Source organism: Flavobacterium sp. PL11 (assembly GCF_035985025.1).
Classification (GTDB): domain Bacteria; phylum Bacteroidota; class Bacteroidia; order Flavobacteriales; family Flavobacteriaceae; genus Flavobacterium.
This window is the reverse complement of the sequence record NZ_JAXCIA010000008.1, coordinates 57,672-115,342: the sequence shown is the minus strand read 5'-3', so window position 1 is coordinate 115,342 and position 57,671 is coordinate 57,672. Positions and strand designations below refer to the sequence as shown.

General features: G+C 32.9%; 49 protein-coding genes and 2 pseudogenes (2 of these 51 cut by a window edge). 24 read left to right on the top strand and 27 right to left on the bottom strand.

The window, feature by feature from the left end; all coding sequences use genetic code 11:
- The 7 genes from RCH18_RS06400 to acs all read left to right on the top strand — a co-directional run.
- Positions 1–627, top strand: partial view of a 2-isopropylmalate synthase gene (locus RCH18_RS06400; protein ID WP_326935919.1) — the 3' portion only. The gene continues 549 nt to the left of window position 1, outside the view; the window shows 627 of its 1,176 coding nt (coding positions 550–1,176); the start codon falls outside the window, past its left edge; it ends in the stop codon at positions 625–627.
- A gap of 46 nt (positions 628–673) precedes the next feature.
- Positions 674–1,789, top strand: coding sequence for a 3-isopropylmalate dehydrogenase (gene leuB / locus RCH18_RS06395; RefSeq protein ID WP_326935918.1), 1,116 nt, complete (start codon positions 674–676; stop codon positions 1,787–1,789).
- Positions 1,790–1,878: 89 nt separating this feature from the next.
- Positions 1,879–3,555: a dihydroxy-acid dehydratase gene (ilvD, locus tag RCH18_RS06390; RefSeq protein WP_326935917.1), complete on the top strand. Its 1,677-nt coding sequence runs from the start codon at positions 1,879–1,881 to the stop codon at positions 3,553–3,555.
- 152 nt (positions 3,556–3,707) lie between these two features.
- Positions 3,708–5,402 (top strand): biosynthetic-type acetolactate synthase large subunit, encoded by a 1,695-nt coding sequence (gene ilvB, locus RCH18_RS06385; RefSeq protein ID WP_326935916.1) that lies wholly within the window; start codon positions 3,708–3,710, stop codon positions 5,400–5,402.
- A gap of 4 nt (positions 5,403–5,406) precedes the next feature.
- The gene (gene ilvN / locus RCH18_RS06380) at positions 5,407–5,928 is read left to right on the top strand and encodes an acetolactate synthase small subunit (RefSeq protein ID WP_326935915.1); all 522 of its coding nucleotides are present in this window, start codon (positions 5,407–5,409) and stop codon (positions 5,926–5,928) included.
- Between the two features lie 85 nt (positions 5,929–6,013).
- On the top strand, positions 6,014–7,483 hold the full coding sequence (ilvC, locus tag RCH18_RS06375; protein WP_326935914.1) for a ketol-acid reductoisomerase: 1,470 nt from the start codon (positions 6,014–6,016) through the stop codon (positions 7,481–7,483).
- A gap of 314 nt (positions 7,484–7,797) precedes the next feature.
- Complete coding sequence (acs, locus tag RCH18_RS06370) at positions 7,798–9,705, top strand: acetate--CoA ligase (protein WP_326935913.1); 1,908 nt, start codon at positions 7,798–7,800, stop codon at positions 9,703–9,705.
- Between the two features lie 9 nt (positions 9,706–9,714).
- Here the strand turns inward: acs and RCH18_RS06365 are convergent, their stop codons facing one another.
- On the bottom strand, positions 9,715–10,437 hold the full coding sequence (locus RCH18_RS06365) for a hypothetical protein (protein ID WP_326935912.1): 723 nt from the start codon (positions 10,435–10,437) through the stop codon (positions 9,715–9,717).
- Between the two features lie 104 nt (positions 10,438–10,541).
- Between RCH18_RS06365 and RCH18_RS06360 the strand changes: the two genes are divergently transcribed.
- From RCH18_RS06360 to RCH18_RS06330, 7 genes are all read left to right on the top strand, one after another.
- A complete protein-coding gene (locus RCH18_RS06360; RefSeq protein ID WP_326935911.1) occupies positions 10,542–11,672 on the top strand; it encodes an NAD(P)/FAD-dependent oxidoreductase in 1,131 nt (376 codons plus the stop codon).
- A complete protein-coding gene (locus RCH18_RS06355; RefSeq protein ID WP_326935910.1) occupies positions 11,673–12,383 on the top strand; it encodes a methyltransferase domain-containing protein in 711 nt (236 codons plus the stop codon).
- On the top strand, positions 12,380–13,432 hold the full coding sequence (locus RCH18_RS06350; RefSeq protein WP_326935909.1) for a type III polyketide synthase: 1,053 nt from the start codon (positions 12,380–12,382) through the stop codon (positions 13,430–13,432). The genes RCH18_RS06355 and RCH18_RS06350 overlap by 4 nt, the downstream gene beginning before the upstream one ends.
- Positions 13,433–13,510: 78 nt before the next feature.
- Positions 13,511–13,942, top strand: coding sequence for a 3-hydroxyacyl-ACP dehydratase FabZ family protein (locus RCH18_RS06345; protein ID WP_326935908.1), 432 nt, complete (start codon positions 13,511–13,513; stop codon positions 13,940–13,942).
- Positions 13,943–14,032: 90 nt separating this feature from the next.
- Entirely contained in the window at positions 14,033–15,304 is a 1,272-nt protein-coding gene (locus RCH18_RS06340) for a beta-ketoacyl-[acyl-carrier-protein] synthase family protein (RefSeq protein ID WP_326935907.1), read from the top strand.
- 93 nt (positions 15,305–15,397) lie between these two features.
- Positions 15,398–15,655 carry an acyl carrier protein gene (locus RCH18_RS06335; RefSeq protein WP_326935906.1) on the top strand — a complete coding sequence of 86 codons (258 nt, stop codon included), beginning with the start codon at positions 15,398–15,400 and terminating at the stop codon, positions 15,653–15,655.
- A 15-nt stretch (positions 15,656–15,670) separates the two neighbouring features.
- Positions 15,671–16,165, top strand: coding sequence for a 4'-phosphopantetheinyl transferase family protein (locus tag RCH18_RS06330; protein ID WP_326935905.1), 495 nt, complete (start codon positions 15,671–15,673; stop codon positions 16,163–16,165).
- Here the strand turns inward: RCH18_RS06330 and RCH18_RS06325 are convergent.
- Positions 16,151–16,747 carry a 3'-5' exonuclease gene (locus tag RCH18_RS06325; RefSeq protein WP_326935904.1) on the bottom strand — a complete coding sequence of 199 codons (597 nt, stop codon included), beginning with the start codon at positions 16,745–16,747 and terminating at the stop codon, positions 16,151–16,153. The two genes, RCH18_RS06330 and RCH18_RS06325, sit on opposite strands and share 15 nt — an antisense overlap.
- Positions 16,748–16,749: 2 nt before the next feature.
- On the bottom strand, positions 16,750–18,669 hold the full coding sequence (locus RCH18_RS06320) for a DUF294 nucleotidyltransferase-like domain-containing protein (protein ID WP_326935903.1): 1,920 nt from the start codon (positions 18,667–18,669) through the stop codon (positions 16,750–16,752).
- Positions 18,670–18,851: 182 nt separating this feature from the next.
- Here RCH18_RS06320 and RCH18_RS06315 point away from each other — a divergent pair, with 182 nt between their 5' ends.
- On the top strand, positions 18,852–19,358 hold the full coding sequence (locus tag RCH18_RS06315) for a DUF2911 domain-containing protein (protein ID WP_326935902.1): 507 nt from the start codon (positions 18,852–18,854) through the stop codon (positions 19,356–19,358).
- A gap of 147 nt (positions 19,359–19,505) precedes the next feature.
- Here RCH18_RS06315 and RCH18_RS06310 read toward each other — a convergent pair whose 3' ends face one another.
- Complete coding sequence (locus RCH18_RS06310) at positions 19,506–19,925, bottom strand: Lrp/AsnC family transcriptional regulator (RefSeq protein ID WP_326935901.1); 420 nt, start codon at positions 19,923–19,925, stop codon at positions 19,506–19,508.
- 104 nt (positions 19,926–20,029) lie between these two features.
- Between RCH18_RS06310 and RCH18_RS06305 the strand changes: the two genes are divergently transcribed.
- Both RCH18_RS06305 and RCH18_RS06300 read left to right on the top strand, forming a co-directional pair.
- Entirely contained in the window at positions 20,030–20,749 is a 720-nt protein-coding gene (locus RCH18_RS06305; RefSeq protein ID WP_326935900.1) for a sulfite exporter TauE/SafE family protein, read from the top strand.
- A 128-nt stretch (positions 20,750–20,877) separates the two neighbouring features.
- On the top strand, positions 20,878–22,083 hold the full coding sequence (locus RCH18_RS06300) for a multidrug effflux MFS transporter (protein ID WP_326935941.1): 1,206 nt from the start codon (positions 20,878–20,880) through the stop codon (positions 22,081–22,083).
- A gap of 19 nt (positions 22,084–22,102) precedes the next feature.
- Here RCH18_RS06300 and RCH18_RS06295 read toward each other — a convergent pair whose 3' ends face one another.
- Together RCH18_RS06295 and RCH18_RS06290 are read right to left on the bottom strand one after the other, a co-directional pair.
- Complete coding sequence (locus tag RCH18_RS06295) at positions 22,103–23,110, bottom strand: DNA topoisomerase IB (protein ID WP_326935899.1); 1,008 nt, start codon at positions 23,108–23,110, stop codon at positions 22,103–22,105.
- 174 nt (positions 23,111–23,284) lie between these two features.
- A pseudogene (locus RCH18_RS06290) lies at positions 23,285–23,461 on the bottom strand (hypothetical protein); the annotation flags it as partial.
- 170 nt (positions 23,462–23,631) lie between these two features.
- On the opposite strand from RCH18_RS06290, the gene RCH18_RS06285 reads away from it, so the two are divergent.
- From RCH18_RS06285 to RCH18_RS06265, 5 genes and pseudogenes are all read left to right on the top strand, one after another.
- Entirely contained in the window at positions 23,632–24,015 is a 384-nt protein-coding gene (locus RCH18_RS06285) for a hypothetical protein (RefSeq protein WP_326935897.1), read from the top strand.
- Positions 24,016–24,235: 220 nt separating this feature from the next.
- Positions 24,236–24,460: a hypothetical protein gene (locus RCH18_RS06280; RefSeq protein WP_326935896.1), complete on the top strand. Its 225-nt coding sequence runs from the start codon at positions 24,236–24,238 to the stop codon at positions 24,458–24,460.
- A gap of 56 nt (positions 24,461–24,516) precedes the next feature.
- Positions 24,517–26,013: an efflux RND transporter periplasmic adaptor subunit gene (locus RCH18_RS06275; RefSeq protein WP_326935895.1), complete on the top strand. Its 1,497-nt coding sequence runs from the start codon at positions 24,517–24,519 to the stop codon at positions 26,011–26,013.
- An 11-nt stretch (positions 26,014–26,024) separates the two neighbouring features.
- Positions 26,025–29,129, top strand: a pseudogene (locus RCH18_RS06270) (efflux RND transporter permease subunit).
- Positions 29,110–30,297 (top strand): TolC family protein, encoded by a 1,188-nt coding sequence (locus RCH18_RS06265; RefSeq protein ID WP_326935894.1) that lies wholly within the window; start codon positions 29,110–29,112, stop codon positions 30,295–30,297. Before RCH18_RS06270 ends, RCH18_RS06265 begins: the two are co-directional and overlap by 20 nt.
- An 85-nt stretch (positions 30,298–30,382) precedes the next feature.
- Here the strand turns inward: RCH18_RS06265 and RCH18_RS06260 are convergent, their stop codons facing one another.
- The 20 genes from RCH18_RS06260 to RCH18_RS06165 form a co-directional block, all read right to left on the bottom strand.
- Positions 30,383–32,767: a multicopper oxidase domain-containing protein gene (locus RCH18_RS06260; protein ID WP_326935893.1), complete on the bottom strand. Its 2,385-nt coding sequence runs from the start codon at positions 32,765–32,767 to the stop codon at positions 30,383–30,385.
- Positions 32,757–33,239: a DUF305 domain-containing protein gene (locus RCH18_RS06255; protein WP_326935892.1), complete on the bottom strand. Its 483-nt coding sequence runs from the start codon at positions 33,237–33,239 to the stop codon at positions 32,757–32,759. Before RCH18_RS06255 ends, RCH18_RS06260 begins: the two co-directional genes overlap by 11 nt.
- Before the next feature lie 18 nt (positions 33,240–33,257).
- Positions 33,258–35,783, bottom strand: coding sequence for a heavy metal translocating P-type ATPase (locus tag RCH18_RS06250; RefSeq protein ID WP_326935891.1), 2,526 nt, complete (start codon positions 35,781–35,783; stop codon positions 33,258–33,260).
- A gap of 78 nt (positions 35,784–35,861) precedes the next feature.
- Positions 35,862–36,194, bottom strand: coding sequence for a helix-turn-helix domain-containing protein (locus tag RCH18_RS06245; protein WP_326935890.1), 333 nt, complete (start codon positions 36,192–36,194; stop codon positions 35,862–35,864).
- 238 nt (positions 36,195–36,432) lie between these two features.
- The gene (locus RCH18_RS06240) at positions 36,433–36,909 is read right to left on the bottom strand and encodes a heme-binding domain-containing protein (RefSeq protein ID WP_442788147.1); all 477 of its coding nucleotides are present in this window, start codon (positions 36,907–36,909) and stop codon (positions 36,433–36,435) included.
- Positions 36,881–37,528: a DUF3347 domain-containing protein gene (locus tag RCH18_RS06235; RefSeq protein ID WP_326935889.1), complete on the bottom strand. Its 648-nt coding sequence runs from the start codon at positions 37,526–37,528 to the stop codon at positions 36,881–36,883. The genes RCH18_RS06240 and RCH18_RS06235 overlap by 29 nt, the downstream gene beginning before the upstream one ends.
- Before the next feature lie 30 nt (positions 37,529–37,558).
- Positions 37,559–39,334, bottom strand: coding sequence for an efflux RND transporter periplasmic adaptor subunit (locus tag RCH18_RS06230; protein ID WP_326935888.1), 1,776 nt, complete (start codon positions 39,332–39,334; stop codon positions 37,559–37,561).
- A gap of 2 nt (positions 39,335–39,336) precedes the next feature.
- Positions 39,337–40,536, bottom strand: coding sequence for a TolC family protein (locus RCH18_RS06225; RefSeq protein WP_326935887.1), 1,200 nt, complete (start codon positions 40,534–40,536; stop codon positions 39,337–39,339).
- Positions 40,529–44,353 (bottom strand): efflux RND transporter permease subunit, encoded by a 3,825-nt coding sequence (locus RCH18_RS06220; RefSeq protein WP_326935886.1) that lies wholly within the window; start codon positions 44,351–44,353, stop codon positions 40,529–40,531. The genes RCH18_RS06225 and RCH18_RS06220 overlap by 8 nt, the downstream gene beginning before the upstream one ends.
- 135 nt (positions 44,354–44,488) lie before the next feature.
- Positions 44,489–44,830, bottom strand: a complete 342-nt coding sequence (locus RCH18_RS06215; protein WP_326935885.1) for a heavy-metal-associated domain-containing protein — start codon at positions 44,828–44,830, stop codon at positions 44,489–44,491.
- A gap of 28 nt (positions 44,831–44,858) precedes the next feature.
- Positions 44,859–45,668, bottom strand: a complete 810-nt coding sequence (locus RCH18_RS06210) for a hypothetical protein (protein ID WP_326935884.1) — start codon at positions 45,666–45,668, stop codon at positions 44,859–44,861.
- Positions 45,668–46,165 carry a heavy-metal-associated domain-containing protein gene (locus tag RCH18_RS06205; RefSeq protein ID WP_326935883.1) on the bottom strand — a complete coding sequence of 166 codons (498 nt, stop codon included), beginning with the start codon at positions 46,163–46,165 and terminating at the stop codon, positions 45,668–45,670. The genes RCH18_RS06210 and RCH18_RS06205 overlap by 1 nt, the downstream gene beginning before the upstream one ends.
- Before the next feature lie 13 nt (positions 46,166–46,178).
- Positions 46,179–46,655 carry a TlpA family protein disulfide reductase gene (locus RCH18_RS06200; protein WP_326935882.1) on the bottom strand — a complete coding sequence of 159 codons (477 nt, stop codon included), beginning with the start codon at positions 46,653–46,655 and terminating at the stop codon, positions 46,179–46,181.
- Between the two features lie 62 nt (positions 46,656–46,717).
- The gene (locus RCH18_RS06195; protein WP_326935881.1) at positions 46,718–47,593 is read right to left on the bottom strand and encodes a DUF3347 domain-containing protein; all 876 of its coding nucleotides are present in this window, start codon (positions 47,591–47,593) and stop codon (positions 46,718–46,720) included.
- Between the two features lie 179 nt (positions 47,594–47,772).
- Entirely contained in the window at positions 47,773–48,141 is a 369-nt protein-coding gene (locus RCH18_RS06190) for a hypothetical protein (RefSeq protein WP_326935880.1), read from the bottom strand.
- Between the two features lie 74 nt (positions 48,142–48,215).
- Entirely contained in the window at positions 48,216–49,004 is a 789-nt protein-coding gene (locus RCH18_RS06185; protein WP_326935879.1) for a DUF1829 domain-containing protein, read from the bottom strand.
- Positions 49,001–49,501, bottom strand: coding sequence for a DUF6978 family protein (locus RCH18_RS06180; RefSeq protein WP_326935878.1), 501 nt, complete (start codon positions 49,499–49,501; stop codon positions 49,001–49,003). The genes RCH18_RS06185 and RCH18_RS06180 overlap by 4 nt, the downstream gene beginning before the upstream one ends.
- A 263-nt stretch (positions 49,502–49,764) precedes the next feature.
- On the bottom strand, positions 49,765–51,096 hold the full coding sequence (locus RCH18_RS06175; RefSeq protein ID WP_326935877.1) for a DEAD/DEAH box helicase: 1,332 nt from the start codon (positions 51,094–51,096) through the stop codon (positions 49,765–49,767).
- Between the two features lie 141 nt (positions 51,097–51,237).
- Positions 51,238–52,782 (bottom strand): DEAD/DEAH box helicase, encoded by a 1,545-nt coding sequence (locus RCH18_RS06170; RefSeq protein WP_326935876.1) that lies wholly within the window; start codon positions 52,780–52,782, stop codon positions 51,238–51,240.
- 198 nt (positions 52,783–52,980) lie between these two features.
- On the bottom strand, positions 52,981–53,508 hold the full coding sequence (locus RCH18_RS06165; protein WP_326935875.1) for a DUF6155 family protein: 528 nt from the start codon (positions 53,506–53,508) through the stop codon (positions 52,981–52,983).
- A 102-nt stretch (positions 53,509–53,610) separates the two neighbouring features.
- Between RCH18_RS06165 and RCH18_RS06160 the strand changes: the two genes are divergently transcribed.
- Together RCH18_RS06160 and RCH18_RS06155 are read left to right on the top strand one after the other, a co-directional pair.
- Complete coding sequence (locus RCH18_RS06160; protein WP_072991877.1) at positions 53,611–53,889, top strand: DUF3817 domain-containing protein; 279 nt, start codon at positions 53,611–53,613, stop codon at positions 53,887–53,889.
- Positions 53,882–55,138 carry a mechanosensitive ion channel family protein gene (locus RCH18_RS06155; RefSeq protein ID WP_326935874.1) on the top strand — a complete coding sequence of 419 codons (1,257 nt, stop codon included), beginning with the start codon at positions 53,882–53,884 and terminating at the stop codon, positions 55,136–55,138. The genes RCH18_RS06160 and RCH18_RS06155 overlap by 8 nt, the downstream gene beginning before the upstream one ends.
- Before the next feature lie 307 nt (positions 55,139–55,445).
- Here the strand turns inward: RCH18_RS06155 and RCH18_RS06150 are convergent, their stop codons facing one another.
- Positions 55,446–57,671, bottom strand: the end of a protein-coding gene (locus tag RCH18_RS06150) for an Ig-like domain-containing protein (RefSeq protein WP_326935873.1). 3,468 nt of this gene lie beyond the right edge of the window; only the last 2,226 of its 5,694 coding nucleotides appear in the window; its start codon lies beyond the right edge, outside the window — the gene reads right to left on this strand; its stop codon occupies positions 55,446–55,448.

The following is a 57,671-nucleotide window of genomic DNA, read 5'->3' as shown; positions in this document are numbered from 1 at the left end:
AAAATAAAATTTTTAAAAGAGAATGTAAAAGGAATTGAAAAGGTAATTCTTTCTTGCCACTGTCATAATGATTTAGGTATGGCTACTGCCAATTCTATTTCAGGCGCCGTCAACGGAGCTAGACAAATTGAGTGCACTATTAATGGGATTGGTGAAAGAGCAGGAAACACAGCGCTTGAAGAAGTGGTAATGATCTTTAAGCAGCACCCTTATCTAAATTTATATACAGATATCGATTCTAAACAATTAAATGAAATGAGTCGCTTAGTATCAGAAAGCATGGGAATGATTGTACAGCCTAATAAGGCTATTGTGGGCGCTAATGCTTTTGCACATAGTTCTGGAATTCATCAGGATGGTGTAATTAAAAATAGAGCAACTTATGAAATCATGGATCCTCTGGATGTAGGAGTCAATGAATCTTCAATAGTTTTAACAGCGCGAAGTGGTAGAGCTGCCCTTGCTTACAGAGCTAAAAAAGTGGGTTATGAATTATCAAAAGTACAATTAGACGTTGTATATCTTGAATTTTTGAAATTTGCAGATATTAAGAAAGAAGTTTTAGATGGCGATATTCATCAAATTATTGAAGTTTGCAAAATATATAATGAATTAATAAAAAATTAGAATCCTCACTTTTTCATAGCTGACATAAAAAATAAATGTAAACCAAATGAATTTAAAAATAGCCGCATTATCAGGAGATGGAATAGGTCCTGAAGTCGTTTTGCAAGCAAAAAAGGCACTACATGCTATTGGTGTAGTTTATGATCATGAGTTTGTATTTGAAGACGCACTTATAGGAGCAATTGCAATTGAAAAGACAGGAACACCTTTGCCTGAACAAACTTTAAATCTTTGTTTAAATACTGATGCTGTTTTATTTGGAACTGTTGGTGATGTGTCTAAAGAATCTGCAATGGATCTAAAGTCAAGTCCTGTTCACGGTTTATTACAACTTCGTCAAGCTTTGGGATTATTTGCTAATGTCCGTCCTATTAAACCATATAGTGACTTATTAGATCTTTCTCCTTTAAAAAGAAAAATTATTGAAGATACTGACTTTGTTATTTTTAGAGAAATATCTGGAGGTTCCTATTTTAGCGAAAAAAAAATTAACGAACAAGGAAACATAGCTTCTGATTTATGTCAATATACTGAAGAAGAGATTATCCGAGTTACACACTTGGCTTTTAAAACAGCTCAAAAGCGTAAAAACAAAGTCACTTTAGTGGATAAAGCGAGTATTCTTGAGACTTCTAGATTGTGGAGAAAAGTGGTTAAGGAAATTAGTGCTTCGTATCCAGAGGTAACGGTAGAATTTCTTTTAGTCGATTTTGCAGCCATGCAAATCATCATAAATCCAAAACAGTTCGATGTTATATTAACAGAAAATCTGTTTGGAGACATATTATGTGATGAAGCAAGTGTGATAACTGGTGCTATTGGATTACTGCCTTCAGCTTCAGTAGGTGTCTCAAATGCACTATTCGAACCTATACACGGCATCTTTTCAGAAGCAAAAAAGAAGAACATTGCTAATCCTGTGGCTTCCATTTTATCTGCAGCCATGCTTTTAGAACATTTTGGTCTTTATTTAGAATCAGAGAAAGTGTACGAAGCAGTTCAAAAAGCCATAGAATTAAACGTGGTAACCGCTGATTTAAATCCCTACTCTAAATTTGGAACTAATGAAGTTGGCGATTTTATAGCAAATTATATTTTAAGTAAAGATGATCTCTATTTTAAAAGTGACAACGTATATATAGGTCAATCAACCATTGTATAGAATTAAATAGGAAGTAGTGATCAATTACTATTTTAAAATTATCTACTGACCTAAATTTATTTTAATAAAAAAAGACAAAGCAAATAATAATGGAATTAAATAAATACAGTAAAACAATAACTCAAGATGAAACGCAACCTGCTGCCCAAGCAATGCTTTACGGAATAGGTTTGACTGAGGATGATTTAAAGAAAGCGCAAGTTGGAATTGTAAGTATGGGTTACGAGGGAAATACTTGTAACATGCACTTAAACGATCTTGCAAAAGATGTAAAAATAGGAGTTTGGGAAACTGACTTAGTAGGACTAATTTTTAATACAATCGGTGTCAGCGACGGTATTTCTAATGGAACCGAAGGAATGCGATTCTCTCTAGTTTCACGAGATGTAATTGCTGATTCTATTGAAACCGTTATGGGTGCACAATGGTATGATGCAATGATTGCAATACCTGGTTGTGATAAAAATATGCCAGGCGCTTTAATGGCTATGGGAAGGGTAAATCGACCATCGATTATGGTTTATGGAGGTTCAATCCATTCTGGAACCTGGAAAGGTGAAAGTTTAAATATTGTTTCTTCATTTGAAGCATTGGGCAAAAAATTTCAAAATACAATTTCTGATGAGGATTTTAAAGGAATTATAAAAAATTCGTGTCCAGGTCCTGGTGCTTGTGGCGGAATGTACACGGCTAATACAATGGCATCAGCGATTGAAGCGCTTGGAATGAGTTTGCCGTACAGCTCTTCAAATCCAGCATTGAGTGATGAAAAGAAACAAGAGTGTTTACAAGCGGGAAAGTATATTAGAATTTTACTCGAAAAAGATATAAAACCCAAAGATATCATGACTCGCAAGGGTTTTGAAAATGCAATTACTATTGTTGCAGTACTTGGAGGATCTACTAACGCGGTAATGCACTTAATTGCTATGGCGCATTCTGTTGATATAGAAATCACATTAAAAGATTTTCAAGATATTAGTGATAGAACTCCCATGTTAGCGGATTTAAAACCAAGCGGTAAATATTTAATGGAAAATTTACATAATGTAGGTGGAGTTCCTGCCGTTATGAAATATCTATTAAAAGAAGGATTAATGCACGGCGATTGTATGACGGTGACAGGAAAAACAGTAGCTGAGAATTTAGCTGATCTTCCTGACTTAGATGACGGTCAAGATGTGATTCACGAAATTCAAAAATCATTAAAAACAACAGGAAATATCCAAATTTTATACGGCAATCTTGCTGAAGAAGGTGCAGTTGCAAAAATTAGCGGAAATGAAGGAGAATTTTTTGAAGGCGAAGCCATTGTTTTTGAAAGTGAATTTGATGTAATTCCTGGAATTCAAAACGGACTTGTAAAACCTGGAAATGTAGTTGTCATTAGATATGTTGGGCCAAAAGGAGGTCCTGGCATGCCTGAAATGCTGAAACCTACATCAGCCATAATGGGTGCTGGACTTGGAGGCTCAGTAGCATTAATCACTGATGGAAGATTTTCTGGTGGATCACACGGTTTTGTAGTAGGTCACATCACTCCAGAAGCTTTTGATGGTGGCGGAATTGCACTAGTTCAAAATGGAGATTTAATTACAATTGACGCTATTAAAAATACAATTAATTTAAAAATTTCTGATGAAGAATTTGCTACGCGAAAAGCATGTTGGGTACAACCAGCTTTAAAAGTCACAAAAGGAGTTTTATTAAAATATGCTAGAGCAGTTTCAAGTGCATCAACAGGATGTGTAACAGATGGAAATTAGCAGTTAGCTAATGACTTTTAGCTTTTAGCATAAGTCAAATTCGATAATAAATTTATTGGATTTGAAAAAAAATAATAAATTTTATTTTGGCAATAGCTAAATTATTATTAAAATGCCAAAAGCGAATCGCCATTGGCAAAAAGCAAAAAAAAATGGAAAACAATAAAATATCAGGCGCTGAAGCCGTTATAAGATGTCTCTTAGAAGAAGGCGTGGATTTAATTTATGGTTATCCTGGCGGAGCAATTATGCCCGTTTATGATGAGCTATATAAATTTAAAGATCAATTAAATCATGTGTTAGTTCGTCATGAACAAGGCGCTACACATGCTGCTCAAGGTTACGCACGAGCTACCGGAAAAGTGGGAGTGGCCATTGCAACATCAGGTCCTGGAGCAACTAATTTAGTTACCGGTATTGCCGATGCGCAAATCGATTCAACTCCTATGGTATGCATAACGGGACAAGTGGGCAAACATTTATTAGGATCGGATGCTTTTCAAGAAACGGATATCATTGGGATTTCTACTCCAGTGACAAAGTGGAATTACCAAATTACAGAGGCTTCTGAAATTCCAGCGATAATGGCGAAAGCTTTTTATATAGCAAAGTCAGGTCGTCCTGGTCCAGTTTTGATTGATATTACTAAAAATGCTCAATTCGATGAAATTGAATTTAGTTACAAAAAATGTACAAGTATCAGAAGTTATAATCCAAAACCGACTCTAAACTTAGAAAAAGTAAAAGAAGCAGCGCAATTAATAAATAATGCTAAAAAGCCCTATATAATTTATGGACAAGGTGTTATTTTAAGTCAAGCTGAAAAGGAGTTAATAGCATTAGTAGAAAAGTCGGGAATTCCAGCAGCATGGACTATTCTTGGACTTTCAGCTATGCCCACCGCACATCCTTTAAATGTAGGAATGCTAGGAATGCATGGCAATTATGGTCCAAATGTGTTGACAAATGAGTGCGATGTCCTAATTGCGCTTGGTATGCGCTTTGATGATCGGGTTACAGGAAATTTAGCCTCTTATGCTAAACAAGCTAAAGTAATCCATTTTGAAATTGATCCAGCTGAAATTGATAAAAACGTTAAAACAACCGTGGCAGTATTAGCAGATTTGAAAGAGTCTTTAACCGCTTTAATTCCGCTTATCGAAAATAAAACGCATGAATCTTGGCACAATGAATTTAAAGAAAAATATAAAATAGAATTAGAATCAGTTATTAATGATGAGTTGCAACCTAAGAAAGAAGGAATTTCTATGGGAGAAACAATTGAAATGATAAATAAACATTCTAAAGGAGATGCTATTATGGTATCAGATGTAGGGCAACACCAAATGTTTGCTTGTCGCTATGCCAAATTTAATACGACAAAAAGTAATGTAACATCAGGTGGTTTAGGAACCATGGGATTTGCTTTACCAGCGGCCATTGGTGCTAAAATGGGTATGCCTGATAGGGAAGTAGTGGCAATTATTGGCGATGGTGGTTTTCAAATGACCATCCAAGAACTAGGAACCATTTTTCAAACTAAGGTTCCTGTAAAAATTGTAGTACTTAACAATGAATTTCTAGGAATGGTGCGTCAGTGGCAACAATTATTTTTTGATAAACGATACGCGTCTACTGAAATGACAAACCCTAATTTTATTGCAATTGCCGAAGGATATTATATCAAAGCAAAAAAAGTTACTAAAAGAGAAGATCTTGATGGTGCCGTAGCAGAAATGATGGCTTCAAAAGAATCCTATTTCTTAGAAGTTATGGTAGAAAAAGAAAATAACGTATTCCCTATGATTCCTACAGGAGCATCAGTTTCAGACATTCGATTAAGTTAATATTATGGAAAATAAAACATTCACCATTTCTGTTTATTCAGAAAACAATGTGGGTTTATTGAATAGAATATCTGGAATATTCTTAAAACGCCACATCAATATTTTAAGTTTAAATGTATCTGAGTCGGAGATCGATAATGTTTCGCGATTTATAATTGTAGTTAATACTACAGAAAAATGGGTTCAAAACATTGTGGGTCAAATTGAAAAACAAATTGAGGTAATCAAAACCTATTACCATGTTGACGAGGAAACAATTTTCTTGGAAAATGCACTTTTCAAAATTCAATCTAGTTTACTTTTTGACGAGAGAGAAATTCAAAATATTATAAAAGAAAGTCATTCTGTTATTGTTACCGTAGCAAGAGACTTCTTTGTAATATCCATATCAGGTCAAAGAGCCGATATAGAATCATTATATAAAAAATTAAAACCTTATGGAATTATGCAGTTTGTTCGTTCAGGTCGAATTTCTGTTTCTAAAGCAAAAATGGATATATCAACTTTATTAGAAACTTTACAATAAAAAATTTAAAGTCTCTCAAAATAATATTACAAGTAGCAACAACACACCACTAAAATTTAAGTACAAAAAAAATAAAAAAATTAAAATGGCAAATTATTTCAATTCATTACCTTTAAGATTACAACTCGAACAATTAGGCGTTTGCGAATTCATGGATCAATCTGAATTTGTTAATGGGATAAAGGCACTTGAAGGTAAAAAAGTAGTAATTGTAGGCTGTGGAGCTCAAGGATTAAACCAAGGATTAAACATGAGAGATTCTGGTTTAGATATTTCTTATGCTTTACGAGCCGAAGCAATCTCTGAAAAAAGAACATCTTTTACAAATGCATTTGATAACGGTTTTGAAGTGGGAACGTATGAAGAATTAATTCCCATTGCAGATCTAGTTTGTAACTTAACACCTGACAAACAGCATACTGCGGTGGTTACTGCAATCATGCCTTTAATGAAGCAAGGAGCTACTTTAGCTTATTCTCATGGCTTTAATATTGTTGAAGAAGGCATGGAAATACGTAAAGATATTACCGTAATTATGTGTGCTCCAAAATGTCCAGGATCTGAAGTTCGGGAGGAATATAAAAGAGGTTTTGGTGTTCCAACATTAATTGCTGTACATCCAGAAAATGATCCTAATGGAGAAGGTTTTGAGCAAGCTAAAGCGTACGCGGTTGCAACAGGTGGTCACAAAGCTGGAGTTTTAAACTCATCATTTGTTGCTGAAGTAAAATCAGATCTTATGGGAGAGCAAACTATTCTTTGTGGAATGTTACAAACTGGTTCCATCTTATGTTTTGAAAAAATGGTTGAAGAGGGAATTGAGCCAAGCTATGCCTCTAAATTGATTCAATACGGTTGGGAAACGATAACAGAAGCGTTAAAACATGGTGGAATCACCAATATGATGGATCGCTTATCTAATCCTGCTAAAATTGAAGCCTATAGACTTGCAGAGGAACTAAAAGACATAATGCGTCCATTATTTCAAAAACACATGGATGACATTATTTCCGGTGAATTTTCAACGAACATGATGATTGATTGGGCTAATGATGATATCAATTTATTGACTTGGAGAGCTGCTACTGCCGAAACTAGTTTTGAGAAAACAGCAGCAACAACAGTAACTATTGCTGAGCAAGAATATTTTGATAATGGTGTATTAATGATTGCAATGGTAAAGGCAGGAGTTGAATTAGCTTTTGAAACTATGACTCAAACGGGTATTATCGAGGAATCTGCTTACTATGAATCACTTCATGAATTGCCTTTAATTGCTAATACAGTTGCTAGAAAAAAATTATATGAAATGAACAGAATTATTTCTGACACAGCCGAATATGGTTGTTATTTATTTGATCATGCTTGTAAACCATTATTGACTGATTTTATGAAAACGGTGGATACTAATGTCATCGGAAAACCTTTTTCTACCACAAATTCGGTTGATAATATAGTATTAATTGCAGTTAACAAAAGCATTCGTCAGCATCCTATAGAGGAAGTAGGGGAGTGGTTAAGAGAATCAATGACTGCTATGAAAAAAATTGCATAAAATTAAATTATAACGAAATATTACGTTAGAAATTAGCGCTATTAAATTTATAAATACTGTAAATAGTTTAAAACGTATCACGTTTTTATTAGTGTAGTCTATTCAAATTACAGTTGTGAATTTCATTTGTATTCTATAAAAATTAACGGGAATGGGTAACTTCTTCTCGTTTTTTTATGGAATGCATTTTTTAATTTTTTTAAAAGGGTAGAATAAATTTCAAACGATATTTAGATATTTAATTTTTGTTTGATTAAAAATTTAAATAGTTTTACCAATAACGATAGATTTAATACATTTATAAAAAAATAAATATGAGCTACTACAAAATTGACAATTTAGAACAGTATTTTAAACATTACAATAAATCAGTTCGTGAACCTAGAAAATTTTGGGGTAAAATAGCACAAGAGAATTTCACTTGGTATCAGCAATGGGATAAAGTTGTTGAATTTGATATGATTGAAGCTGATATTAAATGGTTTACTGAGGCAAAAGTAAATATTGTCAAAAATTGCATCGATCGACATTTGGCTAAGAGAGGTGAAAAAACAGCTATAATTTTTGAGCCGAACGATCCTTCTGAACAATCCTTGCATATCACTTATAATGAGTTACACGAAAAAGTTTGTAAAATGGCTAACATTTTGCGAGATCAAGGAATTAAAAAAGGCGATCGCGTTTGCATTTATTTACCTATGATTCCTGAGCTTGCTATTGCGACATTAGCTTGCGCTCGAATTGGTGCTATCCATTCGGTAGTATTTGCAGGATTTTCGGCCTCGGCGGTTGCCAGCCGTATTAATGATAGCGAATGCAAAATGGTTATCACTTCTGATGGAGGTTACCGTGGAAATAAGACTATTGATTTAAAAAGTATTGTCGACGAAGCATTAGATAAATGCACTTGTGTTGAAAATGTATTAGTTGTAAAAAGAATAAATTCTGAAATTTATATGAAGGAAGGTCGTGACCAGTGGTTACAGCCTCTTTTAGACGCAGCTTCAGATAATAATGTTGCTGAAATAATGGATGCTGAAGATCCTTTATTTATACTTTATACGTCAGGTTCTACTGGAAAACCTAAGGGAATGGTCCATACCACTGCTGGTTATATGGTTTACACTGCTTATACTTTTAAAAATGTGTTTAGTTACGAGGAAAATGACATTTTCTGGTGTACCGCTGATATCGGTTGGATTACCGGGCATTCTTATATTCTTTATGGTCCATTATTAAACGGAGCTACAACCGTTATTTTTGAAGGTGTTCCTTCTTATCCTGATTTTAGTCGCTTTTGGGAAATAATTGAAAAGCATAAAGTAACTCAATTTTACACAGCACCTACAGCCATTCGCGCTTTAGCTAAAGAAAATATAGAATACGTTCAAAAACATCCTTTATCTTCCTTAAAAGTTATTGGTTCAGTTGGTGAACCTATTAATGAGGAAGCTTGGCACTGGTATAATGATCATGTTGGTGGAAAAAGATGTCCATTAGTTGACACATGGTGGCAAACAGAAACAGGAGGAATATTAATTTCACCATTAGCTTTTGTAACGCCTACAAAACCTACGTATGCTTCTTTGCCACTTCCAGGTATTCAAGCCGTACTTATGGATGAAAAGCGCAATGAGATTGAAGCAAATCAAACTATAGGTAGTCTTTGCATTAAATTTCCATGGCCAGGAATTGCACGTACTATTTGGGGTGATCATCAGCGATATAAAGACACTTACTTTTCTACTTTTCCTGGCAAATACTTTACAGGAGACGGAGCTTTAAGAGATGAAGTGGGTTATTATAGAATCACAGGTCGAGTGGATGATGTTGTAATTGTATCAGGGCATAATCTAGGTACTGCTCCTATAGAAGATTCTATCAATGAACATCCTGCTGTTGCAGAAAGTGCTATAGTAGGATTTCCACATGATATAAAAGGGAATGCGTTATATGGTTTTGTTACATTAAAAGAAACAGGTGAATATCGTGTAAGAGAAAATTTAATTAAGGAAATCAATCAATTGATTTCAGATCACATTGGACCGATAGCCAAATTAGATAAAATTCAATTTGTATCTAGTCTACCAAAAACACGATCTGGTAAAATTATGAGAAGAATATTGCGTAAAATTGCCGAAGGTGACTTTGATAGTTTTGGTGATACTTCAACATTAATAAATCCTGAGATTATTGATGAAATTAAAGATAATAAAGTATAGTACTAATTTTTAAGGTTGAGAATCTTTCACGAGATTTTCAACCTTTTTAGTATTATGTATAGTAAAAAGATAGATCAAATAAAAAGCAGTAAAATGCAATGTTCTATCTAAAGTGTTTAAAAATATATTTGGAATAAAGTAAGCTCCTACGGCAGAAAAGACATCATTAAAAATTAAGGCAAAAGCACCAAAAAAATAAAAGTACGCTTTCCTGTTCCCAAACTTCGATAAGTATAAGACAGCTGTTGATCCAAGAACAATAGTTATAAGTGCGTTAAAGACTATAATAATATTGATATAATTATCAGTTATAGCAGAAGATATCAGATATACTATTCCTAGTAGAAAAATACAGTTAATAATTAAAATGAAAAGTGAATATCCACTTGGAATAGCTTGTAGCTTATCAATCTTAATACTTTTATATCCTAAAATTACCAATGTTAAGTAAGCAAAAAATGATGATATTAAAGAAATTCTATAAAAATGTAAGGAGTTTTCCCAAAATAAAAGCGTTACTTCGTTGATATAAAAGAACATTACAAATAGGATATAATTTAGTGTGATCTTGTCTAAATTATTCTTGAGCACATAAATCATGAAAGTAGGAATGATTAAAGGCTTAACATAAATAACGTGTTTAGGATCAAAGAAGACACCTGCGCAAAAATAAAGAACCAATAGCAATATTGGTAATAGTAAAATTAGCTTGTTTTTTTTGAATATTTTCATAGTAAAAACAAAGCTAATGCTTTATAATTCTTTCACAAAAATTTAATAAAAAATATATATAAATTTGAAAGTCATTGTTAAACTTAATTATTAAATTTACCCAAATGACAAAAAATTCTATAATTATCGTGGGTGGAGGTTTAGCGGGATTAACTGCCGCTATACATTTATCAAAATTGGGATTAAAAGTCATTTTAATTGAGAAAAACGAGTATCCAAAACATAAAGTTTGCGGTGAATATATTTCTAACGAAGTATTGCCATATTTATCCTCTCTAGATTTAAATATTGCTGATCTACAACCCACAGCAATTACTGAATTAGAATTCTCCACTGTTTCGGGAAGTGTTATTGAAAGCACTTTGCCACTTGGCGGTTTTGGTATTAGTCGTTATATTCTTGACGAATATTTATACAATAAAGCAATTTTTAATGGCTGCATTATAATAAAAGATACAGTTGAGTCTATAGTTTTTGAAAACGATTTATTTACCGTGACCACTTCTGAGAACATTATTTTCGAATCAGCTACAGTTATTGGCGCTTTTGGAAAAAGATCTAACATTGATCAAAAACTATCGCGTAATTTTATTCAAAAACAATCCCCTTGGTTAGCAGTCAAAGCGCATTATGCTGGAGATTTTCCACAGGATTTAGTTGGATTGCACAATTTTGAGGGTGGCTACTGCGGCGTTTCTAAAGTGGAAAAGAATAGTATCAATATATGCTATCTAGCCGATTATAAGACTTTTAAAAAATATAAAAATATTGATGATTATCAAGAAAATATCGTTTTTAAAAATCCACATTTAAAATCTGTTTTTCTAAATTCTAAAATGCTGTTTCAAAAGCCATTAACTATTAGCCAAGTATCTTTTGAAAAAAAACAAGCTGTAGAAAATCATATTTTAATGATTGGAGACACTGCTGGACTCATTCATCCTTTATGTGGAAATGGAATGGCAATGGCTATTCACAGTGCTAAAATTGTATCAGAATTAGTAATTCAGTTTTATAATAATGAAATTAAATCAAGAAATGATTTAGAAAAGAAGTATATTGAGCAATGGAATTATAATTTTAAAGATCGTTTAAAAATGGGTCGTTTGTTATCAGATATTTTACAAAAACCTTTACTTTCGGCTTTTTTAATGCGTATATTAATTGCATTTCCTTCCATGTTACCTTTGATAATAAAAAGAACACATGGAAAACCTATAACTCTCAATTTATAAATGGCATTGAATACTAAATATAGAACAGACGATCCTGAAATAATGGACGATTTTGATATGGAAGGCGAAATCCTTCGAGATGCTTTAGACAAAATTGCAAAGATTAATCAGCTTTTAGGAGGAAATAAATTAACACTGCAAGGTGTCAAAGATTTACTTCCATCGTCTTATTCAGGAGAAGAAATTAGAATTGTAGATGTAGGCTGTGGCAACGGTGATATGCTGCGCGCTTTAGCAGATTATGCTTCAGAAAATAATTTTAATTTTAAATTGATAGGAATAGATGCTAATAATTTCACAATATCACACGCTAAAGAACTTTCGCTAAAATATGGTAATATTAGTTATTTATGTCAAGATATTTTTAGTGAGTCATTTCAAGAATTAAAATACGAGATCGTTTTGTGTACTTTGACATTGCATCATTTTAAGGATGATCAAATCAATCATTTATTAAAAGTTTTTTATAACAATGCAGCTATTGGAATTGTTATCAATGATTTACAAAGAAGTGCCCTTGCATACCGATTGTTTCAAGGATTATGTTTTGTATTTCAATTAAATGATATGTCACGTCAAGACGGATTGACCTCTATTCTAAGAGGTTTTAAAAAGCAAGAATTAATTAATTTCTCTAAAAGAATAAATAATAATTATAAAATTCATTGGAAATGGGCTTTTAGATACCAATGGATAATTTCGAAAATATGAGTGTAAAAATTAAAACAGTAGCGAAACAGTTACCGAAATATTCAAGAGCGACGGAAGAAATCATTCCTTTTTTAGATGCATGGTTAGCAGGGCAAGACGAGAGATTTATTAGAAAAGTAAAGAAAATTTTCGAAGGTGCTGCAGTAGATAAACGCTATTCTATAATGGATCCAATTGAGGTTTTTACCAAAACTTCTTTTGAAGAAAGAAATGATATTTATGTTCGTGAAGTAATCGATTTAGGAGAGCAAGTATTACAGAAAGCGCTAAATAAAGCTAACTGGAATCCAATAGATTTAGACTACATTATTACAGTAAGCTGCACTGGAATTATGATTCCTTCACTGGATGCCTATTTAATTAATAAGCTGCAATTGCGTCAAGATATCGTAAGACTTCCTGTAACTGAAATGGGATGTGCTGCTGGAATTTCGGGTATTATTTATGCTAAAAACTTTTTGCAAGCCAATCCTGGCAAACGTGCTGCTGTAATTGCAGTTGAAAGTCCTACAGCTACGTTTCAATTAGATGATTTCTCAATGGCAAATATTGTTAGTGCAGCCATTTTTGGTGATGGTGCAGCTTGTGTATTACTTTCATCTCATGATGACGATGAAGGACCTGAGATACTGGCCGAAGAAATGTATCATTTTTACGATAACATCCACATGATGGGTTTCAAATTAACAAATTCGGGTTTGCAAATGGTTCTTGATATCGAAGTTCCTGAGACGATATCCTCTCATTTTCCTGACATAATTCATCCTTTTTTAGGCAGAAACAATTTGAAAATTGAAGATATTGATCATTTAATTTTTCATCCTGGCGGTAAAAAAATTGTTCAAACTGTAGAAAATCTATTTTCTGAATTAGGGAAAAATATTTTTGATACTAAGGAAGTTTTAAGATTATATGGAAATATGTCAAGCGCCACGGTTTTATATGTATTGGAAAGAATCATGGATGATCAACCAAAAAAAGGAAGCAAAGGACTGATGTTGAGCTTTGGACCTGGATTTTCGGCGCAAAGGGTTTTATTACAATTTTAGAATTTTTATTTTAAATCTAATAGAAGAAATTGTCTTACTTGTATTTAGCAAAAATTTAAAAAATAAAATAGCGTATTAATGACCTCTACAGAAATTATTTTCAAATTACCGTATTCAAAACCCTTTTTGTTTGTTGATGAAATCACTTATATAGATGAGAATGGAGTAGAAGGTAATTATACATTTAATGAGAATCTTGATTTTTATAAAGGACATTTTAAAGATAATCCAATGACTCCTGGAGTAATTTTGACAGAGACGATGGCGCAAATTGGTGTAGTGTGTTTAGGGATTTATTTATTAAATGATCCATTTAATAAAAGCGCTTTAATAGCGCTAACCTCTAATGAAATAGAATTTTTAAAGCCTGTTTTTCCAAATGAAAAAGTAACAGTCTTTTCCGAGAAAATATATTTTAGATTTGGAAAATTAAAATGTAAAGTTTTTATGAAAAATGAAATTGGGGAAACTGTTTGTAGTGGAACAATTGCAGGAATGATTCGACAATGAAAATAATAAATAACTAGTTGACGATTATCTATTAATAAAATCTAATATTTACAAAATGTAACTATAATTGAGATCTTTTAAAAACGCATTATGAATAGAAGAGTTGTCATAACAGGTCTTGGGATAGTCGCTCCAAATGGAATTAGTTTAGACTCATTTACTCATGCAATTAAAAATGGAATATCAGGCATTAAGCACGATACTGAACTTCAAAGATTAAAATTTTCTTGTCAAATTTCGGGTAAACCAGATGTTTCACAAGAATTATCCTTACAGTATTTTACAGAATTAGAGTTTCGGAATTTTAATTCCTCTGGAATTTTGTATGGGGTAATTGCTGGAATGAATGCTTGGAAAGATGCTGGTTTAAAGATTGAACATAACGACAATCCTGATTGGGAAAGCGGAACCATTTTTGGAACAGGAACCTCAGGAATAGATAAGTTTCGCGAAAGTATATATAAAATAGATAATTTTCAAACACGGAGATTGGGAAGTACAGCTGTAGCACAAACTATGAATAGTGGTGTGAGTGCTTATCTAGGTGGTAAATTAGGATTGGGAAATCAAGTGACCACGAATTCATCAGCGTGTACAACAGGAACTGAGAGTATATTGATGGCTTACGACAGAATAAAGTCTGGACAAGCCAAACGAATCTTGGCTGGAAGTACTAGCGATTCTGGTCCCTATATTTGGGGCGGATTTGATGCGATGCGAGTTTGTACTTTTAAGCATAATGATTCGCCAGAAGCAGGTTCAAGACCAATGAGCGTAACGGCATCCGGATTTGTCCCTGGAAGTGGAGCGGGAGCATTATTAATTGAAGATTTAGAAACTGCTTTGGCTCGTGGTGCTAGAATATATGCTGAAATTTTAGGAGGAAATGTAAATTCTGGTGGTCAACGCGGCCTTGGAACAATGACTGCACCAAATCCTATAGCTGTTCAGAAGTGTATAACTGCCGCTGTTGCAAATGCTGGAATCAAGGCAAGTGAGATCGATATAATTAATGGACATTTAACAGCCACATCAAAAGATAGCTTGGAAATTCAAAATTGGAGTGAAGCATTAGGATTAGAAGGAGCAGATTTTCCTTATATAAATTCGCTCAAATCTATGGTCGGACATTGTCTATCAGGAGCGGGAAGTATTGAAAGCGTTGCCTCAATATTACAATTACATCATGGATTTATTTTTCCAAATATTAATTGTGAAGACATACATCCAGAAATTAGTGCTATTATTGATGAGTCAAGAATTCCAAGACATTTAATTAATAAAGATATTCAAATTTTAGCAAAAGCTAGTTTTGGATTTGGTGATGTGAATGGTTGTGTGATTTTTAAAAAATACAATTAATAATACAAAAACAAAGATTGATCAAACAATTCGATCGCCAACTGATCGAATTCTATAAAAAATAAGAGAAAACTATTAAAAAGAATTTTAAAAATGAATAAAGAACAAATTATTGAGCAGTTAAAAGATATAATAAAACCTTATGTTCAAGATCAATCCGCACTAGATTCACTAACAGAAAAAACTGATTTTATTACAGATTTGAAAATTAATTCTGCAAATTTAGTCGATGTGATTTTAGACATTGAAGAAAAATATAGTATTGTAATAGATAATGATTCAATGGAGCGCATGGTGAATGTTGAAGCAGCAATGAATATTATTGAAACTAAATTAGCTGAAAAAAGCTAATTGTCTTTAAACAAAATGATAGGAAATGACATTGTAGATCTGGTATTAGCTCGAAAAGAAAGCAACTGGCAGCGTAAAGGGTTTTTAAATAAAATTTTTTCATGTAAAGAACAATTGCTTATTGAAAGTGCGTCAAGCCCCGAAATTATGGTTTGGAATCTATGGACGCGTAAGGAAGCCGCTTATAAAATATACAATCGACAAACTGGTAAAAGAGGTTTTTTTCCTTTACGATTAGAGTGTAATTATATCAATGACTGTTCAGGAAGCGTTTCCTGTGATGGCTTTGAATATTATACACAAACACAAATTTTTAATGACTTTATTTATACTATTGCGGTTACTAAAAAGCAATATTTTAATAAAATTTTAAAACTGAATTTTCAGTCAAAAATTACTAAAGTGCATGGACTACCTTTTATTTTTGATGAAGTAGATTTAATTTATAAGCCTGCATCTATTACACATCATGGATGTTTTTGGGAAGGAATAACTTTATTTAATTTTTAATCTAGATTTTAATTTTAAAAATAATAAAGCGGTTTTATATGCATTTTCAGCAGTAGAATTGCTGTCAAAATTAGGAATTTTATATATATCACAAAGTTCGTCTAATGTAAACTCTTTATCGATAATATCATTAAATTTACGATGCATCGTATCAATATCTAGTGCTTCATTTTTTAATCGACCGCAGTTTAATCGATCTAATGCTACATTTATAAATTCAACATCAGAATTTATTTTATGACCAACTAGAACTGAATTACTGATAAACGTAATAAAAGATTCTAATGCTTCAGGCTCAGATAATTTTTTTATTTTGCTTTCCACCATAAATTCATGCATCAAGTCATTGTCATGAAAATATTTATATTGTAATATGACAGTTTCAAAGTTATCACCTATCAATATACTATCATTTGATATCGTAAAAGCAGCAATAGATAAAACCACATCTTTTTGCGTGCTTGAACCAGATGTTTGTGTGGATATAATTACATATCGATTTGATTTTTCTTCAAATTTTGAAATATAATTTTTCCAAAATTCAGGATATTCTTTATGGATATTTTTTAACCAGTCTAACATAATTATGAAAATTGAGTAAGTTGAAATTTACTTTTTATAAGGTCTTCTAATTTAGTCATTGGCAGCAAAGCATTCTTTAATCTTTCACGATCAATCTTTGATAATTCCTCTAAATTTATAAATTGACCAGAACTATCGTTTTTTAAACCTTCTAAAGTTCTAAATTTTGATAATGTTAAAAAAGCTTCAGCACAATTTAGATATATTTCTGCATGTTTTGGATCTGTGATGGCTAACTGTTTAAATCTTTGAAACGTATTATTAATTCCTCTTATATCAAAATAGAGATCAAATAATCTAGCTCCATCAATCAAAGGCAGTAATGCTTTTGTCTTAATATCAAATTTATTTTTATTAAGCCCATCATCCTCCACATTAAAATTTTTAAAGAAACTCAAAGGAGAATTTTTTCTCAATGCATCATTACCCAAGAAATCAAAAAACAAGGTGTTATTTTTAGCGTTTTTATAAATAATATCAGTGATCGCATCTTCTATTTTTTGTTCGCCAAAAGCAAGTTCAATATCAAAGAATATACTATCGATTTGGTTAGAATTTTCATTCGTAGTGTTCATCCATCTTTCATATTGCTTAATCCAGTCCGTCAACGATTTACACCACAATATATTGCCACCTGAATGCTCATTAGGACATAATTGATAACCTATATCTTGTAGTATTGCAGTGGTTTTTTTTCCTAATAGTAGAAAATAGTCCTTGACCTCTCGATACTTATCTGCTGATACATCTTCGAAGATTAAAATACTATCTTGATCAGTGAGTAGTAATTGTTCTTTTCTACCTTGACTGCCAATACTTAACCATGCAAAACGGGCAGGAGGTGAGCCTAGCGCAAAAATTGAAAGTTCAACGGAGCGCTTAATAAGTGCTAAATTAATTTCGCTTGCAATATTAAAAATATGAGAAAGAGGGATATTTTTAGTAAGTGAAGTTTGAATTAGATCAGTCAGTCTACGTCTAATTTGTTTTAATTCTTTAGGTTCTTGGCAGCGTTTAATTTCTTTTATTAATACACCAGGATTACTTGCCTGAGCAATTATTAAATCGTGTTCATTTATAATTCCTTTAACTATAGACTTATCTGATCCATCTTGCGTTACGCATAAATGTGTTACATTATGCTTAAGCATCAATAATTGCGCTTCTGCTAATGATATATTTTCAATTACAGTAATGACAGGTGATGACATAATTTTGTCAACTGTAACATTTAGCTGAAATCTTCCAGTAGCTATTTTAGAACGCAAATCACTATCGGTAATAATGCCTATTGGTATGTTGTTATTATCACATACAATAATACTATTTTTTAAACTGGAAGTCATACTCAAAGCTACTTCTTGAGCGGTGGCGGTTACAACCGTTTTTAAAGGAGAAGTATTATAAGAAAGCGATTGAAAATATTGCATTTCTGATTGCTGATCAGAAAAATAGGCATTATCCGAAATCAATTTTTCAATTAAATTTTCTTTATCTTTTGAATTTCTTGTATTTACAGCAAAACTCTCCAATAAATAATTCAAAACATCAGAATTATTGGCTACAAAAGGTCTAAAAGAAGTAATAGGAATAGCATAAATAATACTTTCCTCTCTTGCTTTAGCAGTCATCATATAATTATTTTTGGCAAAAAAGGGACGTAAACCAAAAATATCACCAGCGGCACATTTATTTAATAATGTGTCTTCAGCGTCAATAATCACAGATAGATTTATCACTCCAGAAGCGACAACATAAAAACAATCATGAAGTTGATCATTGACTTTAAAAATCTCTTGATGCTTTAGGTAATTGATAACACGTACGGTCGTACAAATTTCAGATAATTCTTGAGCACTCAAGTGTTTAAATGGTGGATAATCTTTTAAAAAATCAGCAATATAGTCAGCTACAGTATTCATAATTAGTCGATCAAAAGGAATCACTCGCAAAAATAACGTTTTTAAAAATACAATCACAATCAATAAGATTGTATTAATTTATAATTGTGCAATGCTTAATTTTTTCTTAAAATAAATAGCAATAACAACACACTTTATGCAAGTTGTTTATATTTATATCCTAAACTAAAACAATATTTATTATGAAATTAATTAGAAAAATACAGGTTACTTTTATTGTCTTATTTGCCACAACATTTGCAATTGCTCAAGGCAAACCTTCTAGTAGTAAAGAGGTCGCTACTGGTAAAATTAATGGAGCTATGATTACTATTAATTATGGAAGTCCATCGGTGAACGGCCGTGAAATATGGGGAGGATTAGTTCCTTACGATAAAGTGTGGCGCGCTGGTGCAAATGATGCAACGACATTTACGACAGATAAAGATCTAACAGTTGAGGGAGCCAAATTACCAGCAGGAAAATATTCGTTTTTTATAATTCCAAACGGTAAAGAAAGTACAATCATTTTTAATAAAGTCGATAAGCAATGGGGAGCTGGAAAATATAATGAGAAAGAAGATCAATTAAGAGTGATGGTAAAACCACAAGCTACAAAAACGTCTACTGAAAAATTAGTATATACTATTGAAAAGAATAAAGTTGTTGTAAGTTGGTCAAATTGGAACATTCCAATTGCTGTAAAATAATAATCTATTACATTCTAAAAAGCATTACCGAAAGGTGATGCTTTTTGTGTTAAATACTTTTCTATAAATTTTCTATTTTACATAATATAAATTATAGTTCATTTTAACATAATGAAGTTTCTTTCAATTATAACAAAAACAGTCAATCTATAGATCTTTTAAATTTGATAAAACTAAATGAGTTGTTGGTTCACCGTAAATTAAAAGACGATCAATAAACTGCTGTAAGTGCAATTGATCTTTTAAAATTACTTTCATAAAAATATTGTGCGTTCCAGTGATACGGTAAACTTCCCCAATTTCAGGAAATAGCTCTAATTTTGCGCAAAACACATTTAATTTACCACTAAACAATTTGTACATAATAAAAACCTCTAGACCAAAACCCAGTTTACTATTATTAAGCGTAATATTGTAGCTTTTTATTACCTGCGAATCTTCTAATTTCTGAACGCGTTCGCGAACACTCGACGGCGACAATCCAATTTGTTTTCCTATTTCTACAAATGAAGCTCTAGAATTAACCTTCAACTTATCTATTATTTTTAAATCAATCGCATCTACCATTTAAAAGTTTTTTTTTAGTAAAATTACTATTTTTAAAAGGGAAAATCATTATAAAACCATTGATAAAATTTTACAAAAAACGATTGCTGGTTTACTTTTGCACGATGGATTCAATGTTATTATTACTTATAATTGGGATATTTTTTGGTTTTTTCGTTCAAACTATCAGTGGTTTTGCAGGAGCCTTAGTTGCACTTCCTTTTTTACTGTTTGTGATGCCACTCTCTGAAGCCGTGTGCTATATATCTATTTTTTATTCTATTGCTTCACCAATTTACTTTTATAAAGAGTGGAAAAATATGGACAAAAATTTATTGAAAAAATTAGCGATCACTTCTTTTATAGGTGTATTAATTGGCTCTATAGTTTTACTATTTGGTGAGCCCACAATTTTAAAAAAAGCTTTAGGAATATTTATTATTTTATTTGTTTTAAACAACTTGATTAATAAAAATAACAATCAATTTGGCACTAAAACACAAATGATATTAGGACTTTTTGGTGGATTTTTCTCTGGTGTATTTTCTACAGGCGGACCTTTGTATGCAGTAATTATCAAAAATGAAACGGCTACTGTAAAAGAATTTCGCGCAACTATGTTTGGAATATTAGGATTAGTTTCAATGATGCGAATTTTTATTTTAGCTTTTGAAGGCGTTGTAACTACAACTGAATTAATCAATTCGTTATATGTACTTCCTTTTTTTATACTAGCGTTAGTATTAGGTAAAATGGTTTATTTAAAATTAAATGAGGAATTTTTAAAAAAAATTATTTTAGCACTGCTTTTTATATCTGGTTTATTGCTAGTAATAAAAAATTAGAATGCCATTAAAATATGCTTCAATAATCTTAAATAAAATTAAGTTTTAGTAAGCGTGTAAATAATTTACCTTTGCAAAAAATTAAAAATTACTATTTGATGACTAATTCCGAAATGGACGTTACAGAGATGTCCAAATCAAAATATATAAAATTAATTCTGATATTAGGTTCCTTAACAGCTTTAGGACCGTTTTCCATTGATATGTATTTACCCGGCTTTGCTGGAATTGCAAAGGATTTGAATACTTCAGTTGCTAATGTTTCTATGACTCTATCCAGTTATTTTATAGGTATTTCGGCAGGACAGCTACTTTATGGACCTTTACTAGATCGCTTTGGACGTAAAAAACCGCTATTTATAGGATTACTAGTTTATATTTTTGCTTCTTTGGGTTGTGTTTTTGTAAAAGACATCGACACCTTTATTGGCTTACGTTTTATACAAGCTGTGGGTAGCTGCGCGGCAACAGTAGCTTCAATATCCATGGTTAGAGATTTATTTCCCGTCAAAGATATCCCTAAAGTTTTTTCGATGTTGATGTTAGTAGTTGGTCTGTCGCCTATGCTAGCTCCCACAATTGGAGGATATGTTACCGCTGATTATGGTTGGCACATGGTATTTTTTATATTGATGTGTATGGGAATAGTTATTCTTATTGCTTCCCAAATTGTTCTTCCTAATTCCTATTTACCAGATACTTCAATTTCACTGAAACCAAAACCAATAATTAACAACTTTGTCAGCATTATAAAAGAGCCACAATTTTATACGTACGCATTTGCTGGAGCAATCGCATTTTCAGGATTGTTTACCTATGTTGCGGCCTCCCCTATTCTATTTATGGATATTTATAAAGTAGATGCTAAAACTTATGGTTGGATTTTTGCCTTTATGTCATTAAGTTTTATCAATGCCAGCCAGTTAAATTCACTTTTATTAAGAAAGTTTACAAGTGAGCAAATGATTCTAGGAGCGCTAGTTTCGCAGGCCTTTGTAAGTGTATTGTTTTTGATATTAGCGATTAATAACTATTTGGGATTATATGAAACAATAGCAATGTTATTTTTATTTTTAGCTTGCTTAGGAATTTCAAATCCTAATACAGCTGGTCTTACACTCGCTCCATTTTCGAGAAATGCAGGAAGCGCATCCGCTTTGATGGGGGCCATTCAATTAGGATTAGGGGCATTTGCTTCCTTTGTGGTTGGTATTTTTGTGCAAAATTCTGTTGTTCCCATGGTGGTTATAATGACCACCTCTACCTTATTGGCACTAATTATTTTAATTTTTGGCAAAAAAAGAATTAAAGCAGCAATTTTGATTAACCAATAAAAAAGTTGCTAATTCAATTTTAAATATGTTTCATCACTTCTTTCTCTGATGATGTAAGTCCGCCTTGCATCATTCCGCCGTCTTCATAAATTTTATTTGGTAAGCTTTTCGATTCAATTTTACCCATAATTGCTGGATGCACATAGTAAGATCTACATACTGTTGGTGTATTGCCTAGTTCATTTGCTACCATTCGAATTAAAGTATTGCTGAATTTACTTTTTTTACTATTACTAAGCGCCTCGATTGCAAAAGGATAAAGTTCAACTGCCAACCTACTTGCAACCCAAGTTCGAAAATCTTTGCTACTGAAATTTTTACCCATATTAGTCCGGATATAGTCATTAACATCCTCACTGTCTACTGCATGGAAATTTCCAGCACTATCTTTATACCTAAATATTTCAAAACCTGGCAGCTCTGCTGATTTTTTAATTAATTTGGCTAGCTGAATATCATCAATTTCAACATGTCGCATTTGATTACTTTTTCCTTTATATTCAAATGTAACTTGATTATTTGCAAAAGTCATGTGTTTTCTTCTCAGGGTGGTCAAACCAAAGGTTCCATTTTGATCTGCATACTGCTTATTCCCTATTCTGATTCCAGTTTCATCTAAAAACAAAACGATCAGCGCTAAAACTTTGTCTTTCGTCCAATCTTTTACAGCAATATCATTGATTACTTTTTTTCTAAATTTTGTCAATGCTTTACCAAAATCTTTCATTTTGGCAAACTTCTCTTCTTGTCTTGCCTTTTCAAATGTAGAATGATATATGTATTGTTTCCTACCTTTTGCATCTCGACCGATGGCCTGAATATGACCATCATCCCATTTACAAACGTAAACATCGCTCCACATCGGTGGAATAATTAGTCGGCGAAATCTACTTAATAATCTTGTATCTGTGATTTTAATACCGTCTTCATCAAAATATTGATAGCCCTTACCCCTCTTGCGCTTATGAATTGACATTGCTTCATCATCGACATGCTTTATTTCATAAGTAGTTTCTTTTTTATTCATGATGCATTTAATTTAATGTTTTAAAGATAAAATAAAAGCCAATTTTTGAGTTTTAGAATTAGACGAGATTTTTATATAATTTTTCGAATAAAAAAACCGGTAGTAAACTCTTCCAAGTCTAATAACGGTTTTAATTTAATTCTAAAAGAAAGCTATTAAGTATCTATTCTTACTTTAATAGTTTACCGACAATCCTACTCCAGATCCCATATCGCTGTCGTAATGCGTTCTAATCCCCATATTTTTATTTATGATGTATCGTAAATCAGCCATATATTCTTTGTCTGTATTAACCATAAAACCAGCTCGTATTCTTTTTGAAACTGGAATGTCTTCTCTAATAAATGCCAAAATGGTCGTTGATAAAATAGCCTAAACAAATTTTTAATAAATTTTTTTATTTTTATTTAACTACAGACATGTTTAATTCTAGAAGGTGTTTTTTTTCTTGAAAAGTATTAATATGACATAAATTAGATTTTTAAATTCAAAATTCAATTATTATATTTACATTTGGGTCGATGAAAAAGCAAATTACTTTATATTTTCTTTTTTTAGCTTGTGTTCTTCAATTAGGACACAGCATTTTTCCTCACGTACATGTAAAGGAACATCACCACGATGGTATAGACCACCATCACCATGATTCAAGTGAAAACGAATTATCTTTATTCTTTTCTCATTTTGGTCATACTTCCGAAGTGTTCTCTACAACTCATTTAGAAGATGTTACAAAAGTTGTAAATGAAGTTCCTGCTTCAGTACTTGTCGCTAGTACTTATCCATTTTCAAATTTACTGATTTTACATCCAAAAAAAGAGGTCCATTTTGATGAAGAGCCTCTTGTTATTATTTCACCTCATTTGCATTCCTTACAATTTCGAGGACCTCCCACGCTTATTTAATACCAACCTTCAATAATTTGAATTATAAGATACTTATAGTCTTTTTTTACTATATTTTATTTTTTATGTTGTTTATTATCGTTGAAAATTGTCCACCTTATTAATTGGACAATGTGATTAAGTAGCACACAGTCATTAGTGTTAGCGACCTAACGGGTCAATCTTATTTCATATATCTTAAATTTTAAAATCAAAAAAAATGAAAAAATTATTGCTTTCTATGGCAGTTGTAAGTATTCTTTTTACTGCATGCAACGAAAAAAAAACAGAAGAACATGGACACGACCATACTGACGGGACACATGAACACGCCGATGGTGAGGCACACGCTAATCATGATGATGAAACCGTAAAACAAGAAGAGTTCACAGTTGGAAAAGACACTGTGATTTCAGACGACGGGCACGGTCATGAAGATGAGAATGGAGAAAAACACGACCATTAATTAATTTTTACGCCCATGATTGTTTTATTCATGGGTGTAAATTAAAATTTACATATATGAAAATAACACAAAACATATTGCTTCTTTGTTTATTCGTTTTAGGAATAGCAAGTTGCAATCAAAAAGAAGAAGCTCAAGAAGTTACTTCACTTGAGCCACTGGCTTATACTTTATATTCAGAGAAAACTGAATTATTTGTAGAGTTCAAACCTTTAGTTGTGGGTTCGACTTCAAGATTTGCAGCTCATTTTACTATTTTGGGAGATAACTTCAAGCCTTTAACAGATGCTATAATTACGGTTAGTTTAATAGTTGGTTCAAACGGAATTAAAAATGCTGTTGATGCGCCAAGCTCTCCGGGAATATTTCGTTTGGCATTAGAGCCAAAAACTGCTGGAACTGGAACTTTAGTATTTGACATCGTAACAAAAGAGTATACAGATAAAATCACCATTAAAAATGTGCTAATTTATCCTGATGAAAAAACTGCATTTGAAAAACAACCTGAACCTGCTGAAAGTGGCGATATATCTTATCTGAAAGAGCAAGCGTGGAAAGTTGATTTTGCTAATATTGCTGTAAAAAACCAAACTTTTAATGATGTCATTAAAACCAGTGGTCAAATACTTTCTGCTCCTGGAGATGAAATGATAGTAACTGCAAAAGCAAGTGGTGTGGTTGTTTTTTCTGGAAAAAATACTATTGTAGGTTCGGCTGTTAATTGGGGTAATTCTCTTTTTACTATTACTGGAGCTGATATGACTGAAAATAATATTGATGCATCGGTAAACGAAGCGAAAAACAATTACTTGAAAGCAAATTCAGATTATGAACGTTCTAAACTATTAGTTGCTGATAAAATTGTTTCGGAGAAAGACCATCAACAAGTTAAGTTGCAATTTGAAAATGCGCAACGAGTTTATTCTACAGTTTCTAAAAATTACAGTTCGAAAGGGCAGAATATCCTTTCTCCAATGTCTGGTTTTGTTAAAGATGTTTTGGTTACTGAAGGTCAATATGTTGCTTCAGGAACTCCATTAGCAACGATTTCAAAAAACAAGCGTTTACTTATTCAAGCTAATGTTTCGCAGAATTATTTTGGGAGATTACCCAGTATCACTTCGGCAAACTTTAAAACGCCTCAAAGCGACATCGTTTACAACACAGCCGATTTGGATGGTAAAATCGTGTCTTATGGAAAAAGTGCTTCTGCAAATTCTCCGTTCATTCCTGTAACTTTTGAAGTAAACAATACAGGACAATTGATTTCAGGTTCTATTATTGAAGTTTATTTAAAATCATCTGCAATTTCTGACGCATTAGTAATACCCACTTCTTCTTTAATTGAGGAACAAGGTACTTTTTATGTTTATGTTCAAACAGGTGGCGAAAGTTTTCAAAAAAGAGAAGTAAAATTAGGTGCAAGCGATGGTTTGAACGTTCAAGTCTTATCTGGAATTATAGAAAATGAAAGAGTAGTAACCAAAGGAGGCTATCAAATAAAATTATCTAGTGCTTCTGGCGCTTTACCAGCTCACGGACACGAACATTAAAAAAGAAACTCATGCTAAATAAAATAATTAAATTTTCACTACACAATCGATTTTTTGTAGTGATAGCATCTGTTTTGTTACTGGTGTTTGGTGGCTTTATAGCCTCAAATATGGAAGTCGATGTATTTCCAGATTTGACAGCACCAACCGTAGTAATAATAACAGAAGCACACGGAATGGCTCCTGAAGAAGTGGAGAAATTAGTTACATTTCCGTTAGAAACTGCTGTCAATGGAGCGACTAATGTGAGACGTGTTCGCTCTTCTTCCTCGGCAGGAATATCCATTGTTTGGGTAGAATTTGAATGGGATACTGATATTTACAAAGCGCGACAAATTGTAAACGAAAAAATTACAGCTGTTTCCGAAAAACTACCGCAGGGTGTTGGAAAGCCAACTATGGGTCCACAATCTTCCATTATGGGAGAAATTATGTTGGTTAGTGTCACCGCTGATTCAACCTCTTTAATTGATTTGAGAACCATTGCCGATTGGACTATTAGACCACGATTGTTAGCAACAGGCGGGGTTTCACAAGTAATCGTAATTGGCGGAGAATTCAAACAATATCAAATATTAGCATCTCCTCAAAAGATGAGTTTTTATAATGTTACCCTTTCTGAATTGTTGAAAGCAAGTGAGGAATCGAATGGTAATTCATCAGGAGGTTTCATGAACGAATACAATAATGAATACATTGTAAAAGGAATTGGTAGGACTAATGACATTGAAGCCATCGCGAAATCAGTTATTAAAATGCAAAATAGCAATCCAATAAAAATTGAAGATGTTGCCGAGGTTAAAATTGGTGCTGCTTTAAAAATTGGAGACGGTTCCTTTAAAGGTCAACCAGCCGTTATTATGACTGTCATGAAACAACCAGCAACCAATACTTTAGAACTAACTGAAACTATTGATATTGCAATCGCTGACATTCAGAAAAACTTACCTAAAGATGTGCATGTTAATACTAAAATCTTTCGTCAAGCCGATTTTATAAACGCCTCTATTAGTAATATTCAGAAGACATTACTTGAAGGCACCGCATTTGTTATTATCATTTTGTTTTTGTTTTTAATGAATTGGCGGGCCACTTTTATTTCATTATTAGCCATTCCAATTTCATTAATAGTTGCTATTATAACCTTAAAATTGCTTGGTTATACAATCAATACCATGAGTTTAGGAGGTATGGCAATTGCTATTGGAGATTTAGTTGATGATGCCATTATTGATGTGGAAAATGTTTTTAAACGACTAAAAGAAAATGCTTTAAAGCCAAAATCAGAACAAAAAGATAAATTGACTGTTATTTTTGAGGGTTCATTTGAGATTCGAACTTCGATTATAAATGCTACTTTTATTATTATTGTCGCCTTTTTGCCGCTCTTCTTTTTATCAGGAATGGAAGGAAAATTATTGGCACCGCTTGGAATAGCATTTATTGTAGCATTATTCGCTTCTCTAATAGTTTCTTTAACGCTAACGCCAGTTTTAGCGAGCTATTTACTGACGAATGATAAGATGTTATTAAAGCAACATAAAGAAAGTTGGTTGGTTGAGAATTTGCAGAGATTATACTCAAAAGCTTTGCATTCAGTGATGACTTTCAAAAAAACTATTTTATTTGTTGCTGGAGGATTGTTCTTGTTATCATTATTAATTATGAGTCAATTAGGTAGAACTTTTTTACCTGAATTTAATGAAGGCTCGTTAGTAATTAGTGCTGTAAGCTTACCTGGTATTTCTTTAGAGGAAAGTAATAAAATTGGAACTCAAGTTGAAAAAGCACTATTATCAGTACCCGAAATAAAGATTACAACTCGTAGAACAGGAAGAGCAGAACTTGATGAACACGCTCAAGGTGTAAATGCTGCCGAAATAGATGCTCCCTTTGTTTAAGAAGAACGAGACAGAGAAGAATTCATGACCGATGTTCGTGAAAAATTAGCAGGAATTACTGGTGCAAATATTACGATTGGGCAACCTATTGGTCATCGTATAGACCACATGCTTTCTGGAACAAGAGCCAACATTGCCATTAAAATTTTTGGAAACGATTTGAATAAGTTATACAATTTATCAAATGACATCAAAAGGGAAATTCAGAATGTAGAAGGATTGGTGGATTTAAGTGTTGAGCAACAAGTTGAGATTCCGCAAATACAAATCAAAGCGAAACGTGCAATTCTAAACCAATACGGAATTACTATTGGAAAGTTTAATGAGTTTGTAGATGTTGCTTTTGCAGGAGAAAAAGTATCTGAAATTTATGAAAACAATAAAACTTTTGATTTAGTCCTTCGTTATGATGATGCCAACAAAGGTAAAATTGAAAATATTAAAAACGCATTGATTGATACGTATGATGGTAAAAAAATTCCGTTGTATTATGTTGCTGATATTGTAAGTACATCAGGACCAAATACCATAAACAGAGAAAACGTGCAGCGTAAAACGGTTGTGTCTGCCAATGTTTCGGGTCGTGACCAAAAAAGTGCAGTAGCTGATATTCAGAAGATAATTAATGAGAAAGTAAGCTTGCCTGAAGAATACCATATTGAATATGGAGGACAGTTTGAAGCCGAAGCCGAAGCTTCTAAAACATTACTTTTAACTTCTTTGATTTCGCTATTGATTATTTTCTTAATTCTATATCAAGAATTTAAAAAGGTAAAAACCGCTTCTATTATTTTACTAAATCTACCATTGGCTTTAATTGGTGGTGTTTTTAGTATTTATTTCACAAGTGGTATTTTAAGTATTCCAGCCATTATTGGATTCATCACTTTATTTGGTGTGGCAACTCGAAACGGAATTCTATTAGTCTCACATTATGAAACTTTAGAACAAGAAGGATTGTCGCTATATGACACTGTTATGCAAGGTTCAAAAGACAGGTTAAGTCCCATTTTAATGACAGCCTTAACAGCAGGATTGGCATTAATTCCGTTAGCCATTGCGAGTGATTTACCTGGAAACGAAATTCAAAGTCCAATGGCTAAAGTTATTTTAGGAGGTTTGTTAACCTCTACATTGTTAAACATTTTCATTGTTCCAGTGGTATATTATTTATCTAATCGTAAAAAAGAACAAAATGAACAAAATGAACAATAAATTATTAATCTGCTTTGTTTTACTGCCTTTAACTACTGTTTATGCTCAATCTACTATCGATAACGCACTGACAGAAATAGCAAAAAACAATACAGCCATACAAGCAAACACACAGTTTTGGAACACACAGAAAGTACAGTATAAGACTGGAAATACGTTGTACAACCCAACTTTTGATTATGATTATTTAAACGGAAGTCCTGCAAATGCTGGTAATCAAACAGAAATTGTAATTACGCAATCTTTTGATTTTCCAACAGTTTATGGCAAGAGAAATCAATTGGCAAATGAGCGAATTAGTCAAGCAGATTTACAACTTAATGCGGCAAATCAAGTCGTGCTTTTAGAAGCTAAAAAAGTGTGTATTGAATTGGTTTACAGAAATAAGCTGCAAATTCCATTGGTAAAAAGAAAAGAAGCAACCGAAAAATGGTTGGCGTTTTTCAAGAAGAAAATGGACACTGGTGACGGAACTATTTTAGATGTAAATAAGGCTGAAATTCAATTGTTAGAAATTCGAAAACAGTTTCAAGAAAACTCGTCTGCAATTGGTGTTTTAAATGAAAAGTTAACTAGTTTAAACGGTGGAACACTGATAATTCTAAAAAATGTTACCTATTATGAAGTTCCTGTTTTAGCTGATTTTGAAACATTATTCGCTGAAATTGAAACTGCTGATTATGTCAAAAAAACACTAGAACAAGAAAAAGTAATTGCACAAAAACAAATTGAAGTAAGCAAAGCAATGGCTTTACCAAAAATGGAAGTTGGGTATCGTTATCAAGGTATTTTAGGTCAAACCTATAATGGTATTCACACCGGAATTTCATTGCCCTTATGGGAAAGTAAAAACACGGTAAAACTTCAAAAAGCAAAGATGGCTTATACTGAAAATGCTATCTCAAATCATGCTAACGAATATTATTATGAGATAAAACAATTGTATGGTCGTTATGAAAGTTTGAAAAGTATTTTAGAAGAGTATCAAAAAGTAACCAATGCTATGCAGTCTGTACAACTTTTGGACAAAGCTTTAGCAGCTGGGCAAATTTCTGTTTTGGAATACTTTGTAGAACTTAATTATTACAATAGTTCTTATAATTCATTCTTGGAAATAGAAAAAGAATATTATGATGTAATGGCCACTTTATTAAAGCATAAGTTGTAATTTTCACAAATACATAATTAGATTATAAAGAAAATGGGGCTTTGAGACCCCATTTTTTATTTTAATCAATTTCTAATTTCTGCTTTTAATAATTCACATTCACCCCAAAACCAATTCCCATATCACTATCATAATGCGTGGTAATTCCGATGTTTTTTCCAACTATATATTTAAAACCTCCCATATATTCTTTATCAGTATTGACCATAAAAGCCGCTCTTAATCTGGAAGAAAGTGGAATATCTTCGCGCATCAATTGCAATCTTACATTCCCATTATGGTAGATTTCAGTTTGAAAAATAACGAGCATTGGCAACGTATAAGCGAATCCTAAACTGGCTTGAATACGTTTGTCTTTTGTGCTTTTTTGACCAAAGAGATTTTCCTCTACTTCATTCCTATCCAACTTTCTATACCTTACATCAAATCCTACAAACGGCATAAACCATTGATTTTTGCCAATATATCTTCCAATATGCGTTTCTGATTCGTAACCGTGTTCTGCACTATATCCCAATCGCCACTCGGTTCCAAAACTCCATCTCGCATTTTGAAACATGGCTTGACCGTCATTTCCATTAGTAGCAAAATCATTTTCAGCCATAAAATGCAACTGATTGCTTTCGGCTTGTAGTTTCTTATACGCTTTTTCTTTGTTTGGTAAAAACGGATTAGGTTCGGAATTTTCATAACTAAAAACACGGTTCATTCCAGCCATCATGTGGTACAAAACGTGACAATGAAAAAACCAATCGCCATCTGAATTGGCTTCAAATTCTATCACATTGGTTTCCATTGGCATAATATCCAATACATTTTTTAGAGGAGAGTACTCCCCTTGCCCATTCAAAACTCTAAAATCATGACCGTGCAAATGCATTGGATGGCGCATCATAGAATTATTAGTCAAAGTGATCCGAACAATTTCTCCTTTTTTAATTAAAATCTTATCAACTTCTGAAAGGACTTTATTATCCATACTCCAAACATAACGATTCATGTTTCCGTTTAATTCAAAGCGCATTTCACGAACAGGAGCATCTTTTGGCAATGTGGTTGAATTTGGTGATTTTAACATTGAATAATTTAAAGTCAAAATATCAGAACTCATACTATGGCTAGAATGATCCATTTGCATGTCGTTTATCTTCATTTTATCATCACCCTTTTTCAGTTTATCCTCATCCATTTTCATATTTCCATGATCCATTTTCGTATTTCCCTGAACCATTTTTGCTTTTCCATAACTCATTTTCATTTTCCCGTCATCCATTTTCATAACATTACCCGATATTTCTGGATACATGACAGTGTTCATATCCATTTTCTGCATAGACATATCCATTCCCATATCGTTCATTGAACCGTCTATGTTCATCATGCCGTTCATCATTTTCATACCTTCAAAGTATTTTAATTTTGGCATCGGACTAACCAATTGCTTAATTCCCGAACCAATATAAATAGACGCTGATTTACTTCTATCCTCTGGAGTAACTAAAAATTCATAAGAGGTGTTGTCTGCTGGAATTGTCACAACAACATCGTAGGTTTCTGAAACGCCAATAATTAATCGATCTACGTCAATAGGTTCTACATCATTCCCATCATTAGCTACTACCGTAATTTTTCCTCCCGCATAATTCAACCAAAAATAGGATGATGCTCCTCCGTTAGAAATCCGCAATCGTACTTTATCGCCCGATTTAAAAATCGGGATTATTGATTCATTTTTTTCATTGCCCGATTTAAAAATTGGGGCTATTGATTCATTTTTTCCATTGATAAGAAATTTATCGTAATAAATATCACTCACATCCATCGCCAACATTCGTTTCCATTCGTTGGTTAATTTGGTCTTGAAATGTCCCGCTGCAATAGCTTCGGAATAACTTTGTGTGGTTCCTTTTTTTATGGCAAACCAATCAGACGCATTATGAAGCATGCGATGGACGTTATTAGGATTGTAATCAGTCCATTCGCTTAAAATAATTGGCACTTCTGGAAGGTCGTCAATTCCTTTTCTAAACGTTTTGTCGTCTTTTCTCTTTAAAAGAATCATAGAACCATACATTCCTATTTGTTCCTGCAATCCAGAATGCGAATGATACCAATGTGTACCATTTTGAATAATTGGAAATCGATACGTAAACGTTTCTCCCGGTGCAATAGGCATTTGCGTGAGAAAGGGAACTCCATCATATTGATTGGGTAACATTAATCCATGCCAATGCAGCGAAGTACCTTCTTTCAATTCATTATGCACCACAATTTCTGCAATATCACCTTCTGTAAAAGTTAGAGTTGGCATAGGAATTTGACCATTTACAGCAATGGCTCTTTTTTCTTTTCCAGCAAAATTTACAATAGTATCGCGCACGTATAAATCGTAATGAACGACTTTTTGAGCAATACTGCTACTGGAAATAAAAAGCAGAATTACAACTGCTATTATTATATTATTTTTCATTTTCTAATCGTTTAATCATTACTTTCATTTGTTCGATTTCTTTTCTTTGTGCTTCAATAATGGCATCTGCTAATTTTCTAACTTCAGCATCTTTTATATCGGCTCGTTCACTGGTTAATATTGCAATGGAATGATGTGGAATCATTCCTTTTAACCACAAAAGATCGCCAACAATTGGCTTTTGTGTGCGAACAAGAATTAATGCCGAACTGAATAACAAAAGACTTCCAAGTAAAATTGCCGTATTTTTTTTCTTGCTTTTGTACATTCCCAACATAAATAATAGCATGATTACAGCCATTGTTGAGATCCCCAAACTAACCATATAAAAACGGGTCATACTGAAATAAACATGGTCTATTTCATACGTATTTAAATACATCGTGATGTACATAGCTACAAATGACAATCCTATCATCAAGAAAAAAGTAGTGTACGGATTGGTTTTTTGATGTGAATTTGAATGTTCCATGATATATAATTTAAAAAGTTAAATTTTAATTGTTCTCAATCGCAACGCATTTGCAATCACAGAGACGGAGCTAAAACTCATCGCTAATGCTGCAATCATAGGTGATAATAAAATTCCGAAAAAAGGAAATAAAACTCCTGCTGCAATTGGAATTCCAACGACATTATAAATAAATGCAAAAAACAAGTTTTGCTTGATGTTTCTCATAACAGCGTGACTTAAATTTTTAGCTTTCACAATTCCTTGTAAATCTCCTTTAACTAATGTGATTTTGGCACTTTCAATTGCCACATCCGTTCCAGTTCCCATAGCGATTCCAATATCAGCTTGAGCCAAAGCAGGAGCATCATTGATTCCATCGCCAGCCATTGCGACTACTTTACCTTGTGCCTGTAAATCTTTTATGTATTGCAATTTATCTTGTGGTAAAAACCCCGCTTTGAAGTCGGTTAAATTCAATTCAGCGGCAACTGCTTTTGCTGTATTTTCATTGTCACCCGTTATCATAATAACTTCAACACCTTGTTTTTTTAATTCAGTTATGGCTTCAATACTTGTTTTCTTTATCGCATCGGTAATCGTTATAAACCCAACGACCTTATTATTAATGGCAATGTAAGAAACTGTTTTTCCCAATTGTTGTTCGGCAATTACTTCTTTTTCGATAGCCGAAAAATCAGCAACGCCTTCTTGTTCCATTAAACTTTTATTTCCTAACAGAATCAATTCTTGATTGATACTGCCTTTTACACCTTTGCCCGTTACAGAATCAAAGTCAGCCACTTTAGAAAATGCAACTTCTTTTGTTTTAGCGAAATTAACTACGGCTGTAGCCAAAGGATGTTCGCTACTTTGATTGAGCGATGCTATTTTTCCCAAGACGTCTTTTTCATCGCCGTCTTTTACGACAATTTTTTCTACAGAAGGTTTTCCTTCCGTGATGGTTCCTGTTTTATCCGTAATCAAAACATCAATCTTGTCCATTTTTTCGATGGCTTCCGCATTTTTGATTAATACGCCCAATTTCGCTCCTTTTCCAACGCCAACCATCACAGACATTGGTGTAGCCAAACCTAAAGCACACGGACAAGCGATAATCAAAACGGCAATGGCATTCACAAATCCATAAACCAATTTCGGTTCAGGTCCAAATTGCCACCAAACTATAAATGTGATTACCGAAATTACAACTACAATGGGAACAAAATATTTAGCCACTTTATCAACCAGATTCTGAATAGGTGCTCGAGAACGACTCGCATCGCTAACCATTTGCACAATTTGCGATAGTAAAGTTTCGGACCCTACTTTTTCGGCAATCATCAAAAAAGATTTTGTACCGTTAATAGTTCCCGCACTTACTTTATCGTCTTCTTTTTTATCCACAGGAATCGGTTCTCCCGTAATCATAGATTCGTCAATCGTACTAGTTCCTTCGGTAATTTTTCCATCAACAGGAATTTTCTCTCCTGGTTTTACACGTAAGATAGCGTCTTTTTTAATGTTGTGAATAGAAATGACTTTTTCAACACCATCAACAACTACTGTAGCTTCTTTTGGTGCTAATTTCAATAATTCTTTAATAGCACCGCTGGTTCTGCTGTGTGCTTTTGCTTCCAACAATTGCCCTAATAAAACTAACGTCAATACTACTGCTGTAGCTTCAAAATATAAATGAACCGTTCCGTTTTCTGTTTTAAATTGAGCGGGAAATACCTCTGGAAATAGCATAGCTACAATACTGAAGAGAAAGGCAACTCCCGTTCCAATCCCAATTAGAGTAAACATATTTAAATTCCAATTCACAATGGATTTATAGGCTCTTTCAAAAAACATCCAACACGCATAAAAAACAACGGGTAGCGTAAAGACAAACTGAATCCAATTCCAATATTTCAATTCCATTATCTGATACAAAGGATTATTGGGAATCATATCCGACATCGAAATGATAAAAATCGGAATACTAAACAGCATTGCAATTTTCATTTTGTGCCAAAGCGTCTCATAGGTTTTGTTATCTTCCGAATCCGATGGTTCCATCGGTACTAAATCCATTCCGCAAATCGGACAACTTCCAGGCTTATCTTCCACAATTTCAGGATGCATCGGACACGTGTATTGCGTCACTTGATTAGAAGTTGGCTCTTTGACCAAATCCATACCGCAAACCGGACAATCTCCTGCTTTGTCATACGTTTTGTCGCCTTCGCAATGCATCGGACAGTAATAAGTTCCCGCTTGATGTTTGTGTATGGTTTCTTTTTGGTTCTGGTCTTTTGGTTTGGAAGAACAACAACTTGCAGTTTTTATTTCAGTTGGAACGTCAGTATTAGGCAATGAAATTTTATAATGACCTTCCGCACCACCTAGTGCGTCTTGTAACGTTTCTATTTTCACGTGATGTGACATAGTGATAATGGCTTCCTTGGTATCTTTCGAAACAAGAACTTCGGTCACATTTTCAACTTTAAACAAGTCTTTTTGAACCGTGGCTTCACAACCTGAACAAGTCATTCCAGTAACTGTATATTTATGGGTCATAATTTTATAGTTTATAATACAAATTTCAGCAAATCAAATCCTAATCATTTACACAATTATGGTTATGAATTGCAAAGTTTACAATTGATCCAACTGAACTCTTTTGTTGTTTTTCATATTTTTAAAATGAGAAGGAGAAAATCCAGTAACTTTTTTGAATTGATTGCTTAAATGAGACACACTGCTAAAATTCAATACATTAGCAATTTCAGAAAGCGACAATTCATCATAAAAAATAAGTTCCTTTACTTTTTCTATTCGAAGATTTATGAAGTACTTTTCAATACTAATCCCTTCTATTTCCGAAAATAAATTACTTAATTTGCTGTAAACTTTATGCAAATGATGCACTAAATAATCCGACAACTTAATGGTAATGTTGCTGTTTTTATTTTGAATCAAATCAATCAAAACAGCTTTAATTTTTTTGATTAATTGACTGTTTTTGTCGTCTAACTATTCAAAACCAAAATGTTCTAAATGAGTTGAAATCAACTGCTTTTCTACTTCATTTAATGGCTTTGAAAACTAAACTTCTCCGAGTTTAACGTCAAGCAATTCAAATCCAAGTTGTTCTAACTTCCATTTTACAACCAAAATACATCGGTTACAAACCATATTTTTGATGTATAATTTCATCTTTATTAATTTATTTTAAAACCAAGTTTACCCAATTTATAATTTCTTCTTTTTGTTTAGGAGAGAGGTTTGCGTCGCCATGTACAAATGTATAGGATCGTAAAGGCATTTTTTCATCCTCAATCTGGCTTATTATTGATTTTAATTTACTTTTTTTTCTTCTATTTGAGTACGTATCCCACTCGTTAAAGTTTAATTCTGCTTTACCTTCTGTAATGTGACTTTCTAAAAACCAAGTAACAGGTTGGACTTTATTATACCACGGATAATAGGTGTTGTTACTGTGGCAATCATAACAGGAGGTTTGTAAGGTATTCTTAATATTTTGCGGAACAGTATTTACTACCATAAAATCAGTAATAGGCACAGTATCATTTTGATTGCGTTTTGTGGGAATAAATTGAATTCCCACAAACACAACTACTAAAATCAGTAAGATGATTTTAAATTTTTTTCGTTTAGTTAATTTGCTTCTTAACACTTCCACAGGTTAGCATTTTTGAACCAAAATAAGGGTTTTTAATTTCTTTTACTTCACTTAACCAAAGAGCGCCTTTGTTGTTGTTTGCCATTGGGCAAAAATCTTGATAAATAACTTTGTTTGTCCCAAGTAGCGCTACTAAATCTGTGATGTCAGTACTTAATCCTTCAAAATGTTCTCTTTGATGGTCGATATCACTTTTTATAATGTGTTCCGCATGTTCTTTCGCACTTTCTGTAATTTCCATGTATTCTTTATGCGCTTCTTCTGATAGTTTTGACATATCAAACTTCGAAAATGCCGCTAAAAGTGCCGTTCCACCCTTGGCTGAATTTTCTTTACTATCTGCAACTAGACCATTTTTCATGACAAAATAAGCCTCTAATATTGCTGCTGTTTCAGCATTCTTAGTCGTGTTTTGGAGAATTTCTCTTTGAGTAAATGTTGTACCTGCCGAATGGTCGTGTCCTTCGTGCGATTCAGTTTGCATCGTGTTGTCCATGTTTTCCAAGTTTTCCATGTTTTCCATGTTTTCTTTCATTTCACTCTCTTGCTTTACATTCTCTTTACAAGAAATTGTTGTGCTGATTAACGCTACTGCTAAAATTCCGATTACTTTTTTCATGATATTAAAATTTATTGATTACTTATTTACTTATTTAATTGTTTCTTTTACTTCTCCACACTTCAGCATTGATGCGCCAAAATACGGGTTTACTACTTTATTTTCTTTGCTTAACCAATTGGCTCCTTTATCGTTATTTGCCATCGGACAAAATTGAACGTAGGTACTTTCGTTTAATGGATTAAACGCTTTTGTCATCGCAATCATTACATTAGAGATAGGCTCAAAATGCATTCTTACTGCTTTAATGTCTTTTAAATTTGATGAACCACTAATTTGTTTTTTAAGTGCTGCTTCGTAATTCATCCATACGTTATGTGCTTCCCCTTTAACTACGCTCATGTTTATTTTGGCTAACGATTTTTCAAAATCTAACAATGCTTTTTTAGCGGTATCAAAATCATCTTTCGTTAAGGCATCTTTGAAGTCAAAATAGTTTTTATACAAGGGTTGTAAACTTTTTTTTGCTTCCGTGCTTATAGCGGTTTTGTCTTCTTTTAATACTACTTTTTTAGCATCACTCATGACCATTTTTGTTCCGCCATCATTTTTACCTGTAGTTGTTTTTCCACCTTCGCGATTCATCATACTTGGTTTTCCTGCTAATTGTGCTGCGGCATCTACGTTGAAAGTTCCATTAGCAACTATTTCTTCGCCAATTTCCAAGCCTTCTTCAATGATGTATTCATTTCCTACTAATGGGCCTAAAGTGACTTCTCTTAATTTGAAAGAAATGCCTTTTACAGATTCATTTTTTATGTAAACGATAGAGCGTTTCCCTGTCCACATTACAGCGGTCTTTGGTACACTAATAGTTGATTTTTTACTATCTACTTTTGTTTTTACCGTTCCGGACACAAACATTTCAGGTTTGAACTTTAGTCCTTTGTTTGGCACTTCAATTCTTGCTCTGGCAACTCTTGTTGTGGGGTTTATAAATGGGTCAATAAAAGAAATGGTTCCTGAAAAAGTTTCACCCGGAAAAGAGGCTATTGTATAGTTTACTGTATTTCCTTTTTTAATTAATCCCAAATCCGATTCGTATATTTCAAAAAGCACCCATACTTTGGATAAATCTGCGACTTCATATAAGGTTTGTCCTTTTTCAAGATAATCGCCTAATTCTACATTCTTTTTGATGATGTAGCCCGAAACATCGGCGTAAATTGGAAACTGGTCTTGTTTTTTTCCTGTTGAGATGATTTTGTTAATCGTAGCATCTGACACTTTCCAATTTTTTAATTTCATTTTTACAGATTCCAATAATTGCGGTTGAATGTCTTTAACACTATATGCCTCAAGTAATTCTTGTTGTGCACTTGCTAGTTCTGGTGAATAAACATACGCTACGACTTCTCCTTTTTTAACGTATTCGCCAACGAATGAAACAAGGATTCTTTCGATACGACCGGGAATATGTGAAGACTGACTGTAAAGTGTTTTTTCGTTTACTTCAATCTTGCCATTCATGGCAATTTCTTTAATGCCGTCCGTATTTCCGACTTTATAAGTGGAAATTCCTGCAATAATCATGGCTGATTCTGACATGCTGATGGCATCTGGGTCAGCGGCATCAGTATCGGACTCTAATGGTATCAAATCCATACCACATATTGGGCAATCTCCGGGTTCAGGTTGTCTAATTTGTGGATGCATGGAGCAGGTCCAAACCTCCGCTTTAGCACTAACTTCTGTTGTTTGTTCTTGTTTGTCTGAACCGATTCCGCTGAAGAACAAAGCGCCTAAAATAAACCCAATCACTAAAGTAATCAAAGCTACTATTTTTGTTTTTTTATCTATGTTCATGATTAAAATTGATTTGCTGTTAAATAATCCAATTCAGCTAATTTGATGTAAAAAGCACTTGTACTTGACAGCTGCATTTTTTGATATTTCAATAATTCTTGTTGCATCCGCAACACTTCTTCAAAATCTTTGTTTGAATTGCTGTAATAGGAAAACAGCAGGTTGAGACTTTTTGATAGCGTTGTAACTTGATCTTCATATAGTTTAAGTAAATCGCGTTCTTTCTCTAATTCAAAAACAAGTTTGTAATACGTCCCATTCAATTTGTTTTCACTGGCTTCTTTTTGAAAAGAATAGCTTTCTTGCATTAATTTAGCTTCGCTCACTGCTGCATTATATTTCTTTCTAAAAATGGGTAAGCTGACCGTTAACATTGGCATTATCATGTCTTTTCCTTCATTATTCATACCGCTTCCCATAAAAACGTATTCTACTCCAACACCAAAATTTGGTAGACCTTGTTTTCTGGCAATTTCAATTCCTACTTCTGAAGCTTGCTTTTTCAATTCCAACTCTTGCAGTAGCGGGTTGGTCGCTATGGATTCCTTGCGGTATCCAAGAGGTACTGCAACCACATTGAGTTCTTGCACCATTTCGATTTTTGCATCATACTTCCTGTTGAGTAGGCTGTTGAGCCATGATTTAAGAGCAGGTTCTTGTTTGTTTAAAATTTCCAAATTAGTTTGCGCTTCTTTAATCATGATATCTACTCGCAAAACATCCACTAATCCTGTAGTTCCATTTTGAAATTTTGCATTAGCAATATTCTTGTAGGATTCCAAAATCTTAATGTTTTCTTGCTCGATGTTTTTCATTTTATTTAGTTCGTATAAAGGGTAGTAAACTGTCGCGACTTGATAGAGCAACTGATTTTTCGAATTTAAAAAAGCTTGATATTTACTTTCAGCCAACAGGGTTGAAGCATTTTTCTGTGCTTTTAAGATGCCAAACCAAGGGAACATTTGTGACAATGTAAGTCGCATGTTTTCAGGAGACGCTGGTGAAACGAGGTACTCCATTGAAAAGCTTGGATCTGGTAAAGAGCTTACTTGTGGAATTCTTTGCATGGAAGCTTCAAACTCTTTATACGTTGCTTTTAACTCTGGATTATTTTCCGCAGCAATTACAAAATAATCGTTTATAGATTGCCCTTTAGCATTGAAAGCAAAAAACAAGATGGATATAACTAGTAGTTTACGCATTTCTTTTTTCTTTATTTTTTATTACCGTTTCTCTCCAATAGGCTTGTAAAACGGGAACCACAAACATAGTCATGATTTGAATTGTCATTCCGCCAAATATTGGTATTGCCATTGGTATCATAATATCAGAACCTTTACCTGTTGCCGTTAAAACGGGAAGTAGCGCAATAATAGTTGTGGCCGTAGTCATAATTGCAGGTCGCACCCGCATTTGGCCAGCTTCAATAACTGCACTACGTACTTCTGTAACCGTTTGTGGATTTTTCTCTTTGAATACTTGGTGAATATAAGAGCCCATAAGTACGCCATCATCTGTTGCAATTCCGAATAATGCAATAAATCCAACCCATACGGCGACACTTAAATTTATAGTATTCATTTGAAATAAATCCCGCATATTTACGTCTGCAACAGCAAAATTCATAAACCAATCTTGGCCGTAGAGCCACAGCATAATAAAACCACCTGCAAAAGCTACAAATACACCAGAAAAGTGAATAGAAGAAGCGATGATTGTTTTAAATTGGAAATACAGTAATAGGAAAATAATTACTAAACAAAGAGGAATTACAATGGAAAGTCTTGCCATTGCTCGAATTTGGTTTTCGTACGTTCCTGAAAACTTGTAATTGATTCCTTGTGGTACTATTAATTCACCTGAATCAATTTTAGCTTGTATTGCTTTTTGCGCATCATTCACAACGTCCACTTCTGCAAAATCGTCATTTTTATCAAAAAGCACGAAACCCACTAAAAAAGTGTCTTCACTTTTAATGGCTTGTGGACCTTTTTTGTATTCAAATTGCACTAATTGTCCTAAAGGAATTTGTGCTCCAGTAGGAGTAGCCACTAAAATTTTACCTAATGCTTCTGGACTGTCTCTTAATTCCCTTGGATAACGCACACGAATGCCATAACGTTCTCTGCCTTCTACTGTAGAAGAAATTTTCATACCGCCAATCGCTGTCTCAATCGTTTGTTGAATATCTTCTACATTTAGACCAAAACGCGCTATTTTTTCACGATCAATGTTCAAATGTAAATAGGGTTTTCCTACAATTCTATCTGCAAACACCGCTTCTTTTTTTACGGAAGGCACTTCTTTAAGAATGGATTCTAGTTCTAATCCAAAGTCTCCGATGGTTTTTAAATCGGGCCCAAATACTTTTATACCCATTGGAGCTCGCATTCCCGTTTGCAGCATTACTAAACGCGTTTCAATAGGTTGTAGCTTTGGAGCGGATGTAACACCTGGTATTTTAGTAGCTTTTACGATTTCATCCCAAATATCATCGGGTGATTTAATGATGTCACGCCAATTTCGATAGAATGTACCGTCGTCATCTGGAATCAGATTTTTACCGGTAATCGCTTGTTTTAGAGCTTCATCATGCGTCAAACTATCCCCAGATTTAGTAATAAAACGATTATCATCATCTGTTTTAAATCGCATTCGACGCCCATTATCATCCAAAATATATTCGGGCTTGTAATTAATCATATTCTCATACATAGAAATAGGAGCGGGGTCTAATGCACTTTCTACACGACCTAATTTTCCAACAACCATTGCTACTTCGGGAATGTTACTTACAATCATATCAAGTTGGCCTACCACTTTTCTGTTTTGTTCAATACCTGCATGCGGCATTGAGGTGGGCATTAATAAATAACTTCCTTCATTTAGCGTTGGCATAAATTCAGAACCTATTCCTGGAAAAGTGTGTGCTGGTGCCGACCAAGCTTTAGTATTTCTAATGTCCCACCCCAATTTATCGAAACCTTTTGCCACCACACCAAATGTGCTATCAAAACCAATCCATATTACAATACCAAACAGTATTGTAACTATTGGTAATATCATGAATTTTCCTTTATTTTCAAGACACCATCTCAATACATTTTCATAATATCTAACAATTATTAAAAGTGCGGACAGAATAAGTCCTATAAGGATAATAACAAATAAATAATTTCCTATCACGCTTATTTGAGGTCCCAAAGGCATCCACTCTTGTGTTAGAAAAAAGGAAACGATGAAAAGAACGAGTATTAAATTAAAATATTTAGTGTACGCGTGGTATTTTTGAGGTATTTTATGATTGAAGAGGTCATAAATACCCATTAAAGTTAAGGCAACTGGAAGCCAAATCTCAAAGTAAATACTTAACAATATTCCTGCGGAAATAAACACATATCCCCAAAAGCGTTTTACTCTTTTTTTATCGTAGTTGATGCCAAAAATATAGTTTGCTAAAGTTGGAAGTACTATTAAACCTAATACAAAAGCACCCAACAAAGCAAAAGTTTTGGTAAAAGCCAAAGGTCTAAACAACTTTCCTTCGGCAGATTCCATCATAAAAATAGGAATAAAACTAACAATTGTAGTTGCTAAAGCGGTCGTAATTGCCGAAACAACTTCGGTAGTCGCTTCATAGATTACCTGCATTAATTTTGCTCCTTTTGCCCCTTGATTCTCTGGCATTTCAAGATGTCGAATAATATTTTCGACAAAGATAACTCCCACGTCGACCATTACACCAATAGCGATGGCAATCCCTGATAAAGCGACGACATTTGCGTCTACGCCCGCATAGCGCATTACGATGAACGTTAGCAGAACACCAACTGGTAACAAACTTGAAATGATTAGTGACGCTCTTAAATTTAGAACTAAAATTAAAACAACAATGATGCTGATTAAAACTTCATGAGAAAGCGCAGTTTCTAACGTACCTATTGTTTCCTGAATTAATTCGGTACGGTCGTAAAAGGGCACAATTGTTAATTGACTTACAACACCGTTCGCTAATGTTTTTTTAGGTAATCCCGATGCTATTTCGTTAATCTTTGTTTTTACGCCATTAATTACTTCTAATGGATTAGAGCCGTATCGGGCAATTACTACTCCACCCACAGCTTCAGCACCACCTTTATCTAATAGACCTCTTCTTGTTTCTGGGCCCAATGCAACTACACCAATGTCTTTTACACGAATGGGAACATTATCTTTTACAGCAACAACTGCCAATTCAATATCTTCCACTTTTTTAACATACCCTAAACCTCTAACTAAATATTCGGCTTTGTTGATTTCAATTGTCTTTGCACCAACATCTTTGTTTGATTTTTGCACAGCGGTCATTACTTGCATCAAACTTATGTTATACGCTTTCAATGCATCGGGATTGACATCTACTTGATATTCTTTAACAAAACCACCAATGGATGCCACTTCAGAAACGCCTTTCACAGCATTCAATCCGTACTTTATGTAGAAATCTTGCGCCGTTCTAATTTCTTGCAAATCCCAACCACCAGTTGGATTCCCATCTTTATCTCGACCTTCAACGGTGTACCAATACACTTGTCCTAAAGCGGTTGCATCAGGACCTAACGACGGCTTCACATTTTCAGGTAACAGACTATTAGGTAAAGAGTTTAATTTTTCAAGAATTCTAGAACGCGACCAGTAAAATTCGATATCGTCGTCGAATATGATGTAAATGCTTGAGAAACCAAAAATAGAATTACTTCGAACCGACTTTACACCAGGGATTCCTAATAAATAGGTAGTCAAAGGATAGGAGATTTGGTCTTCTATGTCTTGGGGAGACCGACCTGGCCATTGGGTAAAAACAATTTGTTGATTCTCACCAATATCAGGAATAGCGTCAACCGCAACTGGATCAGATGGAATAAATGGAATGTTCCAGTTAAAAGGAGCCGTGGCAATACCCCATACAATCACAACTGCAAGAAATAGCACAGTTATTAACCTGTTTTCTAGAAAATACTTTATTATTTTATTTAACATTTGAATGCGACATTTATAACCAATGAAAAAGGTGTCGGTTCAGAAACAACTATTTTTTGCAAATCATTTTTCAAATATTCCTCCAACGATTTTGTCCATCGGAGATATAGGTTAATTATTATTAAAAAAGCTTTTTTATTCCCTGTCATACTGACAACATCCCGGAAGATTGTCGTAATCTTTTGCTTTTGCTTTAAAAAGTTTAGAGTCGTTTCCGGCTTTTGCAATGCGTTTCAGTATGTCCTCTTTATTGGTTTTAGTTTCATCATAAGTTAAGGTGGCCACTTTTGTTTCTTTGTTCCAAACTACTTTTGCAAAATCTGCCTCGTTTACTGCTTTTTCAATTGTTTTTTTGCACATTCCACAGTTACCAAAAATTTTTACCTCTTCTGTTTTTGTGTTTTTAATTTGTGCATTCATTGTAGTTGATAACAATACAACAATTGCGACCATTATTTTAAATAGTGATTTTTTCATTTTATATATTTCTTACTGGTTAAACAATTTACTTTTTCAAATTAAAAAATGTATAATATAAATTCAGATAAACACCATTTGGAGCAGAGCGAACCATAGAACTTAATAACTCTCTTCGATATGCCAAATCTAAACGAGCCTGACTGTTAAAAATAAATTGAACAACGGGAACTACATCCAGATACGATATTCCATTTTCATTTATAGTTTGACCTACAAATTCAACCATTAAATTAATATTAGTTTGTTTTAAACTCGTGTATTTTTTAGGATACATCAGTTTTCCAAATGATAAGGTATAGTTGGTTGCATTGTTGCCAAAATTATCTGCAAACGTATTGTTTGGCTTGTTGTCAAAGGCTTTTTCAAAGCTAACGGTAGAACTAATGGCCAACTTTTTAATCAATTTAGTCGCTACAATTCCAGTTTCAAAACCTGAATTTTGTCCCATAATTTCAATTTGCTCCTGATTGATATCCCCATTATTAAAGCTATATCTTCCAAAAGCAGCCAATCGAAAATGACTGTTTAGATCATCTTCAGAATAGAAACGATATTTGGCTAAAACCCCCCCACCTTCAGCAACTAAATTATTATTTCTGTTACTTACAAAAGCGGAAGCTCTAACCATTAAATTTTTATTTATTCCATAAGTTGCTTCAGGCATAATACTATAGTTGTAGCCTGATGTCATTTCTCTATCAAAAGCAGATTGCAATATATTTACTGCTAAGGAATTGGCAGGCACATTACTAGCTGGATCGGTTAATAAAAATAATTCCTGACTCGAAACTTTTTGAAAAATAAATACAACAAATATTAGCAGGAACTTTTTCATTAATTTACTATTTTAATATGAAAATCATTTTCATTATTGCTGTTGTAGGTGATGGTATTTTTATAAGATTTTGATAGTTTTTTAAACTCTTTATCAGTTACATATCCTTTATCCAAAACCTGTATTTGAACTTCCTTATTATTGCTTTCTTTACCATCTAAAACTATAAAAGAGTTTTTCTTTAAAGTTTCAGCATCAACGGTGACAATTAATGAACCTATGAAGAAACCTGCTTTTTCTACTTTTTCTTTAAATATCGAAGGCGATAGTGAATTATTATCAGCTAACGAAACCGTAAAAGTGTTAGAATTCAAATCGATTTCAACATTATTCACCTCTGGCATTGATTTTAATTGCTTGTTAATTGCGTTAGAGCACATTGAGCACGTTAATCCAGTTGCTATAATCTCTGCTTTTGAAATTTGTGCATTACTTACCGTTGAAAACAGTACCATTAAAACTATTAAAACGCTGTATTTTATATTTACTCTTTTCATTTTATTTATTTATTTATTTATTTATTAAATTTATTATTTCTTGATCTGTTGGGTTTTTCATTATTAATATTCCGTTGCTATCAAATAGGAATTTTGAAGGCAACTCCTCTACTCCAAAAATTACCGCCGCATTAGCATCAAAACCTTTTGGGTCAATTAATTGCAAGAAATTTATCTTGTCTTTTTCAATTGCTTTACCCCATTTAGTAGCGTCGGTATCAATTGAAATTCCAATAATTTCTATTTTACTGGAATCTAAATCTTTATGCATTTGTACTAGCTTTTTATTTCCTACTCTACATGGTCCGCACCAGGAAGCCCAAAAATCTATTAGTACATACTTCTCTTTAAATTTGTTTATGTTAACTTTTACCTCTTGACTGTTTTGCAATTCAATTGATGGAATTGTGTCTCCAATTTTTATTTGTGCAAATGAAGTAACACTAAAAGTTACTACTAAAAAGACGATTAGTTTTGTCCTGATATCCATGATAATTATCTGTTTTTATGAAAAAAACAAAGTCCAAATTTTATATTTGGACTTTGCTCCATTTATTTAATTGTCTCTACCGTTTTACCGCAAGTCATCATCATCGAACCGTAATATGGATTTTTAATTTCATTTTCTTTACTTAACCAATTTGCACCTTTACCATTATTTGCCATTGGACAAAACTGGTAATAAACTGCTGTTTCGTTCTTTGAAATTTTAATCAAATCATACATATTTTTTGATAAACTGATAAACTGATTTCTTTGTTTTACGATGTCTTTTGTATCAGCCATATTTTTTGCATCTGCTTTTAAGTCTGTCAAAACTTTCATCCAAACCATGTGCACGTCCATTTCTAATTTATCCATTTTAACAGCATCAATTGCTGAAGCCAAAGCCTTTGATTTTGTCGAAGCATTTACAGCATTGGTTGCTACTAAAGCGTTTTTTACTTCAAAATAACTATCGAACACGATTTGTAATTCGTTATTTTTTTGTTTTACTGCTTGCGAATTATCACTTTTCATTTCATGATTTCCCATTGTCATTTCATGAGTCCCCATTTTCATTTCAGTGGTTACAGCAACTTTTGCTTCACGATTGTATTGACAACAGCCGTGTAAATTTGCATACACATCATCAGGAGCTAGAAATTTGTCGCTATCGTATCCAGCAAGTGCAATACGTTTCAATATTTCATCCTGATTTGTTTTTTTAGCATCGTAACTAAGCGTTGCCATTTTAGTGTCTTTGTTCCAATCTACGGCGGCTACATTTTTTATATTAGCTGCTTTTTCGATCGTTGATTTGCACATACCACAGTTCCCGTAAATTTTTACAGTCTCTGTTTTTATATTTTTTATTTGTGCATTACCGAATGAGAATGTTAGCAACATAGTAATTGCTAACAATATTTTTGATATTGAATTTTTCATTTTACAAGGATTTGTTTTAAAAGAGGGTGTTCTTTTAAATTTGTTTTTAAAATATTTTTTTGATAAATAGCAACGAAAATAATTAATAGAATTATCCAAAGAAATCTATGTAATTACTGTTGTAGATAAAATAGCAAATGCTACAGAAAAGCCACAATAATGGCTGTAAAAAATTGAATTTAGCTTATTTTAGGAATAAGCCATAATGAACTAAAACCAGAAGAAATAAAGGTAATAGTGGTGTAAAAATTTTGTTTCTCGTTTAAGAAATCAAAATGAGTATAAGTGAAATCAAATTCGTTAAACACAGCAAGGTTAACATTTACTGAAGTAGTGGTACAATTAGCATGTCCACATTTACCGTTGCAATTATCGCTTGGATTTGTAGCATGGCTTTCTTCAGAACATTCTTTATGCTCTTGTTTTGCAGTTGTTTCTTTTTTACAACATTCTTTTTCTGACTGAGTTCCACATGCATAAGACAAACTTGGCAATAAGAGTAAGCCAAGAGTTAGAATTATGAGATATAAGTGGAACTTTTTAATCATAATGCAAAGGTAAGCAGTAATATTTTTAATAGGATTATTTTTAACGTTTTGTTATAAAAAAAATCATTACACAATTATGCAACTTTCTTTAGTTTAGCAATATTTTCATCATTATTTCTTTCGCTCCAAAGGATGTAATCAGCATTTTTAGATTTAAAAGCATTTATAATATCACTTTTAATTGGTTTTTCTGAATCGTTTAAAAATGCAACAGCAGAAACATTTTTTTTACTAATTTTTTCTCGTATAGGTTTTATGTCATCCCAACTAAATAAAAAACTCGTTAAGGATTGTTTATTAATTGTATTAAAAGATTTCAGAACTACTTCACTTTTTTTTCCCGCGATTTGAAAATCAAACATAAATTCAAGACCAGTAGAGCCCTTGGAAATAAAGTCTGGCGTGTAAATAATATCTTGCTCGTCAAGATAAATTCTAACATCTTCTTTAAATATTGAAGAAACAGTAGTTTTCGATAAAACATATAAATCGTTTAGCTCTAATATTGCAGATAAAAAATTATGCTTTTTTTGTGGAAAATTTGTTTCGCTAGTTGTTGTAGTTAATTCATTATTTGCTAATTGGATTCCATAATTTAAAAGAATTCTTTCCGCAATAACTCTTCTTTCTCCCATTCGACTTATGGATGCACCAACTAATTCAAGATTATTTAAAGTTTCTCCATTGTCAGAAAGTACAATATTATCGCCTTTTTTTTGTGCATAAATTTCTACTACGTCGTTATACAAACCGATAAAAGGTGTTTGTATTGCAACCCATTCTGTAGATTCATCCGTAATGATTACAGTTTTGCTTTTTAGCCAACCATAATATTCATTAATTAGATCATTTGCCCAAATCATAATATTGCTATTTGAATATTTAGCAAAGATGCTATATTAATCTCTTTAGCAAATGCCCTTAAAGCTTGACCAAAATCCTCCATATTATCAATATTATTTATTGGAAAATTAAATTCTGAAAATGGAACTGCCCAAGCAAGGTCTTTATAGCCTTCGACATAAATACGGACATGAGATTCATTTTGAAAATAATGTCCCAAATATGGTTTAACAAATTCAGGAACATAATCATTCAATGTTTCTGGATTCTTATGACCTCCTTTATAATCAATCCTAATTAATCCTTCTTTCGTGTTATTTTCTTGGTTATGAAATGTAATCTTAAATGATATTTTTCTATTCGATGTTATTTCAAATAAAAATTCATATTCTGGTTCATCGTGATTTATTAATTTAAAACGACTTTTTTCTTCAGAAAGGTTAATATTTGTAGTTCCGCCACCAACGATAGTTTTTGGCATTTTCATTAATTTTTCTGCTAGTTCGTTTGAAAACATTTTAATATTTTTTCGATAAAAATTAAACAATTATTTTTTTTACGTAAATTATAAAATTAGGAGATCAAAGTGTTAATTCTCCATTTCTTTTCATAGATAACATTAGCTTATCTTCGGTAAAAAAAATCAAATATAAACTTATTTCCCAAATCATTAAGTAAACACTTAATATTTTTCCTTCATTTTGTATTAAAAATAAACCATTGTAAAACTCCTTCAAGCTTCGCAATGATTTTTTATTTATAAAAAAAAAAATATCTATTTCATTTTTTGTCTTTAACCGGTTTCTCGGTTGGTTCGTTTTTGTTTTGCAACAAGTAATTAGCCAATAGTTTTTCGATCAGTTCATCTTTAGTTAAGTGATGGAAAACAGTTTTAATTTTTGTTTTCAATTCCGCGTCCACTTCATGGTTGGGTTTGGTTTTGAATATTTGTTTGGCCCATAAAAGGGTATTGTTCTCTTCGATACTTAGTGAACTTGGTTTTTTGAATTCGGTGAATTTAATTCCCAATTCTTTTTCAAAATCGGTAATTTCACCCACTTCCTCCGGTTGCAATACTGTTAAGGAAAGTCCCTTTGCTCCTGCTCTTGCTGTTCTTCCGCTACGGTGAACATAAGCTTCATAAGCATCTGGTAAATGGTAATTAACGACATAAGAAATTTCCTTTACGTCAATTCCTCTTGCTGCAAGATCTGTAGCGACTAATATATTGATATGACCTTCACGGAATTGCTCCATGATACGATCTCTAATTCCTTGTGATAAACTACCGTGTAAGGCTCCTGACGAAAAACGATTTATGGCTAAGTTCTTAGCTAGTTTATTGACTGCAGCTTTAGTTTTACAGAAAATAATGCCACGTTCTCCTTCTTTTGAATTTAAAAAATGCATTAAAACATCTAGTTTTTCAATGGGATCGACAACTATATATTGATGATCGATTCCTTGATTTCCCACTGTTTCCATGTTAGCACTGACTTGTGCTACATTTTTATTGAGGTAATTTTGAATCAATTGTTTTATTGCTCCGGGCATTGTTGCTGAGAACAAAAAGGTTTTATGTTCTTCTGGCAATTCAGCAACGATTTCATCTAATCCTTCTTTTAAAATCGTTACCATTTCATCGGCTTCATCTAGCACCAGAAATTTAGTTTCTTTCAAATTAATGGCTTTGCGCTGAATCAAATCAATTAAGCGTCCTGGAGTTGCTACAACAATGTGCGTAGGTAAAGCTAGGCGTTCTATTTGTGGTTTTATAGGAATTCCTCCACAAGTTACTGCAATTGAAACTTCTGGTAAAAAAGCCGCAAATGATTCTAAATTTTTAAATATTTGTTGGCCCAGTTCTCTTGTTGGCGCTAAAATTACGGCTTGCACAGCTGTAGAATTAGCATCTATTAATTGTAAAATAGGTAATCCAAAAGCAGCTGTTTTTCCGGTACCAGTCTTAGCAAGCCCAACAAAATCAGTTGTGTTTGCTAACAATAACGGAATGGTTTTTTGCTGAATTTCTGTTGGAGTAACAATATTCAAATCAGAAAGTGCATTCAAAATAGGTTTAGAAATTCCTAAATCAGCGAATTGTTTTGACATGGGTATTGGATTTTGTATTTAAAAAGATAGTTATTCGATTACCGTGATCCCTAGCCCCGATTGCAGCGAAAATCCTTTTTTTCTCGCCCTTGCGAGAATAAAAAGATTGCAGTGTAAAGCGGGAAATAGCTCCTAATGAAATTAATCTTCATCAGGTTCGTTCATGATTTTCTCGCGGTATTTTTTACCTGTTAACAAGATTAATTTCAATTTATAATCATCAACAAGCCATTCGCGATAGTTTTTGCTACACTGACTCAAACATTTAGAATAGCGCTTTATACGGCAATCAATATCGTCTTCTAACAATTTGCCTAGAACCTTAGCTTCCTGTAATGTTTGTGAATTGTCAACACACATTGCAGCATGTTGATCAAGTGATTTGTCTAAGACCTCTTTAGAGCGTAGGTTTTGTTTGATAATCAATTTATGCTCTTCATCTACATCAAAAGTTACTACAGCTGTTTTACTGAATTTTTCACGCAATTCAGAAGGCATACTGTATTTAAAATACAATTCAATCTCCGTATCATCACGTAAATTTTCTAAATAAAATTCAGGAGATTTAAATATGTGTTGCCAGTTTACAGGCTCGCTCCATAAACCAAATCGTGCTGCATTATTGCCTAAATCGATCACATTAAAACTATCTTTATTAGGCAGTTTTCGGGATCCACGACCTATCATTTGGTAATACAATGTCAATGATTTTGTAGCTCTGTTCAAGATAATAGTTTCTACTGTAGGTTCATCAAAACCAGTGGTAAGAATTCCAACAGATGTTAAAATAGCATCTGGAGTGTGCTTGAACCAATGTAAAATTTCTTTACGTTCCTCAGTGCTACTCGTGTTGTCAAGATGTCGAATTTCATAACCGGCTTCTCTAAATGTTTCATAAACATATAAAGAGGTATTGATTCCGTTGTTAAAAATCAATGTTTTTTTACCAATAGATTTTTCAGTGTAAGCATGCAATAATTTCTCTTGCATTGCCATATTGGTGTATAAATCATCAGATGATTTTACTGTATAATCTCCATTTATCCCAACTTTTAATGATGTCAATCCTACATCATAACTATAGGTTATGGCTTTCGCCAAAAATCCTTTATCTATCAATGAACTAATGGTATCCCCTACAATTAATTCATCGTAACTTTCATGCATTGGCAGCTTTATATTGGAGCTCAAAGGTGTTGCAGTGACTCCTAATATAAAGGCATTTTTAAAAGAGCTTAATAGTTTTCTAAAGGAGTTGTAATGCGCCTCATCAATAATGACTAAACCAATGTTATCCAAATGCAATTTTTCATCATTGATTCGGTTTTTTAAAGTTTCCACCATTGCAACAAAACAAGAATAATCATTTTGATCTGGCAGTTCTTTTACTTTACTGTTGATGATTTTATTTTTTACATCAAAACCCTTCAACATCTTTGAAGTTTGTTTACAAAGTTCGATTCGGTGTGTTAAAACCACCACTTTTTTATCGTGTTTGGATAAATAACGGCGAACGATTTCAGAGAAAACGACTGTTTTCCCTCCACCGGTAGGCAATTGATATAATAAATGATGTTGACGAGGTCCATTATCGATTCGCTCAAAAATGGCATCTATATCTCCTTTTTGGTAGGCATAAAGTTCTTTTTTGTCTTCGATTTCAATTTCTAAGGTGTTTTGCGACATTTCTTGCTATTGGATTTTTGCAAAAATACGCCTAAAAAACAGTTTATCTATTACTTTTAATTAAAAATATGAGGGAATATTTAAATAATATTGATCTATGTATCAAATATTCAATGGTGCTTACCATTAATTTTTTTGTTTTAAAAATAAAATTTTACGTTACTACATTTGCGAAATTTAAAAATATCCGACATCAATCTAGTATTCAAATCGCTCGATAACCGCATTAAATTCAGGTTCGTTAAACCATTTTTGAGAAATAGATTGATTTTGAATTGCAATTATCCTAGCTTTGAAATCCGTGAGTATTCCATTTGCTATTAAATATACTACTGCTTGCTCAAAAGAATTGAACATACTTTTGTAGAATAATTCGTGTTTTATCACATTTTCAGCTGAAAATGTTTGAGCAATTTCAATATTGTATAACATAACATCGGCAATTAGAAAAGGATCCACTCCAAGAATTATAAAATACTTAATGTATTTCTGAGCAACTGAACGTCTCATTTTTGGTTTGCTCCTTCGCCCTGACTTTTTAAGGGGATAATATTCCTGTGAAATTTTGAGTTTACATTCTTGCAAAAGTGTTTCTTCTTTTGGATTAAAAACAAAATTGTAATAGACTTTTACTGGACTAAATTTCTCGTATAATTCTATTATTTGCTGTTCAAGTTGTTCTTTATTTAATTCAGATATATATTTTTTTAAATCGCGCTTGCTCATTATCAAAGTTTAAGAATACAAAAGTAAATTACTTTAACAATCAATGCACTTAAAATCAATGTTAATCCTTATTTTTGCTGACTTAAACTAAATTTAATCTAAATGCTCAAGATATTTAAAATTACCGCAATTGTAGAGGGAATTTCTGCTTTATTATTATTTTTCTTTGCAATGCCAATGAAATATATTTTTAACGATCCTTATTATGTGAAGCATATTGGTATGGCGCATGGAGTTTTATTTACATTATATATTGTTTTAGCAACCATTCTTTACTTTAAAGAAAAGTGGGATTTTAAAAAATATTTTATTATTTGCATCGCATCAATTCCTCCTTTTGGTACTTTTTATATAGAAAGAAAATACCTAAAGAATGTATAGTTATGTAGAGAAATTATTTCATTTGCTTTATCCTTTATTAAGGAAGTTAGGAATGGGAAGCAGTCTTGCTTCGTATTTAAGTTTGATGTTAAATATCATATTGCTGTGTTTTCTAGCATACGGAATTTATGTTGTATTTAGACTTATTTTAGTTACCATTCTAGTCTTAATAGCTCAAAAAACTAAAACTAATTTTGATGATTTATTAGTAAGCAATAAGACGGCAAAATATATTGCGCATCTGATCCCATTTTTATTTATTTATAAATCGGTTCCCATAATTCTGGATCGATACGTATACTGGGAAGGTCTTTTTGGAAAATTTGTTGGTATTTATATTGTGGTGCTCATTTTATGGATAGTGCGAACTATTTTTAATGCATTACGCGATTATTTAAAGCTGATGCCGCGCTACAGTGATAAACCTATTGATAGTTTTATCCAAGTAATCATGATTGTTTTATGGGCTTTTGGGATTGCTGTCATTATTTCCAAATTATTTGAAATTAATCAAAAAGAACTATTAACTATTTTAGGAGCGGTTTCAGCAGTTATAATTTTGATATTTAGAGACACAATCTTAGGATTTGTATCTAGTGTTCAAGTTTCTATAAATGATATGGTTCGTATAGGCGATTGGATTACAATGGATCGTTTTGGTGCTGATGGAGATGTTATTGAAATTAATCTTGCTACGGTGAAAGTTCGAAATTTTGATAACACCACAACCACAATTCCTACGTATAGTTTAAGTTCTGATTCATTCCAGAATTGGCGCGGAATGTTAAACTCTAATGGACGTCGTATCAAAAGACACATTCTTATCAAAACAAGTACGATCAGATTTTTGGATGATACGGAGTTAGATAACTTAAAAAAAATACATTTAATAACCAACTATATTGAAAGCAGAAAACTAGAAATTAATAATTTTAATGGCTCTCATAATATTGATAAGTCCATACCTGTGAATGGTAGAAACATGACTAATTTAGGTTTATTTAGAAAATATATTACTGAATATTTACATCAGCATCCTGCGCTAAATCAAGATATGCTTATGATTTGTCGTCAGTTACAGTCCACCTCTCACGGCGTTCCCCTTGAAGTTTATGCATTCTCAAGTGATAAGCGATTTGAAAATTATGAATATATCATGTCGGATATATTTGATCATATCATAGCCGCAGTTAGTTATTTTCATTTAGAAATTTTCGAAATAGCGACAGAAAACCACCAAAGTATATAATTATTAAGTAATGTTTTTTGTCATATTTCTAAAAGTTCAATTGACTGATAAATCGTCGCTATAAAATCAAATATTTTTGAGACCTGATCTATATATTAACAATCTATAAATGATATCGATAATCAAAATATGGTTATAACGACACTGCAAATAGGGTTTTATAAATAAGTCGGAATCTAAATTATATTTTAGTTCCGACTTATTTTTAACCGCTATATGAAAAATGACATTGGATTAAGTAACCATCAATAAATTTTATTTTGTTGCAAAGCCTTCTACAGCGATTCGTTATTGCTATAAATTTGAACTAATTTTTTAGTACCTTCTTGATCGTTTCTCCTTCTTGTGATTTTATTTTAAATAAATATACACCTGATTGTAAATTAAATATGTCAATTAAATTGTTCTCTTCGTTTATTTTTTTACTTAGTAGTAATCTACCATTCAAATCGTAAATCATTACTGAAACATCGGTTAAGTCGTTAATAATTACAGTCACTAATCCATCAGTTGGAACTGGATATAAAATAATATTATTATTACTATTAAAACTACTAATACTTAATGTAGCACAGCTCATCCCAGTAGTAATAGGCGATCCTGATAAAAAATTGCTAGTAGTGTTTGTTAATGTGAAACCATTTAAATTTCCATTGTTTCCATTTGCAGTAGCATCTGTCACAGTAGAAATAGCGGTATTGATGCCTGAATTCATTCCTTGATTGAATTTATAGTACGCTACTAAGCCTGTTTCTGTGCCTTGTAATTCACAATTTATATTTGCCGTTATTTGAGATTCTGTTCTGGCTAGATTCCAAAAACGAACCTCATCGATGTTTCCTTCATAATGACGTCCTATTGTTTGTAGATTTTCGCCAATAGATACCTTATCACTTGAATTTACTATATTTCCTGTTCCAGCTAATCTGTTGTCTTCCAAACCATCAATATAAATTATAGCATAATTTCCGTTATAAGTAACCGCGATATGTTTCCACGTACCATCTGTGACTACGGAGTTTGACGTGACATTGCCAAAAGAACCAGTTCCCGCAAAATTAATTTTTCCTTCAGCCGTTAATGTAACGCTCCAAGTAGCATCTCCTTTTGTAATTAAAGCATCCCATTGTTGAGGGATCGCATTAGAGTTCATCCAAAACTCGACCGTCATTTGATTAGTAAAATCAAAATGAGCTTCATTAGGTATTTCTACATAATCATTTATTCCGTCAAAGTTTAAATGGGTTGCAACTATATTTTCTACTACAACAACTTTTGTTCTTTCGCTTTCACAACCATTGATAGTTTGGGAAATATAATAGTTTCCAGAAGTTAGAGCAGTTGAATTATTTAACACGGTTCCTCCATTTGCAGATGCATACCATTTTAGTGCAATTCCAGTAGCTTGAAGATTAGCAACGGTGCTACTTCCTGAAAAAATTTGATTGGAAGCTGTTGGTGCTGCTGGAATGGCGTTTACTGTTACAATAATAGTTTTTCGCAAACTTTCACAACCACCTACCGTTTGGGAAACATAATAATTTCCAGAAGTTAAATTTGTTGAAGTTGTTAAAGCAGTTCCACCAGTAGCAATATTATACCACTTTAAATTAATTCCAGTTGCTTGTAAATTAGCCATTGTTGCACTTCCACAAAATATTTGATTAGTAACTGTTGGTGTTTCGGGAATCGCATTGACTGTTACCGCAACCATTGTTCGATCACTTTCGCAACCATTAACGGTTTGAGAAACATAATACCTTCCTGTTGCTAATGCTGTGTATGCATCTAATGGAGTTCCATTAGTTGCCACATCATACCATTTTAAATTAGTTCCTGAGGCAAATAAATTAGAAACTTTTGTACTGCCACAAAATGTTTGAGCAGTTGCCGTTTGTGCTTTTGAACCTCCCCCATTAACTGTTTTTGTATGCGTTGCCGTACATTCCAGTACATCTGCATAATTCAAGGTATATGTTCCGTCATTTAATCCCGTTCTGTTGAGTCTTGTAGCACCATCCGTCCAAGCAACATCTAGTATATTGTAAGTAATACTAGAGGAGCCACCCGATATATCGATTTTTTTAGAATGGATTTCAGTTCCTGCCTCATTTTTAAAGATTAATTGTAAATCTCTATGACGCTCAATGTTAGAATTGTTACGCCTAAAAATTTTGATATAATCCAAGTTATAAGCAGCCCCTAAATCTACTTCTACCCATTCATCATCTCCTTGAGATGCGCTATGATAAATAGTATTTGGATCTCCGTCTGTCATATTAGATAGTTGGTAAGTAAGTTCATTAGGTGAATAATGTGCTCCTGATGCTGTTACCGTTTTACCTTGTGCAATTTCAGTAGCTGTAAAAATTTCAAATGCTTGCAATTCTGCGAGGTGTAACGAACCATCTTGTGCTGCGGTTAAATTTTGTTTGATTCTAATATAGCGTACACCCGACAAACCACCTGAAATATCAACCGCCGAGATAGAAGACTTGCATGTTTGAGTTTGACCTACCGTTGAAGTGATAAT

What these genes read in the sequence shown, in the direction of transcription:
- ilvN (WP_326935915.1), top strand. Translation starts at nt 5,407, where the DNA reads ATGGAAAATAAAACATTCACCATTTCTGTTTATTCAGAAAACAATGTG.
- RCH18_RS06235 (WP_326935889.1), bottom strand. Translation starts at nt 37,528, where the DNA reads ATGAAAAAAGTAATCGGAATTTTAGCAGTAGCGTTAATCAGCACAACA.
- RCH18_RS06165 (WP_326935875.1), bottom strand. Translation starts at nt 53,508, where the DNA reads ATGAGCAAGCGCGATTTAAAAAAATATATATCTGAATTAAATAAAGAA.
- RCH18_RS06335 (WP_326935906.1), top strand. Translation starts at nt 15,398, where the DNA reads ATGAATAAAGAACAAATTATTGAGCAGTTAAAAGATATAATAAAACCT.
- RCH18_RS06275 (WP_326935895.1), top strand. Translation starts at nt 24,517, where the DNA reads ATGAAAATAACACAAAACATATTGCTTCTTTGTTTATTCGTTTTAGGA.
- RCH18_RS06155 (WP_326935874.1), top strand. Translation starts at nt 53,882, where the DNA reads ATGTATAGTTATGTAGAGAAATTATTTCATTTGCTTTATCCTTTATTA.
- RCH18_RS06200 (WP_326935882.1), bottom strand. Translation starts at nt 46,655, where the DNA reads ATGGATATCAGGACAAAACTAATCGTCTTTTTAGTAGTAACTTTTAGT.
- RCH18_RS06350 (WP_326935909.1), top strand. Translation starts at nt 12,380, where the DNA reads ATGAGTGTAAAAATTAAAACAGTAGCGAAACAGTTACCGAAATATTCA.
- RCH18_RS06195 (WP_326935881.1), bottom strand. Translation starts at nt 47,593, where the DNA reads ATGAAAAATTCAATATCAAAAATATTGTTAGCAATTACTATGTTGCTA.
- RCH18_RS06250 (WP_326935891.1), bottom strand. Translation starts at nt 35,783, where the DNA reads ATGACCCATAAATATACAGTTACTGGAATGACTTGTTCAGGTTGTGAA.
- RCH18_RS06205 (WP_326935883.1), bottom strand. Translation starts at nt 46,165, where the DNA reads ATGAAAAGAGTAAATATAAAATACAGCGTTTTAATAGTTTTAATGGTA.
- ilvB (WP_326935916.1), top strand. Translation starts at nt 3,708, where the DNA reads ATGGAAAACAATAAAATATCAGGCGCTGAAGCCGTTATAAGATGTCTC.
- RCH18_RS06255 (WP_326935892.1), bottom strand. Translation starts at nt 33,239, where the DNA reads ATGGAACATTCAAATTCACATCAAAAAACCAATCCGTACACTACTTTT.
- RCH18_RS06365 (WP_326935912.1), bottom strand. Translation starts at nt 10,437, where the DNA reads ATGAAAATATTCAAAAAAAACAAGCTAATTTTACTATTACCAATATTG.
- leuB (WP_326935918.1), top strand. Translation starts at nt 674, where the DNA reads ATGAATTTAAAAATAGCCGCATTATCAGGAGATGGAATAGGTCCTGAA.
- RCH18_RS06180 (WP_326935878.1), bottom strand. Translation starts at nt 49,501, where the DNA reads ATGTTTTCAAACGAACTAGCAGAAAAATTAATGAAAATGCCAAAAACT.
- RCH18_RS06320 (WP_326935903.1), bottom strand. Translation starts at nt 18,669, where the DNA reads ATGAATACTGTAGCTGACTATATTGCTGATTTTTTAAAAGATTATCCA.
- RCH18_RS06360 (WP_326935911.1), top strand. Translation starts at nt 10,542, where the DNA reads ATGACAAAAAATTCTATAATTATCGTGGGTGGAGGTTTAGCGGGATTA.
- RCH18_RS06285 (WP_326935897.1), top strand. Translation starts at nt 23,632, where the DNA reads ATGAAAAAGCAAATTACTTTATATTTTCTTTTTTTAGCTTGTGTTCTT.
- RCH18_RS06340 (WP_326935907.1), top strand. Translation starts at nt 14,033, where the DNA reads ATGAATAGAAGAGTTGTCATAACAGGTCTTGGGATAGTCGCTCCAAAT.
- RCH18_RS06170 (WP_326935876.1), bottom strand. Translation starts at nt 52,782, where the DNA reads ATGTCGCAAAACACCTTAGAAATTGAAATCGAAGACAAAAAAGAACTT.
- RCH18_RS06305 (WP_326935900.1), top strand. Translation starts at nt 20,030, where the DNA reads ATGGATTCAATGTTATTATTACTTATAATTGGGATATTTTTTGGTTTT.
- RCH18_RS06300 (WP_326935941.1), top strand. Translation starts at nt 20,878, where the DNA reads ATGTCCAAATCAAAATATATAAAATTAATTCTGATATTAGGTTCCTTA.
- RCH18_RS06280 (WP_326935896.1), top strand. Translation starts at nt 24,236, where the DNA reads ATGGCAGTTGTAAGTATTCTTTTTACTGCATGCAACGAAAAAAAAACA.
- ilvD (WP_326935917.1), top strand. Translation starts at nt 1,879, where the DNA reads ATGGAATTAAATAAATACAGTAAAACAATAACTCAAGATGAAACGCAA.
- RCH18_RS06330 (WP_326935905.1), top strand. Translation starts at nt 15,671, where the DNA reads ATGATAGGAAATGACATTGTAGATCTGGTATTAGCTCGAAAAGAAAGC.
- RCH18_RS06160 (WP_072991877.1), top strand. Translation starts at nt 53,611, where the DNA reads ATGCTCAAGATATTTAAAATTACCGCAATTGTAGAGGGAATTTCTGCT.
- RCH18_RS06220 (WP_326935886.1), bottom strand. Translation starts at nt 44,353, where the DNA reads ATGTTAAATAAAATAATAAAGTATTTTCTAGAAAACAGGTTAATAACT.
- RCH18_RS06325 (WP_326935904.1), bottom strand. Translation starts at nt 16,747, where the DNA reads ATGTTAGACTGGTTAAAAAATATCCATAAAGAATATCCTGAATTTTGG.
- RCH18_RS06355 (WP_326935910.1), top strand. Translation starts at nt 11,673, where the DNA reads ATGGCATTGAATACTAAATATAGAACAGACGATCCTGAAATAATGGAC.
- RCH18_RS06310 (WP_326935901.1), bottom strand. Translation starts at nt 19,925, where the DNA reads ATGGTAGATGCGATTGATTTAAAAATAATAGATAAGTTGAAGGTTAAT.
- RCH18_RS06225 (WP_326935887.1), bottom strand. Translation starts at nt 40,536, where the DNA reads ATGCGTAAACTACTAGTTATATCCATCTTGTTTTTTGCTTTCAATGCT.
- ilvC (WP_326935914.1), top strand. Translation starts at nt 6,014, where the DNA reads ATGGCAAATTATTTCAATTCATTACCTTTAAGATTACAACTCGAACAA.
- RCH18_RS06295 (WP_326935899.1), bottom strand. Translation starts at nt 23,110, where the DNA reads ATGAATAAAAAAGAAACTACTTATGAAATAAAGCATGTCGATGATGAA.
- RCH18_RS06185 (WP_326935879.1), bottom strand. Translation starts at nt 49,004, where the DNA reads ATGATTTGGGCAAATGATCTAATTAATGAATATTATGGTTGGCTAAAA.
- acs (WP_326935913.1), top strand. Translation starts at nt 7,798, where the DNA reads ATGAGCTACTACAAAATTGACAATTTAGAACAGTATTTTAAACATTAC.
- RCH18_RS06265 (WP_326935894.1), top strand. Translation starts at nt 29,110, where the DNA reads ATGAACAAAATGAACAATAAATTATTAATCTGCTTTGTTTTACTGCCT.
- RCH18_RS06260 (WP_326935893.1), bottom strand. Translation starts at nt 32,767, where the DNA reads ATGAAAAATAATATAATAATAGCAGTTGTAATTCTGCTTTTTATTTCC.
- RCH18_RS06210 (WP_326935884.1), bottom strand. Translation starts at nt 45,668, where the DNA reads ATGAAAAAGTTCCTGCTAATATTTGTTGTATTTATTTTTCAAAAAGTT.
- RCH18_RS06315 (WP_326935902.1), top strand. Translation starts at nt 18,852, where the DNA reads ATGAAATTAATTAGAAAAATACAGGTTACTTTTATTGTCTTATTTGCC.
- RCH18_RS06345 (WP_326935908.1), top strand. Translation starts at nt 13,511, where the DNA reads ATGACCTCTACAGAAATTATTTTCAAATTACCGTATTCAAAACCCTTT.
- RCH18_RS06175 (WP_326935877.1), bottom strand. Translation starts at nt 51,096, where the DNA reads ATGTCAAAACAATTCGCTGATTTAGGAATTTCTAAACCTATTTTGAAT.
- RCH18_RS06215 (WP_326935885.1), bottom strand. Translation starts at nt 44,830, where the DNA reads ATGAAAAAATCACTATTTAAAATAATGGTCGCAATTGTTGTATTGTTA.
- RCH18_RS06190 (WP_326935880.1), bottom strand. Translation starts at nt 48,141, where the DNA reads ATGATTAAAAAGTTCCACTTATATCTCATAATTCTAACTCTTGGCTTA.
- RCH18_RS06230 (WP_326935888.1), bottom strand. Translation starts at nt 39,334, where the DNA reads ATGAACATAGATAAAAAAACAAAAATAGTAGCTTTGATTACTTTAGTG.